At 71.0% G+C, this 55,168-nt stretch carries 53 protein-coding genes (2 of these 53 cut by a window edge); 32 read left to right on the top strand and 21 right to left on the bottom strand.

The window, feature by feature from the left end:
• Positions 1 to 650, bottom strand: partial view of a D-alanyl-D-alanine carboxypeptidase/D-alanyl-D-alanine endopeptidase gene (gene dacB / locus C3942_RS05080; protein ID WP_165797325.1) — the 5' portion only. Its footprint begins 781 nt before the window's first position; 650 of the gene's 1,431 nt are visible here — the first part of the coding sequence; its start codon is at positions 648 to 650; its stop codon lies beyond the left edge, outside the window.
• Between the two features lie 370 nt (positions 651 to 1,020).
• Here dacB and C3942_RS05075 point away from each other — a divergent pair, with 370 nt between their 5' ends.
• From C3942_RS05075 to C3942_RS05060, 4 genes are all read left to right on the top strand, one after another.
• The gene (locus tag C3942_RS05075) at positions 1,021 to 2,130 is read left to right on the top strand and encodes a PQQ-dependent sugar dehydrogenase (protein WP_104229276.1); all 1,110 of its coding nucleotides are present in this window, start codon (positions 1,021 to 1,023) and stop codon (positions 2,128 to 2,130) included.
• A 48-nt stretch (positions 2,131 to 2,178) separates the two neighbouring features.
• On the top strand, positions 2,179 to 3,360 hold the full coding sequence (locus C3942_RS05070) for an SAM-dependent methyltransferase (protein WP_207765976.1): 1,182 nt from the start codon (positions 2,179 to 2,181) through the stop codon (positions 3,358 to 3,360).
• 50 nt (positions 3,361 to 3,410) lie between these two features.
• Entirely contained in the window at positions 3,411 to 4,274 is an 864-nt protein-coding gene (locus C3942_RS05065; protein WP_104229275.1) for a M23 family metallopeptidase, read from the top strand.
• Positions 4,275 to 4,385: 111 nt separating this feature from the next.
• A complete protein-coding gene (locus C3942_RS05060; protein WP_104229274.1) occupies positions 4,386 to 5,534 on the top strand; it encodes an alpha/beta fold hydrolase in 1,149 nt (382 codons plus the stop codon).
• A gap of 127 nt (positions 5,535 to 5,661) precedes the next feature.
• On the opposite strand, the gene C3942_RS05055 is transcribed toward C3942_RS05060, so the two are convergent.
• Entirely contained in the window at positions 5,662 to 7,611 is a 1,950-nt protein-coding gene (locus tag C3942_RS05055) for an alkaline phosphatase D family protein (protein ID WP_104229273.1), read from the bottom strand.
• A gap of 87 nt (positions 7,612 to 7,698) precedes the next feature.
• Between C3942_RS05055 and C3942_RS05050 the strand changes: the two genes are divergently transcribed.
• Positions 7,699 to 8,325, top strand: coding sequence for a YceH family protein (locus C3942_RS05050; RefSeq protein WP_104229272.1), 627 nt, complete (start codon positions 7,699 to 7,701; stop codon positions 8,323 to 8,325).
• A gap of 139 nt (positions 8,326 to 8,464) precedes the next feature.
• The gene (locus C3942_RS05045; protein ID WP_104229271.1) at positions 8,465 to 8,788 is read left to right on the top strand and encodes a hypothetical protein; all 324 of its coding nucleotides are present in this window, start codon (positions 8,465 to 8,467) and stop codon (positions 8,786 to 8,788) included.
• Here C3942_RS05045 and C3942_RS05040 read toward each other — a convergent pair.
• Positions 8,703 to 9,542 (bottom strand): NYN domain-containing protein, encoded by an 840-nt coding sequence (locus C3942_RS05040; RefSeq protein ID WP_104229270.1) that lies wholly within the window; start codon positions 9,540 to 9,542, stop codon positions 8,703 to 8,705. The genes C3942_RS05045 and C3942_RS05040 overlap by 86 nt on opposite strands.
• A gap of 67 nt (positions 9,543 to 9,609) precedes the next feature.
• Here C3942_RS05040 and C3942_RS05035 point away from each other — a divergent pair, with 67 nt between their 5' ends.
• The 9 genes from C3942_RS05035 (at position 9,610) to yihG (ending at position 20,045) form a co-directional block, all read left to right on the top strand.
• The gene (locus C3942_RS05035; protein WP_104229269.1) at positions 9,610 to 10,986 is read left to right on the top strand and encodes an ethanolamine ammonia-lyase subunit EutB; all 1,377 of its coding nucleotides are present in this window, start codon (positions 9,610 to 9,612) and stop codon (positions 10,984 to 10,986) included.
• The gene (gene eutC / locus C3942_RS05030; RefSeq protein WP_104229268.1) at positions 10,983 to 11,747 is read left to right on the top strand and encodes an ethanolamine ammonia-lyase subunit EutC; all 765 of its coding nucleotides are present in this window, start codon (positions 10,983 to 10,985) and stop codon (positions 11,745 to 11,747) included. The genes C3942_RS05035 and eutC overlap by 4 nt, the downstream gene beginning before the upstream one ends.
• A 154-nt stretch (positions 11,748 to 11,901) precedes the next feature.
• Positions 11,902 to 15,717, top strand: coding sequence for an ATP-dependent RNA helicase HrpA (hrpA, locus tag C3942_RS05025; protein ID WP_104229267.1), 3,816 nt, complete (start codon positions 11,902 to 11,904; stop codon positions 15,715 to 15,717).
• A gap of 171 nt (positions 15,718 to 15,888) precedes the next feature.
• Positions 15,889 to 16,626 carry a hypothetical protein gene (locus C3942_RS05020; RefSeq protein WP_104229266.1) on the top strand — a complete coding sequence of 246 codons (738 nt, stop codon included), beginning with the start codon at positions 15,889 to 15,891 and terminating at the stop codon, positions 16,624 to 16,626.
• 78 nt (positions 16,627 to 16,704) lie between these two features.
• Positions 16,705 to 16,947 carry a type II toxin-antitoxin system CcdA family antitoxin gene (locus C3942_RS05015; protein WP_104229535.1) on the top strand — a complete coding sequence of 81 codons (243 nt, stop codon included), beginning with the start codon at positions 16,705 to 16,707 and terminating at the stop codon, positions 16,945 to 16,947.
• A complete protein-coding gene (locus tag C3942_RS05010) occupies positions 16,947 to 17,255 on the top strand; it encodes a CcdB family protein (RefSeq protein WP_104229265.1) in 309 nt (102 codons plus the stop codon). The genes C3942_RS05015 and C3942_RS05010 overlap by 1 nt, the downstream gene beginning before the upstream one ends.
• Positions 17,255 to 17,968: an orotidine-5'-phosphate decarboxylase gene (gene pyrF, locus C3942_RS05005; protein ID WP_104229264.1), complete on the top strand. Its 714-nt coding sequence runs from the start codon at positions 17,255 to 17,257 to the stop codon at positions 17,966 to 17,968. The genes C3942_RS05010 and pyrF overlap by 1 nt, the downstream gene beginning before the upstream one ends.
• Complete coding sequence (hemE, locus tag C3942_RS05000) at positions 17,958 to 19,013, top strand: uroporphyrinogen decarboxylase (RefSeq protein WP_104229263.1); 1,056 nt, start codon at positions 17,958 to 17,960, stop codon at positions 19,011 to 19,013. The genes pyrF and hemE overlap by 11 nt, the downstream gene beginning before the upstream one ends.
• 99 nt (positions 19,014 to 19,112) lie before the next feature.
• Positions 19,113 to 20,045, top strand: a complete 933-nt coding sequence (gene yihG / locus C3942_RS04995) for a 1-acylglycerol-3-phosphate O-acyltransferase, YihG family (RefSeq protein WP_104229262.1) — start codon at positions 19,113 to 19,115, stop codon at positions 20,043 to 20,045.
• A 78-nt stretch (positions 20,046 to 20,123) separates the two neighbouring features.
• On the opposite strand, the gene C3942_RS04990 is transcribed toward yihG, so the two are convergent.
• From C3942_RS04990 to aroE, 5 genes are all read right to left on the bottom strand, one after another.
• Positions 20,124 to 20,615, bottom strand: a complete 492-nt coding sequence (locus C3942_RS04990; protein WP_104229261.1) for a cupin domain-containing protein — start codon at positions 20,613 to 20,615, stop codon at positions 20,124 to 20,126.
• A gap of 87 nt (positions 20,616 to 20,702) precedes the next feature.
• Complete coding sequence (locus C3942_RS04985) at positions 20,703 to 21,017, bottom strand: hypothetical protein (RefSeq protein ID WP_104229260.1); 315 nt, start codon at positions 21,015 to 21,017, stop codon at positions 20,703 to 20,705.
• Positions 21,017 to 21,541 carry a hypothetical protein gene (locus tag C3942_RS04980; protein WP_104229259.1) on the bottom strand — a complete coding sequence of 175 codons (525 nt, stop codon included), beginning with the start codon at positions 21,539 to 21,541 and terminating at the stop codon, positions 21,017 to 21,019. The genes C3942_RS04985 and C3942_RS04980 overlap by 1 nt, the downstream gene beginning before the upstream one ends.
• Before the next feature lie 47 nt (positions 21,542 to 21,588).
• Positions 21,589 to 22,329, bottom strand: coding sequence for a tetratricopeptide repeat protein (locus tag C3942_RS04975; RefSeq protein WP_104229258.1), 741 nt, complete (start codon positions 22,327 to 22,329; stop codon positions 21,589 to 21,591).
• 84 nt (positions 22,330 to 22,413) lie between these two features.
• Positions 22,414 to 23,226, bottom strand: coding sequence for a shikimate dehydrogenase (gene aroE, locus C3942_RS04970; protein ID WP_104229257.1), 813 nt, complete (start codon positions 23,224 to 23,226; stop codon positions 22,414 to 22,416).
• 225 nt (positions 23,227 to 23,451) lie between these two features.
• Between aroE and C3942_RS04965 the strand changes: the two genes are divergently transcribed.
• Positions 23,452 to 25,254, top strand: a complete 1,803-nt coding sequence (locus tag C3942_RS04965) for a protein kinase domain-containing protein (protein ID WP_165797323.1) — start codon at positions 23,452 to 23,454, stop codon at positions 25,252 to 25,254.
• Positions 25,255 to 25,416: 162 nt separating this feature from the next.
• Here C3942_RS04965 and C3942_RS04960 read toward each other — a convergent pair whose 3' ends face one another.
• On the bottom strand, positions 25,417 to 26,121 hold the full coding sequence (locus C3942_RS04960) for a glutathione S-transferase family protein (protein ID WP_104229255.1): 705 nt from the start codon (positions 26,119 to 26,121) through the stop codon (positions 25,417 to 25,419).
• A 24-nt stretch (positions 26,122 to 26,145) separates the two neighbouring features.
• The gene (gene hemB / locus C3942_RS04955; RefSeq protein ID WP_104229254.1) at positions 26,146 to 27,141 is read right to left on the bottom strand and encodes a porphobilinogen synthase; all 996 of its coding nucleotides are present in this window, start codon (positions 27,139 to 27,141) and stop codon (positions 26,146 to 26,148) included.
• A 116-nt stretch (positions 27,142 to 27,257) separates the two neighbouring features.
• On the opposite strand from hemB, the gene C3942_RS04950 reads away from it, so the two are divergent.
• The 4 genes from C3942_RS04950 (at position 27,258) to C3942_RS04935 (ending at position 31,586) form a co-directional block, all read left to right on the top strand.
• The gene (locus C3942_RS04950) at positions 27,258 to 27,824 is read left to right on the top strand and encodes a sigma-70 family RNA polymerase sigma factor (protein WP_104229253.1); all 567 of its coding nucleotides are present in this window, start codon (positions 27,258 to 27,260) and stop codon (positions 27,822 to 27,824) included.
• On the top strand, positions 27,821 to 28,567 hold the full coding sequence (locus C3942_RS04945) for an anti-sigma factor (RefSeq protein ID WP_104229252.1): 747 nt from the start codon (positions 27,821 to 27,823) through the stop codon (positions 28,565 to 28,567). Before C3942_RS04950 ends, C3942_RS04945 begins: the two co-directional genes overlap by 4 nt.
• 70 nt (positions 28,568 to 28,637) lie before the next feature.
• Positions 28,638 to 29,585 carry a DegV family protein gene (locus tag C3942_RS04940; protein WP_104229251.1) on the top strand — a complete coding sequence of 316 codons (948 nt, stop codon included), beginning with the start codon at positions 28,638 to 28,640 and terminating at the stop codon, positions 29,583 to 29,585.
• A gap of 144 nt (positions 29,586 to 29,729) precedes the next feature.
• The gene (locus C3942_RS04935) at positions 29,730 to 31,586 is read left to right on the top strand and encodes a glycosyl hydrolase family 18 protein (protein WP_243393522.1); all 1,857 of its coding nucleotides are present in this window, start codon (positions 29,730 to 29,732) and stop codon (positions 31,584 to 31,586) included.
• A gap of 54 nt (positions 31,587 to 31,640) precedes the next feature.
• Here the strand turns inward: C3942_RS04935 and C3942_RS04930 are convergent, their stop codons facing one another.
• Positions 31,641 to 32,567: an alpha/beta fold hydrolase gene (locus tag C3942_RS04930; protein WP_165797322.1), complete on the bottom strand. Its 927-nt coding sequence runs from the start codon at positions 32,565 to 32,567 to the stop codon at positions 31,641 to 31,643.
• Between the two features lie 94 nt (positions 32,568 to 32,661).
• Between C3942_RS04930 and C3942_RS04925 the strand changes: the two genes are divergently transcribed.
• Positions 32,662 to 33,114 carry a metallophosphoesterase family protein gene (locus C3942_RS04925; protein ID WP_104229533.1) on the top strand — a complete coding sequence of 151 codons (453 nt, stop codon included), beginning with the start codon at positions 32,662 to 32,664 and terminating at the stop codon, positions 33,112 to 33,114.
• Here the strand turns inward: C3942_RS04925 and C3942_RS04920 are convergent, their stop codons facing one another.
• Positions 33,115 to 33,762, bottom strand: a complete 648-nt coding sequence (locus tag C3942_RS04920) for a DUF2946 family protein (protein WP_243393521.1) — start codon at positions 33,760 to 33,762, stop codon at positions 33,115 to 33,117.
• 90 nt (positions 33,763 to 33,852) lie between these two features.
• Between C3942_RS04920 and C3942_RS04915 the strand changes: the two genes are divergently transcribed.
• From C3942_RS04915 to C3942_RS04905, 3 genes are read left to right on the top strand one after another with little or no spacing between them, the layout of a single operon-like run.
• Positions 33,853 to 34,338 (top strand): CC0125/CC1285 family lipoprotein, encoded by a 486-nt coding sequence (locus tag C3942_RS04915; RefSeq protein ID WP_104229248.1) that lies wholly within the window; start codon positions 33,853 to 33,855, stop codon positions 34,336 to 34,338.
• A 37-nt stretch (positions 34,339 to 34,375) separates the two neighbouring features.
• Complete coding sequence (locus C3942_RS04910) at positions 34,376 to 35,071, top strand: uracil-DNA glycosylase family protein (protein ID WP_104229247.1); 696 nt, start codon at positions 34,376 to 34,378, stop codon at positions 35,069 to 35,071.
• A 30-nt stretch (positions 35,072 to 35,101) separates the two neighbouring features.
• Positions 35,102 to 36,097: an LLM class flavin-dependent oxidoreductase gene (locus tag C3942_RS04905; protein WP_104229246.1), complete on the top strand. Its 996-nt coding sequence runs from the start codon at positions 35,102 to 35,104 to the stop codon at positions 36,095 to 36,097.
• 129 nt (positions 36,098 to 36,226) lie between these two features.
• Here the strand turns inward: C3942_RS04905 and C3942_RS04900 are convergent, their stop codons facing one another.
• Positions 36,227 to 36,460, bottom strand: a complete 234-nt coding sequence (locus C3942_RS04900) for a hypothetical protein (RefSeq protein ID WP_104229245.1) — start codon at positions 36,458 to 36,460, stop codon at positions 36,227 to 36,229.
• A 148-nt stretch (positions 36,461 to 36,608) separates the two neighbouring features.
• Here C3942_RS04900 and C3942_RS04895 point away from each other — a divergent pair, with 148 nt between their 5' ends.
• A complete protein-coding gene (locus C3942_RS04895; protein WP_207765973.1) occupies positions 36,609 to 37,904 on the top strand; it encodes a hemolysin family protein in 1,296 nt (431 codons plus the stop codon).
• 3 nt (positions 37,905 to 37,907) lie between these two features.
• Here the strand turns inward: C3942_RS04895 and C3942_RS04890 are convergent, their stop codons facing one another.
• On the bottom strand, positions 37,908 to 40,094 hold the full coding sequence (locus C3942_RS04890; protein ID WP_104229243.1) for a hypothetical protein: 2,187 nt from the start codon (positions 40,092 to 40,094) through the stop codon (positions 37,908 to 37,910).
• A gap of 156 nt (positions 40,095 to 40,250) precedes the next feature.
• Here C3942_RS04890 and glpK point away from each other — a divergent pair, with 156 nt between their 5' ends.
• Entirely contained in the window at positions 40,251 to 41,723 is a 1,473-nt protein-coding gene (gene glpK, locus C3942_RS04885; RefSeq protein WP_104229242.1) for a glycerol kinase GlpK, read from the top strand.
• A 145-nt stretch (positions 41,724 to 41,868) separates the two neighbouring features.
• Complete coding sequence (locus C3942_RS04880; protein WP_165797321.1) at positions 41,869 to 42,258, top strand: group I truncated hemoglobin; 390 nt, start codon at positions 41,869 to 41,871, stop codon at positions 42,256 to 42,258.
• 101 nt (positions 42,259 to 42,359) lie between these two features.
• Here the strand turns inward: C3942_RS04880 and C3942_RS04875 are convergent, their stop codons facing one another.
• The 4 genes from C3942_RS04875 to C3942_RS04860 form a co-directional block, all read right to left on the bottom strand.
• Positions 42,360 to 43,352 carry an alpha/beta hydrolase gene (locus C3942_RS04875; RefSeq protein WP_104229240.1) on the bottom strand — a complete coding sequence of 331 codons (993 nt, stop codon included), beginning with the start codon at positions 43,350 to 43,352 and terminating at the stop codon, positions 42,360 to 42,362.
• Positions 43,353 to 43,356: 4 nt separating this feature from the next.
• Positions 43,357 to 44,304: a chorismate transformation FkbO/Hyg5 family protein gene (locus C3942_RS04870; RefSeq protein WP_104229239.1), complete on the bottom strand. Its 948-nt coding sequence runs from the start codon at positions 44,302 to 44,304 to the stop codon at positions 43,357 to 43,359.
• 88 nt (positions 44,305 to 44,392) lie between these two features.
• Positions 44,393 to 45,355: a magnesium transporter CorA family protein gene (locus tag C3942_RS04865; RefSeq protein WP_104229238.1), complete on the bottom strand. Its 963-nt coding sequence runs from the start codon at positions 45,353 to 45,355 to the stop codon at positions 44,393 to 44,395.
• 31 nt (positions 45,356 to 45,386) lie between these two features.
• Positions 45,387 to 46,628 carry an oxygenase MpaB family protein gene (locus C3942_RS04860; RefSeq protein WP_104229237.1) on the bottom strand — a complete coding sequence of 414 codons (1,242 nt, stop codon included), beginning with the start codon at positions 46,626 to 46,628 and terminating at the stop codon, positions 45,387 to 45,389.
• A 105-nt stretch (positions 46,629 to 46,733) separates the two neighbouring features.
• Between C3942_RS04860 and C3942_RS04855 the strand changes: the two genes are divergently transcribed.
• Positions 46,734 to 47,366, top strand: coding sequence for a TetR/AcrR family transcriptional regulator (locus C3942_RS04855; RefSeq protein ID WP_104229236.1), 633 nt, complete (start codon positions 46,734 to 46,736; stop codon positions 47,364 to 47,366).
• Here C3942_RS04855 and C3942_RS04850 read toward each other — a convergent pair.
• On the bottom strand, positions 47,363 to 48,352 hold the full coding sequence (locus C3942_RS04850; protein WP_104229235.1) for a malate dehydrogenase: 990 nt from the start codon (positions 48,350 to 48,352) through the stop codon (positions 47,363 to 47,365). The two genes, C3942_RS04855 and C3942_RS04850, sit on opposite strands and share 4 nt — an antisense overlap.
• A 295-nt stretch (positions 48,353 to 48,647) precedes the next feature.
• A complete protein-coding gene (locus tag C3942_RS04845) occupies positions 48,648 to 51,122 on the bottom strand; it encodes an ABC transporter permease (RefSeq protein WP_104229234.1) in 2,475 nt (824 codons plus the stop codon).
• Between the two features lie 110 nt (positions 51,123 to 51,232).
• Between C3942_RS04845 and opgC the strand changes: the two genes are divergently transcribed.
• Positions 51,233 to 52,351, top strand: coding sequence for an OpgC domain-containing protein (gene opgC / locus C3942_RS04840; RefSeq protein WP_104229233.1), 1,119 nt, complete (start codon positions 51,233 to 51,235; stop codon positions 52,349 to 52,351).
• Positions 52,352 to 52,364: 13 nt separating this feature from the next.
• Here opgC and C3942_RS04835 read toward each other — a convergent pair whose 3' ends face one another.
• A complete protein-coding gene (locus C3942_RS04835; RefSeq protein ID WP_104229232.1) occupies positions 52,365 to 53,030 on the bottom strand; it encodes an ABC transporter ATP-binding protein in 666 nt (221 codons plus the stop codon).
• Between the two features lie 58 nt (positions 53,031 to 53,088).
• On the opposite strand from C3942_RS04835, the gene C3942_RS04830 reads away from it, so the two are divergent.
• The 3 genes from C3942_RS04830 to C3942_RS04820 form a co-directional block, all read left to right on the top strand.
• A complete protein-coding gene (locus C3942_RS04830; protein ID WP_243393520.1) occupies positions 53,089 to 53,652 on the top strand; it encodes an arylesterase in 564 nt (187 codons plus the stop codon).
• 74 nt (positions 53,653 to 53,726) lie between these two features.
• Positions 53,727 to 55,070: an NAD(P)/FAD-dependent oxidoreductase gene (locus tag C3942_RS04825; protein WP_104229230.1), complete on the top strand. Its 1,344-nt coding sequence runs from the start codon at positions 53,727 to 53,729 to the stop codon at positions 55,068 to 55,070.
• 3 nt (positions 55,071 to 55,073) lie between these two features.
• Positions 55,074 to 55,168, top strand: partial view of a DUF1365 domain-containing protein gene (locus tag C3942_RS04820; RefSeq protein ID WP_104229229.1) — the beginning only. It continues 670 nt past the right edge of the window; 95 of the gene's 765 nt are visible here — the first part of the coding sequence; its start codon is at positions 55,074 to 55,076; its stop codon lies beyond the right edge, outside the window.

Genomic DNA, 55,168 nt, shown 5'->3' with positions numbered 1-55,168 from the left:
CTGCGGGCGACGGCCAGCGGCGCGCTGTTGCGCGCACCTCGCTCTTCCACGCGGCCGTCCACGGGGATCGGCAGGGCCACGCCGGAGCAATGGCGGGGCTGCAGCGCGGGCGAGAAGTCCAGGCACCAGCTGCCGTAGTCCACGCCGATGCCGGACAGCGGCGCGGCATAGGAGGAATCGCTGCGCGCGATGAACTTGCAGCGATCCTCGGTCTCGCAGGCGGGGCGGCCCAGCGGCGCGGTGCCGACGACCAGGTCGCCCTGCACCTCGCGCACGCCGGCCTGTCGCAGCTGCGCGGCCAGCAGCCAGAGGTCGCGGTGCTCCAGCGTGGGGTCGGCCTGGCCCTGCAGGATCAGCGAGCCCTCGAGCCGCCCCTGGACGAGGTTGCCGCTGCCGTAGAGCTCGGTGGCGAGCGTGCGCTCCGGCTCCCAGGCTTCCAGTGCGGCGGCACCCAGCACCAGCTTGGTCAGCGAGGCGGCGTTGAGGCGCTGCTGCGGGTTGTACGCGGCCAGGCTGCGGCCGCTCTGCAGGTCGAAGGCGAGGGCCGTGACGCTGGCGCCGGTCTTCTCGAGCTGGCGCAGCGCGGGCCAATCGCCAGCGGCGGCGGTGAGGGAGACCAGGGAGAGCAGCAGCAGGATCAGGGGGCGCATGGCGATTTTTACCATGGGCCCGAGGTTTCTGACTGTAGGTTTCTGCTGGCTGACCGGGGCCGCCTGGCTCTTCGGCAGGCTCGGGACGAACGGCCTCCGCGCCGGCGAAGGCTGCTGCTGCTGCGGGTCTGCTAACGCTACCGCGGTCGCAGCGATCGCGGTAGCGTTGGCAGACCCCAGGATTCCAGAACTCGAAGTGGTTGCGGATGGCCTGCTCGATCTGGGCCTCGATGGATCACGGGCGGCCAGGGATGGCCGCCCAGGGGATCAACGGGGGAGCAGAGATCCCGCCATGGATGGCATCCCCACTGGAATGGGGCACCAAACGGCAGCCGGCCGGTCCTAGATCGGTAAACCCGAGGAGATGCAGATGCGAGGCTCGATGCTTCTGGCGGGGCTGCTGCTCGCCGCCTGCACGCGCGGCGACGGTGCGCCGGTGGCGCCCGCGGGCTCGCTGCAGGTGACGGAGGTGGCACGCGGCCTGGAACATCCCTGGGCGCTGGCCTTCCTGCCCGGCGGCCGCATGCTGGTCACGGAGAAAGCGGGGCGCCTGCGCCTGGTGGACGGCCGGGGCGCGATCTCCGCGCCGCTGGAGGGCCTGCCGCCGGTGGCGGCGGGCGGGCAGGGCGGCCTGCTCGACGTGGTGACGGATCCGGACTTCGCGCAGACGCAGCGCATCTACTTCAGCTACAGCGAGCCGCGCGCGGACGGCAAGGGCACGGCGGTGGCCCATGCGCGGCTGGGCGACAAGGGCCTGGAAGCGCTGCGCGTGATCTACCGCCAGCAACCCTCGATGGGCGGGCACAACCACTTCGGCTCGCGCCTGGCGTTCGCGCCGGATGGCGCGCTGTTCGTGACGCTGGGCGAGCGCTATGACGGCATGGACCAGGCGCAGGCCCTGGACGGCACGCTGGGCAAGGTGATCCGCATCGACCGCGAGGGCGGGGTGCCGGCGGGCAATCCCCATGCGGGGCGCAAGGATGCCCGGCCGGAAATCTGGTCCCATGGCCACCGCAATCCGCAGGGCGCGGCGATCCACCCGCAGACCGGCCGCCTGTGGGTGCACGAGCACGGGCCGCGCGGCGGCGACGAGATCAACGTGGTGCTGCCCGGCCGCAACTACGGCTGGCCGGTGATCACCTACGGCGTGGACTACTCCGGCCTGAAGATCGGCAAGGGCGAGAAGCAGCGGCCGGGCATGGAACAGCCGCTGCACTACTGGGTGCCCTCCATCGCGCCGAGCGGCATGGCCTTCTATACCGCGGACCGCTTCAAGGCCTGGCAGGGCAACCTCTTCGTCGGCTCGCTGAAGTTCGGCCAGCTCGTGCGGCTGGAACTGGACGGCGAGCATGTGAGCCGGGAGGAGCGCCACGACATCGGCGCGCGCGTGCGCGATGTGCGCCAGGGGCCCGATGGCTTCCTGTACCTGGTGACCGACGAGGACCAGGGACGCATCCTGAGGGTCAGCCCGGCCCGCTGAGATCCGCGGCCGAGGGAACATTGGCCGGTTCCGGCCGGTCACACAGGCATGATGCAAGGTTTGCTGGATGCCATCGCCCGCGGATTCCAGGGCGGCAGCCTGGAATTTGCACTGCCGGACGGACGGCGCTTCACGCTGGGCGCCGGGGAGCCGCGTGCCCGCCTGCGCTTCCGCAGCGCCGCCGCGCTGCGCCGCGTGATGATGGCGCCCGCGCTGCGCCTGGGCGAAGCCTACATGGACGGCGACTGGCAGCCGGAGGGGACCGACCTCAAGGACCTGCTGGGCATCGGCGTGCGCCTGGAGGCGCATCGCGAGCACCAGACGGCCCTGGGCCGCTGGGCGCGGCTGCGCAGCCTGCTGGGCGAGATCAACACGCCCCTGCTGTCGCGGCGCAACGTCGCCCACCACTACGACCTGGACGAGAGCTTCTACCGCCGCTTCCTTGACGCGGACATGCACTACTCCTGTGCCTATTTCCGCGAGCCGGACCAGACGCTGGAGGAGGCGCAGCAGGAGAAGTGCGCGCTGATCGCGCGCAAGCTGGACCTGCAGCCCGGCATGAGCGTGCTGGACATCGGCTGCGGCTGGGGCGGGCTGGCGATGCACCTGGCACAGCACCACGGCGTGCACGTCACCGGCGTGACGCTGTCGGAAGGCCAGCTTCGCGCCGCGCAGCGGCGCGCGCGGGAGCGTGGCCTGGAGGGCCGCGTGGAGTTCCGCCTGCAGGACTACCGCGACACGCCGGGCCGGTTCGATGCGGTGGTCAGCGTGGGCATGTTCGAGCACGTGGGCCGGCCGCAGTACCGGCGCTTCTTCGAACGCGTCGCGGAGCTGCTGCAGCCGCAGGGCGTGGCCTTGCTGCATACCATCGGGCGCGAGTGCTGTCCGGGCGGCACCAATCCCTGGATCCGCAAGTACATCTTCCCCGGCGGCTACATCCCCGCGGCGTCGGAGACCCTCTCGGCCGTGGAGTGCAGCGGGCTCTGGCTGACCGACTTGGAGGTCTGGCGCCTGCACTACGCGCGCACGCTGGAGGAATGGCACCGGCGCTTCCAGGCGCGGCGCGAGGAAGTGAGCGCGCAATTCGACGAGCGCTTCTGCCGCATGTGGGAGTTCTACCTGCAGGCTTCCGAGGCGAGCTTCCGCGACGGGGACCTGGTGGTCTTCCACCTGCAGCTGGCACGCGACCGGCGGCGGCTGCCGCTGACCCGGGAATACCTGTACCGCTGAGCGCGGCGGAGCAGCGCCTACAATGGCGCCCCGTCCGTCTCGATCCTGCCATGCGTCCTCGCCTGTCCTGCCTGCTGCTGTTGCCGGTCATCGCCGCCTGCGGCAAGGAGACGCCGGCGCCCGTGGCGGCGAAGGCGGCCCTGCCCGCGATCGTCGAGCCGGCGGTGCGCACGGTGAAGGACGGCGACGCGGTGCGCTTCCTGTTCGACAGTCCCGAGGCCTATGCCGTCACCGTGACGGTGCGGGCGCAGCTGCAGGGCATGGAGGCGGACCGGCGCCTGCCGCTGACCCGCAGCAGCCAGGGCGCGCGGGAACAGGCCCTGTTCACGCTGCGCCCCGTCCCGGGCGGCGCGGGTGGGAAGTACCGTTACGAGTGGCGCTGGCAATGCGGCGATGCCGGCGGCGTCCACGACGGCGCCCAGGCCTACCTGCTGCCGCTGGCGCCGGGGGCCGACTACGAACTGATCCAGGGTGCCGGCGGCAGCTTCAGCCACCAGGGGGCGTCGTTCAACGCCTACGACTTCTCCGCCCCCGAGGGCACCGCGGTGCGGGCGGCGCGCGCCGGCGTGGTCTGCGCCACCCGGGCGGACTCGGACCGCGGCGGGCCCACCCGGGACTATGCCGACGACGCCAACTACGTGGCGGTGGTGCATGCCGACGGCACGGTGGGCTGGTACCTGCACCTGCGGCAGCACGGCGTGGTGGTGGAGCCCGGCGAGGCGGTGGCCGCCGGCCAGGTGCTGGGCTACTCCGGCAATACGGGTTACTCCAGCCGGCCCCACCTGCATTTCGAGGTCTACAAGCCGCTGTCGGGCTATGCGCGCCGCAGCCTGCCGGTGCGTTTCGACACCGGGGCGGGGGAACCGCAGGCGCTGGAACAGGGCCGCTACTACCAGCCGGCGGCCGGACGCTGAACCCGGCTTCGGCTGAGGGTTTTCTGACGGCGCCGTCAGCGCTGCGGCCAATTGCCTTCCTGCGGCGGGCCCTTACACTGCCGCGCCTTCGTCACCATCCCGCCTGTACCGATGCCCCTGCACCAGCGCCTGATCCACCGTAGCCGCCGCCTCGCCCGCACCGCCACCCACAGCACCGTCAACCTGCGCGATCGCCTGCTGCGCAGCGAGGAACTGGTGCAGGCGGAGCGCACGCCCTTCGAGGTGATCCACCGGGAGGGCATCGCGCAGCTGCGCTACTACCCGCCGCTGGCGCAGGACGAGATCGAGCTGCCGGACCAGCGCGTGCCGGTGCAGCGCCAGACGCATGCCGTGCCGCTGGTGCTGGTATCGCCGCTGGCGGTCAACATGCTGATCTACGACCTGTTCGAGCAGCGCAGCCTGGTGCGCTACCTGCGCGCCCGCGGCTTCGAGCTGTACCTGGTCGACTGGGGCCGCCCCGACTCGCGGCATGACGAATACCGCATCGGCACCTACGTGGCGGAGCTGATGCCGAAGATGCTGGCGCAGGTGCGCGCGCACAGCGGCAGCCAGCGCCTGTCGCTGCACGGCTGGAGCTTCGGCGGCCTGTTCTCCTACGCCTACGCCGCGCTGAGCCGCGACCCGGACATCGTCAACCTGGCCCTGGTCGGCGCGCCCTGCGACTACCACAACAACGGCATGCTGGGCCTGCAGTACCAGCGCCTGTCGAAGCAGCTGCGCTGGCTGCGCGACCGCACGGGCTTCCGCCCGCACAACACCTCGCCGCGCTGGTGGCGTTCGCCGGGCTGGGCCAACAGCCTGGCCTTCAAGCTGACCAACCCGGTGGCGAGCCTGCAGGGCTATTTCGAGCTGCTGCGCAACCTGCACGACCGCGAGTTCGTCAGCGACCACGCCACCAACGGCGCCTTCCTCGACGGCATGGTGGCCTACCCGGGCGGCGTGATGCAGGACATCGTGCAGTACCTCTGGGCCGACAACGTGCTGGCCAAGGGCCGCCTGCCGATCAAGCGCTGCGAAGCCGAACTGCGCGACATCGACGCCAACCTGCTGCTGGTGGCGGGCACCGAGGACGTGATCGTCACCACCGGCTGCACGCACCCGATCCTCGAGCACGCCCGCAGCCCGGACAAGACGCTGATCGAGGTGCCGGGCGGCCACATGGGCATCCTCGGCGGCAGCAAGGCGCCGCTGCACATCTGGCCGCAGGTGGCGGACTGGCTGGCGGCGCGGTCGACGTGAACGCCGAGCCCCTGGGTTTCCGCCTGCCCTGAGCCTGTCGAAGGGTGGGCGGAAACCGGGGCCCGCCGGCGGTGCATTCGCACTTCGACAAGCTCGGCATGAACGGCTTCGACCTCGGGGACGAGCCCTACGCCTCCAGCAGCATCCCTTCCGGCGCCGGCTCCGCCGTGCGCTCGCCCACCGTGGCCTCCACCGCCATGCCATGCGCGGTCACGCTGTCGATCTGGTCGGGGAAGCGCGGCGGCAGCGCCAGAGCGTCCTCCTCGCTGAAGGTCACCATCTGGTAGCCCAGCACGTCCGGCGAGCCCGGCGTGAGCTTGTCCTGCCACCACCACTCGAAGATCGCGCGCTCGGGCTTGAGGCTGACGATGCCGTAGCCGTGGTCCACCCACTCGACGTAGCGGCAGCCGTTGTTGGCCAGCAACAGGGCCAGCTCCAGCAGGCGCGCGGCGGCGACGTTGAGCGCGGGCGCGGCAGCGGAGCCCAGGGCGTTGGCGACCAGTTCGTCGGCGCCGCCGCGCCCCATGGAGCTGGGGGCGAACTCCACGCCGACGGAATCGGCGCGCAGGTTGACGCCCGGCAGGTTGCCGGTGAGTGCGCGGCCCCAGCCGGCCAGCAGGTTGTCGGGCGTGGAGCCGCCGCGCGGGTTGGGCGCGGCCAGGCCCAGGCCCGGCGGCAGCAGCGTGCTGGTCTCCACCAGGTCCGAGGCCCAGTTGCCGTGGACGTCGCCGGAGACGAAGACGTTGTTGCGCACGCGCGTGGCCGCGGGATTGGCGCCGCGCAGGTAGCCGAACAGCGCGGCGCGTTCGGCGGTGTAGTCGCTCCAGCGCGAGATGCCGAGCTTGGGCAGCGGCACGCCTTCCACCACGTCCGGCGTGTCGGCGGGCGCGATCCAGGTCTGGTTGTTGACCAGGCGCCAGGTCACGCCGCGCTGCGCGGAGGCGAGCATCTCGCCGGTGAACCACTCGAACTGGCGGCGGCCGAACAGGCTGGGGGCGCCCTCCGGCAGGTGCGAGGCATCCATCTCCTGGCCGTGGCCCGGCAGGCCGATCTGCGTATCCACGCCATAGATGTCCAGCAGCGGGCCGTAGGGCAGCGCGCGGTAGACCAGCTTCGCATCCGGCGGCTCGGGGTAGCGGCCGTCGTCCACCAGCAGGAAGCGGCCGCTGCCGTCGGCCAGCACCGGGCGCGAGGGGGTCCATTCCCAGAAGGCGCGCGTGGTGTCGGCCAGCGTCGCGGTGGAGCTGCCGCCGTCGATGCCGGTGGGCAGCTCGTTGCCGAAGCCTTCGTCGATGTCGTGGTTGTCCCAGACGATGAACCAGGGATGTTGCTGGTGCGCGCGCAGCAGGTTCGGCTCGCTGCGCCACAGCGCGTAGCGGCGGCGGATCTCGGCCAGGTTCAGCCAGTCGCGGTAGTCCACGTCGGCGGTGTCGGCGCGGCCGCGGCGGGCGCGCACGGTCTCGTCCTCGTCGACGAAGTCGTAGATGTAGTCGCCGCAGTGGATCACCAGGTCCAGGTCGTTGCGCGCGGCCAGGTGGCCCAGGCCGCTCCAGTAGCTGGACCAGTAGCTGGAGCAGGCCAGCACGGCCACGCGGACCTCGCCGGCCATCGCCGCCGGCGCGGTGCGCGTGCGGCCGGTGATGGAGTGGGCGCCCAGCGCCTCGAAGCGGTAGTAGTAGGTGGTGGCGGGTTCCAGGCCGGTCACGTCCACCTTCACGGTCCAGTCGCGCGCGGCAACGGCGGCCTGCCTGCCGCTGCGCACGATGTCGCGCATCTGCGGGTCGCGGGCGATGCGCCAGGTCACCTCCACGCCGCCGCGGCGCGGCTCCAGCTCGGTGATGCGCGTCCACAGGATCACGCGGTCGGCCAGCGGATCGCCGCTGGCCACGCCGTGGGCGAAGGGCAGCAGGCTGCCGGTGGGGAAGTCGAACTCCGGCGGCGGCACCGTGCCGGGCGTGAGTTCGCCGTTGCCGCTGTCGCCCGCCGGATCGCTGTCACCGCAGCCGGCGAGGCCGGCGGTCCCCAGGCCCAGGCCGACGCCGCCGGCCTGCTTGAGGAACTCCCGTCTGGTGCCCATGTCTCCCCCCGGAGATTTCTTTGTGGGCCATATACCAGACGCCGCTTGCGCCCGTATAACATCGCGGCCCGTTAGATGAGATTTCCCATGTCCGAACTGCTGCTGTCGCCCGCCGAAGCCCGCGTGCTCGCCTCCCTGGTGGAGAAGTCCATCACCACGCCGCAGTACTACCCGATGACGGTCAACGCCATCATGCTGGCGGGCAACCAGAAGACCTCGCGCAGCCCGGTGATGAGCCTGACCGAGGGTGAGGTGGGCAATGCGCTGAACCGCCTGGAGGAGCTGAAGCTGGTGGCGCGCGACAGCTTCAGCGCCCGCGCGCAGAAGTACCGGCACCAGTTCAGCCCGCAACTGCTGCTCAAGCCGCAGACCGCCGCGATCCTGGCCACGCTGATGCTGCGCGGCCCGCAGACGCTGGCGGAGCTGCGCGCCAACGGCTCCGGCCTGGGCGGACCGACCGAGGGCGAGGCCCTGGCCGCGGCGCTCAACGACCTGGCCGACCGTGCCCAGCCCCTGGTGGTCCTGCTGCCGCGCGCGGCGGGCCAGAAGGAGGCGCGCTATGCCCACACTTTGTGCGGCGACACCGCCGGCACTGAATGGGCCGAGCCCGAAGTGCCCGCCGCCCGCCCCGATCCGGGCGCCCTGGCGGCGCTGGAGGCCCGCGTGCAGGCACTGGAAGCCCGCCTGGCCGATCTGGAAGCCCTGATCAAGTAGGCGGCGTCGGCTGTAATCCTTTTACCTACAGGCACTTGAGCCGATTTCCGGGCGGGAATCGGACGATCGTCCAGTTTGTGCACGCTTTTTGCGAAGTACGTCACAGGGCCCAAGCCGGGCCCGGTACAGGAAAACAGTCATGAACCCCGAAACGATCTACGTGAAGACGGAGAAAGGACGGGAGGAGATCCGCAGCAGGGCCGCCGGATTGTCACAGGCGCTCCGCATCCTGCTGATTGCGACCGACGGCGAGAAGCCGATCGCCAAGCTGGCCCGCCTGCACCCGGCCGGTGCCGGTGCGCTGGAACTGATGGCGGAACTGCAGGCCTTCGGCTTCGTCGAGCCGCTGACGGCCGGCATGGCCAAGCCCACGCCGGTCAAGCGTCCGACGATGGCGGCTCCGTCGACGGCTTCGGCCTTTGGCCTGCCGGAGACGCAGAAGTACGTGATGTCGCTGAGGTGACGGCAGCCTTGGCGGCTTTCGCGGCGCGCTTGTCGCGCAGCATCACGACGTTGTTGCCGCGGCGCTCGAGGTCGAACAGGCCGGTGGCCTCGATCAGGTCGCCGAGGTAGCGGTACCCATAGTTGCGGGGGTCGAACGAACCCTGGTTCTTGAGTACGCCTCCGACGGCGCCCTGGTGAGCCCAGCCGTCTTCTCCCGCGGCCGCTTCCACGGCATTGCGCAGCAGCGCGACCAGCTTGTTGTCCTGCCGCAGCTGGGTGGTGTTCTTCTTCGCCGGCACCGCCTTCGGCGCATCGGCATCGGCGACATTGCTGTCCTCGCCCAGGTTCTCGAGGTAGAGGAACTTCGAGCAGGCCGCCACGAAGGGCTCCGGCGTCTTCTTCTCGCCGAATCCGTAGACTTCCAGGCCGCGCTCGCGGATGCGCATCACCAGCGGCGTGAAGTCGCTGTCGGAGGAGACGATCGCGAAGGACTGCAGTTGGCTGGTGTAGAGCAGGTCCATGGCGTCGATCACGATGGAGACGTCGGTCGCGTTCTTGCCCTTGGTGAGGTCGAACTGCTGCACCGGGCGGATCGCGTACTCATGAAGCTGGTCCGCCCAGCGCTTCAGGCCCGGCTTGGTCCAGTTGCCGTAGGCGCGGCGGATGTTGGCGACGCCGTACTTGGCCAGTTCGGCGAGGATCACGTCGATCTTGGCGGCCGGCGCGTTGTCGGCGTCGATCAACAGGGCAATGCGGGCGGGATTTTCGGCCACGGTCGTTCTCCGGCTTCGGCGCCCATGATCGCATGTCCTGGCAAGGGCTATGCTTGGAAATACGAGCATGTCGGCCTACCGCATCACGCTGAACGGCAGGACCTGGGTCTTCGAGGACCTGCGGGCGCTTATGGCCTGCGCCTCGCCGCGGCGTTCCGGCGACGAGCTGGCGGGCCTGGCGGCGCAGGGCGACGAGCAGCGAGTGGCCGCGCGCCACGTTCTGGCGGAACTGCCGCTGCGTGCATTCCTGGAACAGCCGCTGGTGCCCTACGAGGCCGACGAGGTCACGCGCCTGATCCTGGACACGCACGATGCCGCGGCCTTCGCGCCGGTGTCCGGCATGAGCGTGGGCCAGTTCCGCGACTGGCTGCTGTCCTATGCCGCCACCACCGAGGCCCTGGCCGCGCTGGCGCCGGGGCTGACGCCGGAGATGGTGGCGGCGGTCAGCAAGCTGATGCGCAACCAGGACCTGATCGCGGTGGCGGCCAAGTGCCGCGTGGTCACCGCCTTCCGCAGCACCATCGGCCTGCCGGGCCGCCTGGCCTGCCGGCTGCAGCCGAATCACCCGACCGACGATCCGCTGGGCATCGCCGCCTCGATCCTCGACGGCCTGCTGTTCGGCATGGGCGATGCGGTGATCGGCATCAACCCCGCCAGCGACTCGGTGCCGGATACCATCCGCCTGCTGCAGATGCTGGACGAGCTGCGGCTGCGCTACGACATCCCCATGCAGTCCTGCGTGCTGGCGCACGTCACCAACAGCCTGCGCGCCATCGAGCGCGGCGCGCCGCTGGACCTGGTGTTCCAGTCCATCGCCGGCAGCGAGGCGGCCAACCAGGGCTTCGGCGTGAACCTGGCGCTGCTGCGCGAGGGCATGGAGGCGGCGCAGTCGCTGAAGCGAGGCACCGTGGGCGGCAATGTCATGTACTTCGAGACCGGGCAGGGCAGCGCGCTGTCGGCCAATGCGCACCACGGCGTGGACCAGCAGACCATGGAGGTGCGTGCCTATGCGGTGGCGCGCGAGTTCTCGCCGCTGCTGGTCAATACGGTAGTGGGCTTCATCGGGCCCGAATACCTCTACGACAGCAAGCAGATCATCCGCGCCGGGCTGGAGGACCATTGCTGCGGCAAGCTGATGGGCCTGCCGATGGGCGTGGATGTCTGCTACACCAACCATGCCGAAGCCGACCAGGACGACATGGACACGCTGATGACGCTGCTGGCCAATGCCGGCGTGAACTTCGTCATCGCCGTGCCGGGCGCGGACGACGTGATGCTGGGCTACCAGAGCCTGTCCTGGCATGACGTGCTGGGCCTGCGCCACCTGCTCAAGCTGCGGCCGGCACCGGAGTTCGAGGCCTGGCTGCAGCGCATGGAACTGCTCGATGCCCAGGGGCGGCTGGCGCCGCCGGGCGAGCGCGTGATGCAGCGGATGCTGGCATGACGGACGAGGTCGCCGCCGATCCCTACGCGCGCCTGCGCGCCGCCACGCCGGCGCGCATCGGCCTGGGCCGCAGCGGCGACGGCTTGCCGACGCGCGCGGTGCTGGAGTTCCAGGCCGCGCATAGCCGCGCGCGCGACGCCGTCCACGGACGCGCGGACTTCGATGCCGTGGCGGCGGCGCTGGCACCGCTGGACAGCCTGCGCGTGCACAGCCGCGTGGAGGACCGCGCGCAGTACCTGCGGCGGCCGGACCTGGGGCGGCGCGTGCGCGAGAGCGACCGGTCCCTGCTGCCGCGCGGCGACTGGGACCTGGCCTTCGTGATCGCGGACGGACTCTCCGCCGAGGCGGTGAACCGCCACGCCGCCGCGCTGGTGCACGAGACCCTGCATCGCCTGCCGGGCTGGCGCGCGGCGCCGGTGGTGCTGGCGGAGCAGGCGCGGGTGGCGCTGGGGGACGAGGTGGGCGAGGCGCTGGGGGCGAGGCTGGTCGCCGTGCTGGTGGGCGAGCGGCCGGGCCTGTCGGTGGCGGATTCCCTGGGCGTCTATCTCACCTGGGAGCCGCGCCTGGGGCGGGCGGATTCGGAGCGCAACTGCATTTCCAACATCCATGCGAATGGGCTGTCGGTGCAGCGGGCGGCGGATACGCTGGCGTGGTTGCTGGACGAGGCGCGGAGCCGGCGGGTGACGGGCGTGGGGTTGAAGCTCGAAGCACTGAGTGCGGCCTCCTACCCGCCGCCCCTTCATCCCGTTCACACCGAGTAGCCTCGCGAAGCGTGCGTATCGAGGTGCCCAGCCGAGGGTCGGGGGTGTGCCTCGATACGCACGCGGCCCTGCGGGCCACGAGGCTACTCGGCATGAACGGTTCACCGGAACACGGCGGCACGGCAGCGCCGGCATCGTAGATAATGCGCCCCCCATGGCCCGCCCCTACGACCTCGTCGCCACCGCCCTCGCCGAACAGCGCGACTCGCTGCTGGCCCGGGACTACGTGCGCTTCGCCAAGCTGGTGGAGCGGGCGCAGCGCGGCGGCAAGATGGATGTGGCCCGCCTGCAGCAGGACGTGGAGAAGGCCAGGGAGCGGGTGGAGCAGCGCAAGCTGCTGGTGCCGGCGGACCTGAATTATCCGGAGGAGCTGCCGGTCGTCCAAGCGCGGCAGGAGCTGCTGGAGGCGATCCGCGATCACCAGGTGGTGGTGGTCTGCGGCGAGACCGGCTCGGGCAAGACCACGCAGCTGCCCAAGCTCTGCCTGGAGCTGGGGCGCGGCACGCGCGGGCTGATCGGGCATACGCAGCCGCGCCGGCTGGCGGCGCGCAGCGTGGCCAACCGCATCGCCTCCGAGTTGCGCGGCAATCTCGGCGACACGGTGGGCTACGAGACGCGCTTCGATCGCCGCGTGTCGGAGCGCTCGCTGGTCAAGCTGATGACCGACGGCATCCTGCTCGCCGAGCTGGGGCGCGACCACCTGCTGACCAGCTACGACACCATCATCATCGACGAGGCCCACGAGCGCAGCCTCAACATCGACTTCCTGCTGGGCTGGCTCAAGCGCATCCTGCCGCAGCGTCCGGACCTGAAGGTCGTGGTCACCTCGGCAACGCTGGACCCGGAGCGCCTGTCGCGGCACTTCGGCGGCGCCCCGATCAAGCTCGTCTCCGGCCGCACCTATCCGGTGGAGCAGCGCTACCGCGCGCCCGCCGACGAGAGCGACCTGGAGGGCAACATCGCCTCGGCCATCGAGGAACTGTGGCGGCCGATGCCCAATGGCGACGTGCTGGTCTTCCTGCCCGGCGAGCGCGAGATCCGCGACGCGGACCGCGTGCTCACGGGCCGCTTCCCCCGCGCCGAGGTGCTGCCGCTGTATTCCCGCCTCGCCGCGCAGGCGCAGGACAAGGTGTTCTCGCCCGGCAGGCAGCCGCGCATCGTGCTGGCCACCAATGTCGCCGAAACCTCCGTCACCGTACCGGGCATCCGCTACGTGGTGGACACCGGCACCGCGCGCCTCAACCGCTTCTCGCCGCGCACCGGCGTGCAGCAATTGCAGATCGAGCCGGTGTCGCAGGCGGCGGCCAACCAGCGTGCCGGCCGCTGCGGGCGCCTGGGGCCGGGCGTCTGCATCCGCCTCTACGCGGAGGACGACTTCGCCGCGCGCCCCGCCTTCACCGATCCGGAGATCAAGCGCGCCAACCTGGCGGGCGTGATCCTGTCGATGATCGCGCTGGGGCTGGGCGAGGTGGACGACTTCCCCTGGGTGGATGCGCCGGACTCGCGCAACGTCAGCGATGCCTACCGGCTGCTGCAGACCCTCGGCGCCCTGGACGACTGGCGCAAGCTGACGCCGCTGGGCGAGGAGCTGTCGCGCCTGCCGCTGGACCCGCGCGTGGCGCGCATCGCGCTGGCCGGGCGCGGCAAGGCGCAGGCCGACGCGATCTGCGTGCTGGCGGCGGCGATGTCGGTGCAGGACCCGCACGAAGTGCCGCCGGATGCGCAGGACGCGGCGCGTGCCGCGCACAAGAGTTGGCAGCATCCGAAGTCGGATTTCCTGACGCTGCTCAATCTCTGGCAGCGCTGGAAGACCTGGAGCGACGAGTCCTCCAACCGCCAGTTGCGCCGTGTCTGCCGCGAGCACTTCGTGTCCTTCCTGCGCATGGAGGAATGGGAGCAGGTCTACCGCCAGCTGCGCGACATGCTGGGCGTGAAGGGCGAGCCGGCGAAGCTGAAGCCGCAGGACCTGGACGCGCTGTACCCGCAGTTGCACGAGGCCCTGCTCGCCGGTTTGATCGACCATATCGGCCTGAAGCTGCCGGAGAAGGGCGAATACCAGGGCCCGCGCAACCGGCGCTTCCGCATCCATCCCGGCTCGGCGCTGGCCAGGAAGGGGCCGCAGTGGCTGATGAGCGCGCAGCTGGCGCAGACCAGCCAGCTCTTTGCCCGCACCAACGCGGCCGTGGAGCCGGAGTGGCTGGAGCGCGTCGGCGCCCACCTGATCAAGCGCAACGTGCTGCACCCGGAGTGGAACTCCGAGCGAGGCGAGGTCACCGCCACCGAGCACGTCAGCCTGCTGGGCCTGCCGCTGCTGACGCGCCAGCGCAACTACGGCGCCACCCATCCCGCGGAAGCCCGCGCGATCTTCATCCGCGAGGCGCTGCTGCGCGGCGAGATGTCGCGCAAGCCCTCGTTCCTGGAGCAGAACCTCGCGCTGATCGAGGAGGTGCAGGACAAGGAAGCGCGCCTGCGCCGGCCGGACCTGCTGGCCAACGACGAGCAACTGGAGCGTTTCTACCTGGAGCGCCTGCCGGAGGACATCTGCACCACGCGCCAGCTCAAGGATTGGCTGCGCCACGACCCCAAGGCGCAGTCGCGCATGCGCATGCAGGAGGCCGACGTGCTGCGCCCGGGCGCCGATGCCAACGTCGAGTCGCAGTTCCCGGATCATCTCGATGTCGGCGGGCAGCGCCTGGCGCTGAGCTATTCGCATGAGCCTGGGGAAGAGCACGACGGCGTGACCTTCCACGTGCCGCTGGCGGCGGTGCACACCCTGCCGGAGCACGTCTTCGACTGGCTCGTGCCGGGCCTGCGCACGGCCAAGATCGAGGGTCTGATCCGCACGCTGCCCAATGCGCTGAGGCGCTACTGCACGCCGGCGGCGGAATACGCCCGCGCGCTGGCGGAGCGCTTCGAGCCGCCGCCGGAGCGGCCGATCGTCGAGGCCATGGCCGAGGCGCTGAAGTCCATGACCGGTGCCGCGATCACGCACGAGTCCTTCGCGCCGGAGAAGCTGGAGCCGCACCTGGTGCCGCGCCTGCAGCTGGAAGACGCGCAGGGCAGGCTGCTGGGCACGGGCAGCACGCTGGCCTCGCTGCAGGGCCGCTTTGCCGGCCAGGCGCGCCAGGCGCTGAACACGGCGGCGACGCGCGACGATGCGCTGAAGCAGTGGAAGCGCGACAACCTGGCCGACTGGGATTTCGAGAAGCTGCCGGAGACGGTGCCGATGGCCGGGGCCAAGGCCTGGCCGGCGCTGCAGGCGGAAGGCGAGAAGGCCCACCTGCGCCTGTTCGAATCGCCCGAGGCCGCTGCCGCCGCGCACCGTGCCGGCACGCGCACGCTGCTGCTGGCGCGCATGCCGGACCGCACGCGCGACCTGCTCAAGGCGGTGAAGAGCAAGCTGGGCCTGCAGCTGATGAGCCTGAAGCTGGCCCCCGAGACGGTGGCGGATGCGCTGGCGCGCCGCGCCGCCGACGCGGTGCTGCTGGCCGCGCCGGTGCGCGACAAGGCCGGGTTCCAGCAGGCGCTGGAGAAGCGCGGCGCCTTCAGCATCGAGGCCTACAGGCGGCTGGACGAGCTGGCGGCCTGGCTCGGCACCGCGGCGGAGCTGCGCAGGAAGCTGGGCGCCCTGGGCAACCGCTGGCCGGTGCCGCTGGCGGATCTGCGCCAGCAGCTCGACAGCCTGTTTTCGGAGGGGTTCCTCGACGCCATCCCGGAGCCGCAGTGGCCGCGCGTGGCGGTGTACCTGCGGGCGATCAGCGTGCGGCTGGACCGCCTGCAGAACAAGCCGGCCCGCGACGAGGAACTGACCCGGCAGGTGCAGCCCCTGGCCGCGAAGCTGCCCGGCCCCTTCCACGAGGCCCGCTGGGTGCTGGAGGAGTGGCGTATCACCTTGTTTGCACAGGAACTGAAGGCCCAGGGCTCGCCCAGCGCGGCGAAGGTCACGGCCCTGTCCAGCGGCGCGGCCTAGCCGCTGCGGGCAAGGGGCATGGGGTGTTTGTGCTATTTCCCCTACAGTCTGTAGGGATAGAATGACAGCATGGCCCGGTCCGCAAGCGACCGGGGCCGGGATCCCGCCAGGGGCCCGGCCTAAAGTTACGGAAAACACGGCCGCTACCCGGACACCCGATCCCTCCCGGCCATGCGCATCGATCTCCCCAGTGCCGCCTTGCAGCCCACCGTGACCCGGTTGAATCCCGGGGCCGCGCTGCCGGAATTCGCGCTGGCCATGGACCTGCCGCCGGCCGTGCCGCCGCTGCCCCGGCCGACCCCGGCGCCCGCCATGCCCCTGGCGCCGCAGCGCCCGGTGGCCACCCTGCTGATGCAGGTACTCGGCCAGCCGCCGCCGGCCCACTGGCGCCTGCGCGAGCTGGATCCGGCCAGCTATGCGCCGGCCCAGCCCGATCCGGAAATGCCGCAGACCCTGTCCCTGGAACTGCGGCTGGTCAGCTCCGACGGCCATGCGCTGCCGGCGCGCCTGGTGCTGTCGGTCTTCGCCCTGGCCCGCGAACAGGCCCCGGGGCTGGTGGAGGCGCTGCGCCGGCACGACGCCTCGGCCATGCCGGGGCCGATCCTGGACCGGACCGCGGCGGAACTCGCGGGCACGCGGCATGGCTTCGAATGGACCGCCGACGGCCGCGCGCTGTGGCAGGCGCAGGCCCTGGCCATGCGTGGCTGGCTGCAGGTCCGTCCGCGCGAGCTGCCGCGCAAGCCCGGGGCGGCGCTGTCGCAGCCGGCCGAGCCGGGGGAGTTCGATCCCGAGCCGATGCCGGCAGGATCGCCGCCGATGCCCGACGATGGCGCACCCGTGCTGGGCGTGGGCCAATGGCTGTGGCTCAGCGCCAAGGGCTTCGGCAGCTGGCTGAAGACCTACTGGTAGGCCGGCGACCGGCAGCGGTGCGGAGACAATGCGCATGAAACGGCGCATAATCAGGGTGTATTCGCCGGAGTGGATGCCATGTCCTCCTACGCCCGTCCCGACCCGCGCCGTCGCGTCAATCTCACCGTCCGCGAAAGCCTGCTGCGCGATGCCCGCGCGGCCAAGCTGAACCTTTCACGCTTCGTCGAAGAGAAGCTCGAACAGGCGCTGAAGGAGGAACGCGGCCGCCGCTGGCAGGAAGAGAACGCCGAGGCGATCCGGGCCTTCAATGCCCGCATCGAGCGTGATGGGCCGCTGAACGCCGACCTGATTTCCTTCTGATGGCGCAGTTTTCGGTCTATCGCAACCCGCGCGCGAGCGCGCGTCACGCGCCCTACCTGCTCGATGTGCAGTCGGATGTGGTCAACGCCGGCCTGCGAGTGGTCGTGCCGCTGGTCGATCCGGGATACTTCGGCCCGCGTGCCAAGCGGCTCAATCCGCTGATTGAAGTATCCGGGGCGGACTATGTATTGTCGCCCGCCGAAATCGGCTCGCTGCCGCTGGCGCAACTGGGCGCAGCGGTGGCCCATGCGGGGGCCGTCCGCCAGGACATCCTCGACGCCCTCGATTTTCTGCTTACAGGCTATTGATGAAGAACATCCCCACCCAAGAGCGCCTGATCGCCGCGCTCGACGTGCCCGCCGCCCCCGAAGCCCGCGCGCTGGTCCAGCGCCTCGGCGACTCGGTGCGCTTCTACAAGATCGGCATGGAACTGCTGATGGCGCCGGGCTTCTTCGAGCTGCTGGACTGGCTCAAGGCCCAGGACAAGAAGGTCTTCGTGGACCTGAAGTTCTTCGACATCCCCGAGACCGTGGCGCGCGCGGTGAAGAACCTGAGCGAGCGCGGTGCCGACTTCTGCACCATCCACGGCAACCAGTCGATCATGGAAGCCGCCGCCAGGGCCAAGTCCGGCAGCACCAAGGTGCTGGCGGTGACGGCGCTGACCAGCCTGGACCAGGGCGACCTCGACGACCTGGGGTTCCAGGTGGACGTCGCCGAGCTGGTGCTGTCGCGGGCGCGGCGCTCGCTGCAGGCCGGCTGCGACGGCGTGGTTTCGTCCGGCCTGGAGGTGGAGCGCCTGCGCCGCGAGGCGCCGCGCGAGCTGATCTGCGTGACTCCCGGCATCCGCCCGGTGGAGAACCGCGTAGAGGCCGATCAGAAGCGCATCATGACGCCGGCCGCCGCGATCCGCGCCGGCGCCGACTACCTCGTGGTGGGCCGCCCGATCCGCGACGCCGCCGACCCGCGCGCCATGGCGCAGGCCATCCAGACCGAAATTGCCGAGGCTCTCCGTGCAGCTTGATAACGATCGTTTCCTGCGGGCCCTGAAGCGCCAGCCGGTGGACCGCACGCCGGTGTGGATGATGCGCCAGGCCGGCCGCTACCTGCCGGAGTACCGCGAGTCGCGCAAGAAGGCCAAGGATTTCATGGCGCTGTGCCGCAACCCGGAACTCTGCTGCGAGGTCACGCTGCAGCCGCTGGCGCGCTACCCGCTGGACGCGGCGATCCTTTTTTCCGACATCCTGACCATTCCCGACGCGATGGGCCTGGGCCTGCGCTTCGTCGAGGGCGAAGGTCCGGTGTTCGACCGGCCGCTGCGCGACGCGCACGCGATCGAGGCCATCGGCGTGCCGGACCCGGAAGGCGAGCTGCGCTACGTGATGGACGCGGTGCGCACCATCCGCGGCGCGCTGGGCCGCAAGCTGCCGCTGATCGGCTTCGCCGGCAGTCCCTGGACCCTGGCCACCTACATGGTGGAAGGCGCCGGCGGCTCCGACTACGCCAACATCAAGCGCATGGCCTTCGACACGCCGGAGATGCTCGACAGCCTGCTGGCGAAGCTCTCGGCCAGCGTCAGCCTCTACCTGGAGGCGCAGATCGCGGCCGGTGCAGACGCCGCGATGGTGTTCGACACCTGGGGCGGCGTGCTGAGCCCGGCGCTGTACGAACGCTTCTCGCTGCAGCCGATGCAGCGCATCGTCGCGCATCTCAAGCGCGTGGCGCCGCATATCCCGGTGATCCTGTTCACCAAGAACGGCGGACAGCACCTGGAGCGCATGGCCGCCACCGGCTGCGATGCGCTGGGCGTGGACTGGACCACGGACCTGTCGGTGGCGCGTGCGCGCGTCGGCCGGCAGGTGGCGCTGCAGGGCAACCTCGATCCGATCTCGCTGTTTGCCCGGCCGGAGCGCATCGAGGCGGAAGTTGCACGGGTCTTGCAGGACTTTGGCCATGGCCCCGGGCACGTGTTCAACCTCGGTCACGGCATCCTGCCGCAGACGCCGCCGGAGCATGCCGGCGCGATGATCGAGGCGGTGCGCCAGCTGAGCCCGGCGTACCACAAGTAGGGCCTGTTCCCGGCGTTCAGCCTGCGGTCAGCGGCGTCGGCCAAGCTGGCGGGCGAACGATTCTGGCAGGCCAGTTCTGGCAGAGGGAGGAATCGGCGGATGTTCTCGATCCTGTTGCCCGGGTACCTGGTCGGCATCATCAAGTTCACGATGATGCTCGCCGTGCTGCTGTTCTGGTTCGCGGCGATGCTGCCCGGCGTCCTGCTGAAGCTGCTGCCGGTGGCGGCCGTGCGGCGCGCCGCCAGCCGCTACTGCGTCTGGATCGCCGCGCAGTGGGTCGGCAGCAACCACCTGCTGTACCGCTTCATCCATCCCATGCAGTGGGACATCGACGTGCGCGGCCGCATGGAGCCGGGCAAGAGCTACCTGCTGATCTCCAACCACCAGAGCTGGGCCGACATCCTGGTGCTGTTCGACCTGCTGCACGGGCGCACGCCGTTCGCACGCTTCTTCATGAAGCAGCAGCTGCTGCTGGTGCCGATCATCGGGCTGGTGTGCTGGGCGATGGACTTTCCCTTCATGAAGCGCCACTCGCGCGAGGCCGTCGCCGCCAACCCGGCGCTGCGGGGGCAAGACCTGGCAACCACGCGCCGTGCCTGCGAGATCTACCGCCGCGAGCCGGTCACGGTGGTCAACTTCCTGGAAGGCACCCGCTTCACCGAGGCCAAGCGCGTCGCCAGCGGCTCGCCCTACAAGCACCTGCTCAAGCCAAAGGCCGCGGGCCTGTCGTTCACGCTCAATGCCATGGGCGAGCAGTTCGCCGGCATCATCGACGTGACCATCGCCTACCAGCCCAGCGGCAAGGGCCTGGTCTGGAGCTGGCTCTGCGGCGAGCAGGACCAGCTGGCGATGCACGTGGACCTGCTGCCGCTGCCGGCCGAGCTGCTGCACGGCGACTATGACGGCGATGCGGAATTCCGCACGCGCTTCCAGGCCTGGGTCAACGGCCTGTGGCAGCGCAAGGACGCGCGCCTGGAACGCATGCTGGGAGACCGGCCGGCGCTGTCGCCGACACAGGCCGCTCATTCCTGAGCAGGATCCGTGGGAGCGGCCCTTGGCCGCGATCCTGGCTTGCGGCCGGGGGCCGCTCCCGCGAGGAGAGCGGAGCGCTCAGTACGACCGCCCGTCCTTGTGCGCGAACTGCCAGCCGCCGTCGGGGCCGATCACCGCGGCGAGGTCGTCGTCCGGATAGTTCACCGAGTCGCCGCGCGTGCGGTCGCCCACTTCCAGGTACACCACCAGCTCGTCGCCGCGGTTCACCAGGTGGTGCGCATTGCCGCTGCCGGCGCGGAAGCCTGCGCACATGCCCGGCTCCAGCGGCGTCTCGCCCTGGTCGGTGACCAGCACCGGGTGGCCTTCGAGGATGTAGATGAACTCATCCTGGCGCGAATGGCTGTGGCGCAGCGCCGAGATCGCTCCGGGCTGCAGGCGGGTCAGGTTGACGCCGAAGTTGCGCAGGCCGAAGGCCTCGCCGAGCGCGCGCTTCTGCCGGCCCGAGACGCGCGAGGCGAAGGGCTCCGGGTAGTTGCTGGGCTTGGCGCGGGGGGCGACGTCGGTGGCGGCGATGGCCGCCAGGTTCTGCGGATTCGGATCGATGCTCATGCTGGTTCTCTCCCGGTACGGGATTTTACCTGCGACGGGCCTGCATGAGCTCACCCCCAAAGGGTAGTTGTCGCGGCCCATGGCCCCTCAGGCCCCGCGCCGGCACTCGGCGCTGCCCGCCACGCGCGAGCGGAAGTACAGCGCGATCAGTTCGAACACGCCTAGAGGCGCCAGCTTCACCAGCAGGGTGTCGGTCAGGTATTCGCCGCGCGGATCGCGCCGGCGGGTCACGCGGCGCAGCCGCCGGTGCGCCTCCAGGTGCAGCCTCGGGCAGTCGGTGACCTGATCATGCGCCGCCGTGTAGCAGCGGTAGGCCTGTTCCAGCTGGCCGGAGGCCAGCGCGGCGTCGCCGTCGCGCCAGAGGCTTTCGGCCGCTGCGCTGCGCTGCCCGATGGCCTCCATCAGCGGCCGCTCAGGCAGGCGTTGAGGTCGCCGTTGAGCAGGTCGACCTTGGCACGGTCCTCGATGCTGCTGCGCTGGTACTTGTCGCGGTCGGCGCGGGTCAGGGCCAGTTCCTTGGCCAGGTTGCGGGCGTCGGCGGAGGAATTGTCGCGGGCGGCCTGGGCGGCGGACAGCTCGGCGCGCAGCTTGGCCAGCTCGGCATCCTTGGCGGCGGCGGCAGGCGCCTGCTCATCGACCTGCGCATGGCGCTGCAGGTTGGCGACCCGGGCCTGCAGGGCGTCGCGCTGCTGGCGCAGCACCTCGGCCTCCTCGCGGGCGGCATCGGCGGCGGCCTGCGTGGTGTCGATCTGGTCGCGCATGCCGTTGGAGAGTTCCTGCAGGTCGGCGAGCTGCTGCTTGAGCTTCACCGGGTCGTCGGTGGCCTCGAACACGGGACCGCGCGGCGGCGCGTCCAGCGGTTCCTCGGCGAAGGCCGGGGCGGCGGCAAGGACGAGAGCGGCGAGCAGCAGGCGGGACGGGTGCATGGGAATCTCGGTCGGTAAGGACCGCCGAAGCGTAGCCTTACGGCGCCCTAGCTTCCACCGGTTTCGCGCTGCGCCATTTGCACCCATTCCTTGTGCAGCTGGTTGTAGTGGCGCCCGGCGTTGCGGCTCTGCTTGACGACGCCCTGGAACAGGTCGGCGGCACGGGCCGCCTCGCCGCCGGCCTTGAGCATCTGGGCCAGGCGGCAGGCCGGCTCGGGACCGGGGTAGTAGGCGCAGAGCGCCTCATATTCGTGGATCGCTTCGGGCTTGCGGCCCAGCTGTTCCAGCGCCCGGGCATAGAGCAGATGTCCCTCGGGCGAGCGGTGAGAGGGATTCCTTTCCTTGAGCTGGTCCAGCGCCCGCAGCGTCTGTTCCGCCTCGCCCAGGCCAAAGCAGGCGCGCGCCAGGCCCAGCAGCAGCACCGGGTCGTCGGCGTAGACACCCTTGAGGCTGCGCTCGTAGAGCGACTTGGCCTCGGCGTGGCGGCCCTTGAGGAGGCATTGCTCGGCCAGCGCCATCGCGTTCTGTACCGTGTCGGCGGCGTCCAGGTTCTGCGTGGCCTCACGCAGATGCCGGTCCGGATTGACGCTGTCGGCCATGCGCCGGCGCGCGCTGTGCGCGGCGCGGCTGTTCATCAACTCCGGCAACAGCTCGACGATGAAATAGGCCAGGCCGCCGATCATGGGTGCGAAGATCAGGATGAACACCCAGGTGGTGTTCCGTCCCGTCTTGAGCACGTGGACCACCAGCGCCAGCTGGATCAGGATGGAAAGGATGAAAATCGGCATGCAGGCCTCCCCGGTGAAGTCTGCTTATAGGCGCTGGCCGTTTTGCGACGCAAGCTGCCGCCGCTGCCAGGTTCCGCGGCCCGGCTAGGCGGCGCGCAGCTCCGCCAGCACCGTGGCCGTTTCCGGACGCACCCCGCGCCACAGCGCGAAGCTCACCGCGGCTTGTTCCACCAGCATGCCCAGGCCGTCGGCGATGCGCGCCGCGCCCTGCGCCCGCGCCCAGGCGGCGAAGGGCTCATGGGCCTTGCCGTAGCTGAGGTCGTAGCAGGCGCCGCCCGGGGCCAGCAGCGGGCCCGGCAGCTTCGGCATGAAGCCCTGGTGCCCGGTCGAGGTGGCGTTGACGATGACGTCGTAGAGGTCGCCCTTCAGCGAGGCATGCGTGCGCGGCGTGATCCGCCCCTGCGGCTTGAACTGCTCGGCGATCTCCTCCGGCTTCCAGGGGTTGCGGCTGGACAGCACCAGCTCGGCCGGCTTCTCGCCCAGCAGCGGCTGGAGGATGCCGCGTGCGGCGCCGCCGGCACCGATCACCAGCACGCGCTTGCCGGCCAGCCCGATGCCGCAGTTGCGGCGCAGGTCGGTGACGAATCCTTCACCGTCGCTGTTGTCGCCCTGCCAGCCGCCTTCCGTGCGCAGCAGCGTATTCACCGCGCCGGCCAGCTGGGCACGCTCGCTGACCTGGCCGCAGAGCCGGGCCACGGCCAGCTTGTGCGGCAGGGTCACGTTGAAGCCGCGATAACCCTCGGCATGCAGTTGCGCCAGGCGCTCGGCCAGCGCCTCCGGGGCGATCTCGAGGGCCTCGTAGCTCATGGACTGGCCCGTGGCCTCGGCGAAACGGCCGTGGATGAAGGGCGACTTGCTGTGGCTCACGGGGGAGCCGATGACGGCGTAGCGATCCATGGGGGAGACAATCTGGCGGGCGGCCGGCGGGCCGGGGGCGGCAGTTTGCCCGAAGCCCCCGCCCGGCGAAACCGGTGACAGGCGGTGGCAGCGTCCGGACACCGCCCTGAGGTAGGATCGGAAGCAGATTCCCTGGGGACACAGAACGATTCCTCGCACCGGCCGCCCCGCGCGCCGGCCGCCCGCCGCATGACCGACCTTTCGCGAACCGCCCCCGAACCCAGGATGCCCGGCGCCGGCAAGGGCGGCGTGCTGCCCGAGGGCACGCGGCTGATGGAGTACGAGATCCGCCGCGTGCTGGGCAAGCCCGGCGGCTTCGGCGTGACCTACCTGGCGCTGGATACCAACCTCGACCACGAGGTGGCGATCAAGGAATACCTGCCAGTGGAGTTCGCGCTGCGCATGGCGGACGGCCAGATCGCCGTGCGTTCCGAGGAGGATGCCGCCGCCTTCGACTGGGGCCGCCGCTGCTTCCTCAACGAGGCGCGCCTGCTGGCGCGCTTCAACCATCCCAACGTGGTGCAGGTGCACCGCCTGTTCGAGGCCAACGGCACCGCCTACATCGTCATGGACTACGTCCGCGGGCGCTCGCTGGCCGAGGAGCTGCGCGGCACCCTGATCGCGGAGCAGGCACGCCTGGAGGCGCTGCTGCTGCCGCTGCTCGACGGGCTGCAGAGCGTGCACGCGGCCGGCGTGCTGCACCGCGACCTCAAGCCGGAGAACATCCTGCTGCGCGACGACCGCACGCCGGTGCTGATCGACTTCGGCGCCGCGCGCGGCGAGCTGGGCAGCCACAGCCGCTCGATGCTCAACGTGCTCACCGCCGGCTACGCGCCGGTGGAGCAGTATTCGCAGAAGGGCAACCAGGGTCCCTGGAGCGACATCTACGCGCTGGGCGGCGTGGTCTACCGTGCGCTCACCGGGCACAAGCCGCCGGATGCGGTGGACCGCCTCGGCCAGGATCCGCTGGAGCCGCTGGAAAACCTGGTGACACGGGGCTTCGACGCCAATTTCCTGCGCGCCGTGGACTGGGCGCTGCGCGTGCCGATCGCCGAGCGCCCGCAGAGCGTGGCCGACTGGCGCCGCGCGCTGACCGGCCAGACCCTGGTGGCGCCGCGGCCGGTCCCGACGGCGGGGCTGGCGGCCTCGCCGCTGGACCTGGACGTCACCCAGGACCCGACCGCCGTGCTCGCCGACCCGGACGACGAGCGCACGCAGCCGCTGGCGCCGCAGCAGGCGGCGCTCGTGCCGGAGTCCATGCTGCTGCCGCGGCGTGCCTGGCCGGCCTGGCTGCCGCGGGCGGCCGTCGCCGCCGCGCTGCTGCTGGTGCTGCTGGCCACGGCGCTGCAGTTCGGCGGCGAGCCGCCGGAGACGCCGGAACCGGCGCAGGCTCCCGCGACGGCCGCCGGGCCGCCGCCGGTGGCCGTGACGGAAATTCCGCCGGAACCGGAACCGCCGCCCGCTCGCTGGGACGAACCCGCGCCCGCGCCTCCGCCCCTGAGCATTCCGCCGGCGGCGCCCCCGCAGAAGAAGCCCGTGGCGGCCGCTCCGGTGCCGGCTCCGGGGGCCGCGCCTGGCCCGCGTCCGGCACCGGCGCCGGAACTCACCGAGATGCTGCCGCCGCTGAACTACGTGCGGCAGCAGGCCGGCGTGCCGCTGCTGAACTGGGCGCAGCCCAATGTGCGCGCGGCGCAGCGCTGGGCGGAACAGCTGGCGGGCGAGGGCTGCAAGCCGCGCGTGAATGCCGACCCGGCCTGGCGCGCCCAGTACCGCGACACGCTGTTCCACGCCTATGCCAATGCGCCCTATGAGGGCTGGCGCCGTACGCCGGGGCAGGTGGTGGCGCGCTGGAACGAGGGCAGCCGTCACTACAGCCGCGAGAGCGGCCGCTGCCTGGAGTCGCGCGACGGCTGCGGCCAGTACGCGCAGCTGGTGGATGCGCAGGTGCGCAAGGTCGGCTGCGCCCGGGCGCGCTGCGAGACCGCCGAGGTCTGGGTCTGCACCTACTCGGCGCCGCCGAAGGACTAGGGCCTGTCAACACTACGGCCGTCGCAGCGACGGCCGTAGTGTTGACAGGCCCTAGGGGAGCTCCGAAAAGTCGGTTCGTGCTGGTCCTGAGCCTGTCGAAGGATCGGAGCAGGGGCGGACTTCAGACTTCAGGGCGAACGGCGAGCTTTCAACGGCAGGACGTCACCCGGGGAAACAGCGCGCCCGCATGCGCGCGCAGTAGGCGACCAGGTTCGGATAGCGCCGCGCCGCGTCGTTCAGCGGCGTCTTCATCGCCGGCTCGCAGATGTTGCCAAGGAAGCCGTAGGCGGTGGCGTCGAAGCTGGTCGGCTCGGCGCCGAAGAAATAGGGCTGCTCGCCGAGCAGTTCCGACAGCGCCCGCAGGTCCGCCTCGGCGCGGGCATAGAGGTCGGCCGGCGGATGGCGCCCCATGCCGTGGCCCCAGGCGTCGCGGCGGATCTGGCCGCGGATCATGCGAGTCACCAGGGCGCGCACCGGCGCGGGAATCCTGCCGAAGAACACCGGCCAGAACTGCGCCCAGCCCTGCGGGTCGATCCAGCGCGAGTAGACCAGGCCCCAGTAGGTGTTCTCCTCCAGCATGCGGCGCATCGCATGCGCCTGCGCGCGCTGCTGCGGACCCAGGCCCGCGTCCAGGTCGATGCCGTGCTTCTGCGACAGGCGCTGGATGATGCGCTCGGAGTCGCAGAGGGTCTCGCCGTCGGCCACCACCACCGGCAGCTTGCCCACCGGGGCCTTGCGCGGATCGGGTTGCCACTTGATCTCGTAGGGCAGGCCGGCGAGCCGCAGCCAGGTCTCCAGCTTCATGCAGAAGGGCGAGATGTTGGGCATGCCCAGCCCGGTGGGGAACTGGTGGAGTTCGATCGTCATCTGCCTGTTCCCCCCGCGTGTCGATTATTCAGCGAGCCAGATCGCCGCCTGCTTCGAGTAGTAGCTCAGGATCATGTCGGCGCCGGCCCGGCGGAAGCACAGCAGCGCTTCCAGCATCGCCTTGCGCTCGTCCAGCCAGCCGTTCTGCGCGGCGGCCTTGAGCATCGCGTACTCGCCGCTGACCTGGTAGGCCGCCACCGGCACCGCGAACTCGTCCTTCACGCGGCGGATGATGTCGAGGTACGGCAGGCCCGGCTTGACCATGACGATGTCGGCGCCTTCCTGCAGGTCCAGCGCCACTTCGCGCAGCGCCTCGTCGGTGTTGGCCGGATCCATCTGGTAGGTCTCCTTGCCGCCCTTGCCCAGGTTGGCCTGCGAGCCCACGGCCTCGCGGAAGGGGCCGTAGAAGGCGCTGGCGTACTTGGCGGCGTAGGCCATGATCAGGGTGTTGTGGCGGTGGTCGCGCTCCAGCACCTGGCGGATGTGGTTCACGCGGCCGTCCATCATGTCGGAGGGCGCGACGATGTCGGCGCCGGAGCGCGAATACAGCAGCGCCTGGCGCCGCAGGATCTCGCAGGTGGCCTCGTTGTCGACGTAACCCTGGGCGTTGAGCACGCCGTCATGGCCATGGCTGGTGTAGGGGTCCAGCGCGACGTCGGCGATCACGCCGATCTCCGGCACCGCGTCCTTCACCGCCTTGATCGAGCGCACCATCAGGCTGTCGGCGTTCAGGGCCTCGGCGCCGTCGTCGCTCTTCTTCTCCTGCGGGGTCACCGGGAACAGTGCTACGGCCGGCACGCCCAGCTTGACCAGCTCGCGGCACTCGGCCACCAGCTGCTCCAGGGTCAGCCGCTGGACGCCGGGCATGGAACCCACCGGACCGGCCAGCCCGCCCTCGGCCACGAACAGCGGCTGGATCAGGTTGGCCGGGGTCAGCGCGGTCTCGCGCACCATGGAACGGATGAACGGGGCCTGGCGCGTGCGGCGCAGGCGGGTGGCGGGATACTGGCCTGGGGTCACGGTTGCTTCCGGTGGATCAAGGCGGGAGGGCCTTGGCCAGCGATTATACCGGCCCCCCGGGGGCGCACGGCGATTCGGCTATCATGCGGAAAACCGCTTTTCGCCGAACATCCTGCATGGCCCAAGCCGAATCCGCCGACAACCTGGAGCAATTGCTGCGCGCCACCGCCGCCGGCGACGCCCAGGCGTTCCGGCGGCTGTACGAGGCCAGTTCGGCGCATCTGTTCGGGCTGCTGATGCGTATGCTGAAGCGGCGTGATTGGGCGGAGGAAGCCTTGCAGGACTGCTACCTCAAGATCTGGCAGAAGGCGGACACCTATGCCCCGGAGAAGGGCCAACCCCTGGCCTGGCTGATGACGGTGGCGCGCTATCGCGCCCTGGACCTGCTGCGCGTCCGCCGCCCCGAGGTGGAACTGCCGGACGAGGACGAGGCGCCGCCGATGACCTTCGCCGACGGCGCCGCGGACGACCCGCAGCTGCGGGCGGTGGAGCGCGAGGGCATCCGGCGGCTGAACGACTGCATGGGCGGGCTGGCACCGGAACAGCGTCGCAGCGTGCTGCTGGCCTACTACGAAGGCTATACCCACCAGGAGCTGGCGCGGGTGCTGGATGCGCCGCTGGGCACGGTGAAGAGCTGGGTGCGCCGCGGCCTGCAGCGCCTGCGCGAGTGCCTCGACGCATGAAGTACCAGAACGCCAAGCTGCGCCAGGCGCTGGCCGCCGCCTACGTGCTCGGCACGCTGCGCGGGCCGGCGCGCCGCCGTTTCGAGCGCCTGCTGCAGAAGGACGCGGCGCTGGCCAAGGAGCTGCGCTACTGGGAGCGCCGCCTGGCGCCGCTGCAGCGCAGCTTCACGCCGGTGGCACCCCGCGAAATCGTCTGGGCCGGCATCGAGCAGCGCATCAACGCCGCCCGCGCGGTGGCGCTGCCGCGGGCGCGCTCGGTCCTGGAGGACCGCGGCCCGCTGCGGTTCTGGCGCGGCTGGGCGGTGGCGGCGTCGCTGCTGACCGCGGCCCTGGGCTACGGCCTCTGGCTGCAGGCGCAGCAGGCGCCGCAGGTGATCGAGCAGGTGCGCACGGTGCAGGTGCTGCAGCCCATGCCCTACGTGGCCCTGCTGCAGCCCAACGCGCCGGCGCAGTGGATCGTGCTGGTGGCACCGGCGCGCCGCAGCCTCAAGGTCAGCGCTTCCGGCGCCTACCCGATCGACCTGAACACGCAGAGCCTGCAGATCTGGGTGCTGGACGATGCCGGCCAGCCGCACCCGATGGGCCTGATGCCGGACGGCAGCGGCAGCGTCGAACTGCCGCTGCCCGAGATGAAGATGCCGCAGGCGCCGGTGATCGCGGTCAGCGTCGAGCCCAAGGGCGGCTCGCCCACCGGCCTGCCGACCGGCCCGGTGGTCAGTACCGCGCCGCTGCTGCAGCTGTAACAAAACCCCCGTTCCCGCCTCGGCCGCGCTCGGCTACTCTTGAGGGCCGCGGAAGAGGCAAGCCCCTGACATGCGCATCGGCATCGCCATCGACGTCAGCACCGACGTGTCCCACGAGTTCATCGTGGAGAACCGCATCCAGGTCCTGCCCAGCACCATCCACATGGGCGACAGCAGCGTGGTCTACGGCCGCGAGCCGGAACGCAGCCGCGCGTTCTACGAGGAGCACCTGGACGAGCGCGCGCTCGACGCCGAGACCTCCGCGTTCACCGTGCGCGAGATCGAGGAACTGTTCCTGCGCCGCCTGGTGCTGGAGTACGACTATGTCTTCCTGATCACCCTGACCGCGGCGCGCAGCCAGACCTACGAGAACGCGCACAAGGCGGCGTTCGCGATCCTGCAGAGCTATGCGCCGATCCGCCGCGAGCACCGCGTGGAGGGGCCCTTCGGCATCCGCGTGGTGGATTCGCAGAGCCTGTTCACCGGGCCCGGTGTGCTGGCCTGGGAGGCGGCGCGCCTGGTGCGGCAGGGCCATACGCCGCAGGACATCCGCCTGCAGCTGGACGACCTGACGCCCTACGTCCATGCCTACATGGTGCCGCAGGACCTCTACTACCTGCGCACGCGCGCCGCACGGCGCGGCGACCAGTCGGTGGGCTTGCTGTCCTACGTGCTGGGCCAGACGCTGGACATCAAGCCGATCATCCAGGCCGTGCGCGGGCAGACCCAGGCGGTGGCCAAGGTGCGGCATTTCGAGTCGGCGGCGGAGCGCCTGTTCCACCATGCCGTCGGCCGCATCGAGGCCGGCCTGCTGGTGCCGCTGGTCAACATCTCCTATGGCGGCGATCCCTCGCTGGTCTACGAGCTGCCCGGCTACACCGCCCTGCAGCGCACGGCCGAGCGCCATGGCGTGGAGCTGATGCTGTCGGCCATGGCACCCGCCACCGCCGTGAATGTCGGGGTCGGCGCACTGGCCCTGGCGTACTGCGGCGATGCGGGAGAACTGACCGAGCTGTAGCGCGAAAGCGTCCGACAGCCCTGTAGGCGATTTCTGTATCGGGCGTCCCCCGACACTGAATCGCGCTTTCCGGTGACGTGCCGCACAGCAGCCGCGTTCCAGGCCTGCGGAGAATACGGGCATCACAAGATAAGGAATGCCCGAATGAAACCGTTTTCGCCCGCGCTGCGGCTTGGCGCCGCCGCGCTGTGCTTGGCCATGGCGCCCAGCGCCCAGGCCGGCCTGCTCGACAACCTGCTCGAGGCGCTCAAGCCCAAGCCGGTGGTGAGTTTCGAGGCCGCCGCCTCGCAGGTCACCGAGGGTGGCGCGCGGACGATCAGCCTCAAGCTGTCGCGCAGCAGTACGCGCACGGTGGCCCTGTCGTACACGCGCGGCGGCAGCGCCGGCGCCGCTGACTACAGCGCCACGCCCGCTACCATCCAGTTCGCGCCGGGCGAGACACTGAAGACCATCAGCGTCAGCACCGTGGACGACACGCAGGTGGAAGGGCCCGAGACCCTGGTGCTGACGCTGGGCACACCCGGCTACGGCAAGCTCGGCGCGCCGGCGCAGCACACGCTGACCCTGGCCGACAACGACGCGGCGCCGCCGACACTCGGCTTCTCGGCCGCCACGGCCAGCGGCAGCGAGGCGCAGGCCAGCACGGTGGACGTGGTGCTGTCCGCCGCCAGCACGCAGACCGTCACCGTGGGCTATGCAACCTCCGGCACCGCCACGCGGCCCGGCGACTGGCAGGTGGCACCCAGCGGCACGCTGACGTTCACGCCAGGACAGACGCGCAAGACACTGACGATCACGCCGGTGGACGACGCGGTGCAGGAATCCGCCGAGACGGCGGTGCTCACGCTGGTTTCGCCGGCCAACGCCACGCTGGGCAATCCCCCGGTGCATACGCGCACGATCCTGGACAACGACGCGCCGCCGGCCGCGGGCAAGTGGGTCACCGGCTACTACGTCGGCTATGCCCGCGACCTGTATCCGCTCGAGGCGGTGGACTTCAGCGCCATGACGCACATCGTCATCGGCCGCGTGCGCCCGCTGGCCAACGGCAGCCTGGCGACGGACTTCGACATCGACGCCGTGGAAGGCCCGCGCTGGGCCAAGCAGGTGGTCGCCGCGGCGCATGCCGCCGGCACCAAGGCCATCGTGATGCTCGGCGGTGCGGGCGAGTACGATGGCTTCGTCGGCGCCGCGTCCAACGCCAACCGCGCGCGCTTCGTCGCCAACCTGGTGGCGCTGGCCAACGAGTACGGCTTCGACGGCTACGACATCGACTGGGAGCCGATCGAGCCCAAGGACCAGCCCTACGTGAAGCTGCTGGCGCAGGACCTGCGCGCCGCCGCCCCGGGACGGCTGCTGACGATCCCCATCGGCTGGATCAACAACAACTTCCCGGAACAGGCCGAGCCCTGGTACGCCGAGATCGCGCCGCTGTTCGACCAGATCAACATCATGAGCTACGGCATGGCCTCGGGCTTCTGGGGCTGGAACACCTGGCACAGCTCGGCGATCTACGGCGAGACCGGCATGACGCCCAGCTCCATCGACTCCAGCGTGCGCAATTGGCTGCGCGTGGGCGTGCCGGCGGCCAAGCTCGGCATCGGCATCGGTTTCTATGGTTCCTGCTGGCGCGGCGTGACACAGCCCTACCAGTCGACCGACGGCGTGGACACCGGCGGCCTGCCGATCAACGGCAACGACGACAACGACATGAGCTACACCAACATCATGACGCTCTACTACAGCGCCTCCGCCAAGCGCTGGCACGAGGCGGCCAAGGCGCCGTACCTGAGTTCCGCCACGCGCGTGGGGCCGCAGCAGTGCAACTTCATCTCGTACGAGGATCCGCAGTCCATCGCGGAGAAGGCGCTGTACGTGAAGCAGAACGGCCTGGGCGGCACCATCGTGTGGACCATCAACCAGGGCTACCTGCCGAATGCGCCCGCGGGGCAGCGCGATCCGCTGATGCAGGCGCTGAAGCAGGGGTTCAGGTCGCCCTGAGCATGCAAAAAGCCAACCGTCGTGCCGGCGAAAGCCGGCATGACGGGATGGGTGTCAGCTGTCGAGCTTCTGGCCGAACCAGCCCAGCAGCTCCGCCGTCACTTCATCCCGGCAGAGGTCGTTGAGCAACTCGTGCCGCCCGCCGTCCCAGATGCGCACGGCCACCTCGCCCAGGCCGGCCTTGCGGTAGTGCGACTCCAGCGCGCGCGGACCCTTCTCGCCCTGGCAGGCCGGGTCGTCGCTGCCGGCGATGACCAGTACCGGCAGGTCCTTCGGGATGCGCGCGAGGCGGCCCTGGTCGCCGAGTCGCCCGCCCATTTCCATCAGCGAGATCCACAGCGCGGCGCTGCAGCGGAAACCGCAGCGGCTGTCGCGCACATAGAGGTCCACCTCTGCCGGATCGCGCGACAGCCAGTCGAAAGGCGTGCGCGCCGGCCTGAAGCGGCGGTTGAAGTCCTTGAAGGTCAGCATTTCGGCCAGCGCGCTGCGATGGCGTCCGCCGAACCAGGCCGCTTCCACGCGCAGCAGGTTGAGGCCGATGACGCGCAGCGGGCCGAGGTCGCCGCTGGTGGCGGAGAACACGGCGCCGGCCAGGTCGCGGCCATGCTCCACGACATAGTCCTGCAACAGGAACGAGCCCATGCTGTGGCCGAACATGAAATGCGGCAGCCGCTGCAGTTCCTGTTCCGCCAGGGCGCGCACGCCGTTGATGGCGGACAGCGTGCGGGCCCAGCCGTCCTGGTCGGCGAAGTGGCCGAGCTCGTCGGCATTGCGCACGCTGCGGCCATGGCCCGGCAGGTCCTGCGCGTAGACCGCGAAGCCGGCGCCGGTCAGGGCCTGGGCATAGCGTTCGTAGCGGGCGCCGTGCTCGGCCATGCCGTGCACGATCTGCACCACGGCGCGCGCGCGCGCCGGCAGCCAGCGGTGGACGCAGGCCTGGGTGCCGTCGGGCAGACGGTGCTGGAAGGTTTCGCGTTTCATCAGGTGATTCCCCGAAGGGCCATGCTCACACATCGCCGGACGGGCGACAAACGCTGAACCGTTCCTCGCCGGCGCGGCGGGGTAAGCTGGCGCCATGATCCTCGGCCTGATTTCCGACACCCATGGACTGTTGCGGCCCGAGGCGCTGGACGCGCTGCGGGGCTGCGACCTGATCCTGCATGCCGGCGACATCGGGTCCGCCGTCCTGGCGCCGCTGGAAGCCCTGGCTCCGGTGCACGCCATCCGTGGAAACAATGACTTGCAGGGCCCGGAGGCGGAGCAGCCGGAAACCCGGCTGGTGGCGGCCGCCGGCCGCCGGCTCTACCTGATCCATGACCTGAAGGCACTGCGCATCGATCCCGCGGCCGAGCGGATCGACGCGGTGATCAGCGGGCATTCGCACCGGCCGAAGATCGAGACGCGGCAGGGCGTGCTCTATGTGAACCCGGGCAGCGCCGGGCCGCGGCGCTTCAGCCTGCCGGTCGCGCTGGCGCGCCTGCGGATCGGGGACGGGGAGATGGCGGCGGAGATCGTGACGCTGGCCTGATCAGGGCTCCGGTGAGTCGGCTGCCGCGAACTGCTCTCCGGCCCGCGGCTGCGGGTCGCGCACGAAGCCCAGCAGCTTCGGTGCCCTGGCCCGGTCCAGGCGCTCCAGCGGCAGGTTTGCTTCCGGCAGGTGCAGGGTCAGCGCCGTGGCCTGGCCGGAGGGCAGGGCCAGCGCGGCGGCGAGCTGGTCCTCGTCCACCGGCACGCCGGCCTGGTCCAGGCGCGGCAGCACCCAGTCCAGTTCGTTGTCCGGCAGCGCGGCGGGTCCGTACTCGGTCAGCAGCAGGATCGAGCCTTCCTCGTCGAGAAAGGCGCGGGTCGGGTGGCGCACGCGCTGGCCGGTATGTATCTGCAGGCCTTCGCCGCCCTCGCAGGTCCAGAGCACGTAGGGCGCGGTGTCCAGGCGCACGTAGCCGCGCTGCGGGCCGTTCTGGAAGTACCAGCGGCCATATTCGTCGGCGCCATAGTTGCGGCTGATGGTGTCGAGGATCTGCGGGCGGGAGATCGGCTCGCCGCGGATCAGCCAGCGGCCGCGGCGGTCCAGGGCCAGCCAGCCGAACAGCGCCGGCACGTTGGGCCAGCGCGCCAGCGCACGCAGCACCCAATCTTCCATCGGGGCATGGCCGGGTATGGACGGGGTCGTGGTCATGGGCGCAGGGTAGCGCCTCCGTCGGAACCTTTCGACCGGATATAGGCCCTAACCAGGGCCCAAGATGGCCGCAAAACCCGGTGAACGCCCATGAAACCGAAACTCCTGCTGCTTGCCGCCGCCCTCGCCCTGTCCGCCTGCGCCACGGTGACGCCCTACCAGCCGATCAGCGGCGGCCTGGGCTACGCCGAGCAGAAGCTGGAGAACAACCGCTACCGCGTGCGCTTCACCGGCAGCAGCAAGACGCCGCGCAGCACGGTGGAGAACTACCTGATGTACCGCGCTGCCGAACTGACGCTGCAGAACGGCTACGGGCATTTCCTGGTGGCGGCGCGTGACCTGGAGACGCCGCCGGCCCGAAATGGCAGCAGTGGCGGCGTCAGCTTCGGATTCGGTTCCGGCGGCCACAGCGGCATCGGCATCGGCCTGGGCACCGTGGTCGGCGGCGACGAGCCGACGCTGGCGCAGATGGACGTGCTGATGTTCGCCGGCGCCAAGCCGGCGAACCGCGCCGACGCCTTCGACGCGAAGGAAGTCCTGGCCAACCTGGAGCCCAGCATCCAGCGTCCCAAATAGGCGATCATGGCGGGCCCACCCGCCACAGGACTCGAAGATGGTGCTCACCGGCCCGCAGCGGCAGGCCTTCCGCGAACTCGCCGCGGTCACGCCCGGCATCGATGTCGATGTCTATCACCAGTACGGCAAGGATCCGCTGGAGCCGGTGATCGGCCTGGGCCGTGCCGACGCCCGCATCGGCTTCTTCGGACGCGATCCCGGACGTGACGAGGTGCAGCACGGCGAGCCCTTCATCGGTGCCGGCGGGCAGCACGTGCGCCGCGCGCTGTACCGCCGCCTGCACGGCAAGCCGCTGCCGGACTTCGAGGCCTCGCGCACCGTCAGCCGCGATTTCTACTGGGCCAACACCGTGCCCTACAAGCCGGTGGGCAACAAGGCCTGGTCCACCAAGGTGAAGCAGCGCTTCCACCCGCCGATGCGCGAACTGCTGGTCGGCCACTGGCGCGGCGACCGCATCATCACGCTGGGGCGAGAGGCCTTCCTGTGGTTCGGCATCGGCCAGCCGAAAGGCGAGCGCGAGCGGCTGGAAGCCTTCTGGGAAAGCGAGGACCGCTTCGAGGCATCGGTGGCGGTGACCCTGGCCACCGACGACGGACGCTCGCGTGACTTCCGCATCTACCCGCTGCCGCATCCCTCGCCGCTGAACGCCACCTGGTATGCGCGCTTCCCGGGCCTTCTGGATGCGCGCCTGGCGCAGCTCGACGTGCGGCCGGACAACCTGCGCATCGGTTGAATTCCCGCCGCCCCTGCCTGTCGGAGTGACATGAAACCCGCACTCTCGGTCCTGGACCTGGCTCCCGTGCCCGCCGGCGGCAGCGCCGCCGAGGCCCTGCGCCGCACGGCGGAACTGGCGCGGCTGGCCGAGCGGCTGGGCTATGTGCGCTACTGGTTCGCCGAGCATCACAGCATGCCCAGCGTGGCCAGCAGCGCACCGGAAATCCTGATCGGCCATGTCGCCGCCGCCACGCAGAAGATCCGCGTGGGCTCGGGCGGCATCATGCTGCCGAACCATCCGCCGCTGCGCGTGGCGGAGAACTTCCGCACGCTGGAGGCGCTGTTCCCGGATCGCATCGACCTCGGCCTGGGTCGCGCGCCGGGCTCGGACTATGCCGCCAGCCGGGCGCTGCGGGCGGTGGACGGCGTGCGCTTCCCGGCGCTGCTGTCGGAGCTGCTGGCCTACTGCGGGCAGGCGGAGTTCGGCTCCGACCATCCCTCGCGCCAGGTGCTGGCGATGCCGCAGCAGGTGACGCTGCCGCCGGTGTGGATCCTCGGCTCCAGCGGCGCCAGCGCGCAGATGGCGGGGATGGCCGGCATGGGCTACGCCTTCGCCAGCCATTTCAGCCCGGCACCGGCGGCGCCGGCCTTCAGCCGCTACCGCGAGAGCTTCGAGCCTTCCGCCCAGTTCCCGCGGCCGCACGCGATCCTGGGCGTGGCCGCGGTCTGTGCCCGGACGCCGGAGGAAGCCGACCGCCTGGCCACCACCATGGACCTGGCCTGGCTGCGCATCCACCGCGGCGAATTCCTGCCGCTGCCGAGCCCGGACGAGGCGCTGGCCTATCCCTATACGGCGGACGAGCGGATCGTGGTGCGCGAGCTGCGCCAGCGCACTGTGGTGGGCGACCCGGCGGCGGTGCGGGCGCGCATCGAGGAAATGGCCCGCGACGCGGGCGCGGACGAGGTGATGGTGGTCAGCAACCTCTGGGGTCATGCCGAGCGGCTGCGCAGCTATGAGCTGATTGCGGACGCGTTCCGCGCCTGAGAGGGTCCGGGATCGCCATCCAGGGCGCGACCGCAGTTCGCCCATCGAACCCCGGGCATGTTTGGCTTACTTCGTCATGACATGTCGTCCATGACTCAGCGCGGCCAAACATTCCATGGCCGACCTGCGTCAGGCCGCCCCGGCCTCCGCGTCACTCACCACCGGCCGGCTCTCGCGCGTCGCGCGCATCGTCCGGCCCGGCTCGCTGGCGTCCACGATCTCGATATGGTCCTCGTGCACCGCGGCGATGGTGGCGGCGAACGGCATGCCCATGAAGCGCGGCACGCGGTAGCTGACCGTGTCGCCGACCTTGAAGGTCGCGGGGTCGAAATTGAACTCGAAGGGGCAGGCGTCCTGCGTCATGGCATGTCCTCCCGGGCCGCCGTCATGGCCGGATTGTGCGCCAGGCCGCCGCCTGCCGCCCTACCCGGTATGGGCGAGGGGCCGCCACGGGCTTGAAGCAAGGTTCATATTAGAATGGCCGCTTCCGAGGCGGCGAGTCGATTCCCACGTGCTGTTCGACATCCTGGTGGTCCTGGGCCTGGTGCTGCTCAACGGCGTGCTGGCCATGTCCGAGCTGGCCGTGGTTTCCTCGCGCAAGGCGCGCCTGCAGGCGATGCAGCAGCAGGGCGTCTCCGGAGCGCGTACCGCCCTGGAATTGCAGGAAAAGCCGGGCCGCTTCCTGAGCACCGTGCAGATCGGCATCACCCTGGTCGGCGTCTTCGCCGGCGCCTTCTCCGGTGCCGTGCTGGCCGAACCGCTGGCGCAGTTCTTCATGGCCGAGGGCATCGCCGCCGAATACGCCAACGACATCGCCCTGGTCGTGGTGGTGGCCACCATCACCTACCTGTCGCTGATCGTCGGCGAGCTCGTGCCCAAGCAGGTGGCGCTGCGCTATCCCGAGCGCCTGGCGGTGCTGGTGGCGCCGCCGATGCTGATGCTGTCTCGCTTCGCCGCGCCGCTGGTCTGGGTGCTCGACCGTTCCAGCGCCCTGTTCCTGAGCCTGCTGCCGCGGCGCCGCGAGGGCGAGGGCCGCATCACCGACGAGGAGATCCACGCGCTGGTGGAAGAGGCCGCATCCAGCGGCGTGGTGCGCCCGGAGGAGCAGACCATGATCGCCGGCGTCATGCGCCTGGGCGACCGCAGCGTGCGTGCGCTGATGACGCCGCGCAACCAGCTCGACTGGCTGGACCTGGACGAGCCGCTGGAGGCCCAGCACGCCACCCTGCGCGCCAGCAGCCACACCAAGCTGGTGGCGGGACGCGGCGACGTCGATCACTTCGTCGGCCTGGTGTCGGCCAAGCGCCTGATCGACGCGCTGCTCGACGGTGCCGGCCAGATCGAGCCGGCCAAGTACGTGGTCGAGGCGCTGGTGGTGCCCGACAGCCTCGACGCCGTGGACGCCATGCGCGAACTGCGCGACACGCCGCTGCACGCCGCCATCGTGGTCGACGAGTTCGGCAGCCTGCAGGGCCTGATCACCGTCACCGACGTGCTCTCGGCCATCGCCGGCGAATTCCATCGCGGCGACGAACCGCGGCCGGGCGTGACCCGGCAGGACGACGGCAGCTGGCTGGTGGACGGCAAGCTGTCGGTGGACGAGATGGGCGTGATGCTGGGCATGCGCCTGCCCGAGGAGCGCGACTACGAGACCGCGGCCGGCCTGGTGCTGTCCGTGCTCGGGCACCTGCCGCGCCTGGGCGAGATCGCGCGCATGGGCGACTGGCGTTTCGAGGTCATGGCCCTGGACGGCCGCCGCATCGACAAGCTGCGCGTCTGCCTCGACGACAGTCCCGACGAGGAATAGGCCTCAGGGCGCCTGCGGCAGCGGCAACGCCGACACGCCGCGCGGCCCGCAGTAGACCGACTCCGTCTCCTCCAGGTTGAGCTCCCGCCCCTCGGCTTCCCCCACGGGCAGCGCCAGCACCTGCGGCGGGCCGATGGCGAAGCCGGTCTGGCCGGCATGGCCGATGTCGTAGACCTCCAGCCGCGGCGCGGGCCCCGAGCGCTCCGAAGCCACGAGCAGCCGGCGGCCGTCGCGCGACAGCCGCAGCTCGGCATCGGGCCGGGCCGGGACGCGCGCCAGTTCCAGGCCGGCGGCGTCGGCGATGACGATGTCCGGGCCGGCGACCCAGGCCAGGCGCCCGCCGAACAGGTCGCTCGCCACCGGGCCCCAGGCGCCCAGGGGGGCGCCCGGCAACCCCGGGCTGCCCGCCTCGCTGATGGCTCCGGTGGCCGGTTCGTAACGCAGCAGGCGCTCGCCGGCGGCACTGTCCCCGCCGACCGCATAGAGCGCGGTGCCGTCGCCCGCGGCCTGGGCCTGCGTCACCGGGGCTCCGGGCAGCAGTGCTTCGGTGCTGCGCGTTGCCGCCAGCGTCGCGGGGTCCAGCAGGCGCAGTGCCTGGTCGGTGAAGGCCAGCAGCTCGCGGCCGCCGTCGAGCATCACCAGCCGCAGCGGGCTGCCCAGGCCCGCCGGCGCCTGGCGATGCCGCCACTGGCCGTCCAGGTGGCGCAGCTGCGCCAGCGGGATGCCGGGCAGGCCGGGCAAGGCGTAGTTGCAGGCATGGCGCTCGGCATCGAGCAGGCCGTACCCGGGCGCATGCTCCGGCAGCGGTGCCGGCGGACGCGCGGTGCCGGCGGCCACATAGCTGAAGGGCGCCTGCACCACCAGCGCGGCGGTGCTGCCCACCGCCGTGCCCGGCACTGCCAGCCGCAGCGGGTAGCGGCCGGGGGGCAGCGCGGGCAGGTCCACGAACAGTTGCGTCGGCGAGCGGCGCTCGACGCTCGCGATCTCCCGATCGCCCAGGCGCAGGGCCCTGATGTCCAGCTGGTCGAAATACGCGCCGGACAGCGCGACGCGCGCCGGGCGCCCCGCCGGCAGCAGGTAGGGCAGCGCGCTGCGCAGGAAGGGGCGGTCCAGCGTCAGCTCCACCGGGATGCGGATCGCCGACACGCCGCCGGCGCTGGACTCCACGACGATGGTGGTGGAGTAGTTGCCGTTGGGCAGGTCGGCGATGGCGGCCGCGTCGAGCGAGTATTCGAGCGGCGAGGCGTCGCCGGTGTTGCCCTCGGCCTGCGACAGCAGCAACCAGGGCGCCGGCTCCTCCAGCGAGGCGGTCCAGGGCACCTCGCGCTGCGGATCGCGAGAGCTCACCTCGACGCGGCGCGTCTGCCCCGCCGCGGGGGCCGATTCGCTCACCGAGAAGGCCGCGGCCGCCGGCACCGACAGCAGCGGCAGCACGGTGTACTCGATGCCTACTTCGCGCTGCTCGCCCTGGTGCCCCACGCGCAGCAGCAGGCTGGCGCTGTAGTAGCCCAGCGCGCCGTCGGCCCGGGTGGCCTGCGGGGCGAAGCCGAGCTGCAGCGTCGCCGGCAGGCTGCCGCCGCTGGCGGGGCTGATTTCCAGCCAGCCGGCGCCGGTGCCGGCGTAATGGGCCGCCGCGCTCCAGGAGGCGCTGCCGCCGTGGTAGTCCAGCCGCAGGGCCTGCGGTGGCGGGCGGCGGCCTTCGACCGTTTCCACCCGCACCCGCGCCGGCGTGACCGGAATGCCGATGACGTACTCCACCGGAACCGTCACCGGGCTTCCCGGATACTGCTGCGTGCATCCGGCATCGAGGCAGGCGCGCAGCACGATGCTGTCGCGGTGGATGCCCTCGCCCAGGCTCAGGGGGTGGCGCGGGATCACCTGGCCGCTGGCCTGCAGGCCGTCGATGCGGGGGACGTCGACGCCGGCAATGGCGTTGTCGCCATGCTCGATGCTGAGGAACAGGGGGCTGGCCGCGCGGCTCATCGAGCCGGCCAGGCGGGCCGCGGGCGGGGTGTCGCCGTCGGCCGGTGCGCTGAAGCGGATCGCGCGGGTCTCCAGGCTCAGGCGCGGAGCGGCGCTCTCCAGGTCCTTGGCCAGGTTGCCGCCGCCGTCGCCGGTTCCGCCGCCGCAAGCGGCGAGCAGCGCGGCGGCCAGCAGCGACGCCGGCCGGGTGGCGACACGTGTAAGCATGGTGATGATCCCTGGAACCCTGGATGAAGCGCCCCGCGCCCTGCGGCAGCGGCGCCGCATTCTAGACCCGTCGCGGCATCCCGGGGTTCCCGCCGGTTGCGTCCCGGAGCGGGCTTGCTACGCTTCGGGGCCCATGCATCCCGCCGGAGCCCCACCATGACCGCCCTTCTCGCCATCGACCAGGGCACGACCAGCACCCGCGCCATCGTGTTCGACCGGCAGGGCCGCAAGCGGGGGGTCTCGCAGCAGGAGCTGCCTCAGTCCTACCCCCAGCCGGGCTGGGTGGAGCATGACGCGCAGCGCATCTGGCAGGACACCCTGGCCTGCGTGAAGGGCGCCCTGGCGGACGCGAAGCTCTCGGCCCGGGACATCGCCGCCATCGGCATCACCAACCAGCGCGAGACCACCGTGCTCTGGGAGCGCGCCAGCGGCCGGCCGATCCACCCTGCGATCGTCTGGCAGGACCGCCGCACCAGCGACTTCTGCAAGCAGCACGAGTCGCGCTCCAACTGGCTGTCGGACAAGACCGGCCTGCTGCTGGACCCGTACTTCTCCGCCACCAAGATCGCCTGGATCCTCGACCAGGTACCGGGGGCGCGGGCCCGCGCCGAGGCCGGCGAGCTGGCCTTCGGCACCATCGACTCCTGGCTGCTGTGGAACCTCAGCGGCGGCAAGCTGCACGCCACCGACGCGACCAATGCCTCGCGCACCGCGCTGTTCAACATCCGCACGCAGGACTGGGACGAGGAACTGCTGAGCTTCTTCAAGGTGCCGCGCGCGCTGCTGCCGGAGGTGCGCGACAGTGCCGCCGACTACGGCAGCACGGCGCCGGAGCTGTTCGGCGGCGCGATCCGCATCGGCGGCATCGCCGGCGACCAGCAGGCCGCCACGGTCGGCCAGGCCTGCTTCTCGCCGGGCATGATCAAGTCCACCTACGGCACCGGCTGCTTCATGGTGCTCAACACCGGCGGCGACTTCGTGCGCTCGCGCAACCGCCTGCTGTCCACCGTGGCCTACCGGCTCGACGGCAAGACCACCTACGCGCTGGAAGGCGCGATCTTCGTCGCCGGTGCCGCGGTGCAATGGCTGCGCGACGCGGTGCAGCTGATCCGCGGCGCGGCCGAGACCGAGGCCCTGGCCCGGTCGATCACCGATACCCAGGGCGTCTACCTGGTGCCCGCCTTCACCGGCCTGGGCGCTCCCTACTGGGACCCGCAGGCGCGAGGCGCCGTGCTGGGCCTGACGCGCGACTCCGGCATCGCGCACATCGTGCGCGCCGCGCTGGAGTCGGTCTGCTACCAGACGCGCGACCTGATGAATGCCATGGCGCAGGATTCGATCGTGCCCACCGAGCTGCGCGTGGACGGTGGCATGGTGGTCAACGACTGGCTCACCCAGTTCCTCAGCGACATGCTGAAGATTCCCGTGATCCGTCCGCAGACGGTGGAGACCACCGCGCTGGGCGCCGCCTTCCTCGCCGGCCTGCAGGCCGGCGTCTACCAGTCGCTGGAGGAGATCTCCGCGCTGTGGGGCGTGGAGCGCCGCTTCGCCCCGGGGCTCGACGCAGGCAAGGCCGACCAGCTCTACGCCGGCTGGCTCGACGCGGTGCAGCGCGTGAAGTGCAGCTAGGCTTCTTGACGCCACCGCGGTCGCAGCGATCGCGTGGCGTCAACAGCCCCTGGCCCTGTTCCCCCGGATGCATTGACCCGGGTCAATGCATTCCTGCGCCGCCGCTGCGAGCCTGGGCACGTGTCCCGCAGGCGGAGATCCGGCCATGTCCAGGAGTGCCACGGCGTTAGAGACGCCCTACGAGCGCATCGGCGCCGCGCCCGGCGTCGCCCGCCTGGTCGGCGTGTTCTACGAGCAGGTGCTGGCCGACCCGGAACTGGCGCCCTTCTTCCGCGGGGTGGCCATGCAGAAGCTGCAGCACATGCAGGCGGAGCTGTTCGCCGTGGCGCTGGGCGGGCCGGTGAGCTACATGGGCCGGCCGATCATCCATGCCCACCAGCCCCACCGCATCACGCTGCCGCACTTCCAGCGCTTCGTGCAGCATCTGTTCGAGGTGCTCCGGGAGTTCCCGCTCAGCGAGGACGAGCGCACCGACCTGATCGCGCGCATCAACCTCTACGCCGACGAGGTCACCGGGCAGCCCGGCGCGGCCTGAGGGCGTTCAGGGCCCGGCCGGCCTGAACACCAGCAGCCGGCACACCACGGCCGGTCCCCAGAAGGCCGGCACGCCCAGTGCGGACCCGATGCGCTGGCGGCTCATCGCAGCCGCTGGCGCAGCCAGCCGCTCATCTGCGCATGCAGCGGCATCTCGGTGACCAGCACGCCGTCATGCGTGCCGCCGGGCACGTCGATCCAGCCCTTGTCGCGGCTGCCCAGGGCCTCGTAGAGCGCGCGTCCGCGTTCGGCGGGGACCAGCGGATCGCGGCTGCCGTGCACCACCATCGCGGGGGCGCGGACCCGTGCCGCCCAGTCGCGCGGCTGCACCGCGGCGATGTCCACCGTGCCGCGCAGGCGGTCGATGCCGTCCAGCGTGCCGCGGAACAGCGGCGCCAGCGGGCCGAGGCTGCGGCGGATCTGCCGGTCCACGACCGCGCCCAGCGAATCGAAGCTGCTGACCACCGCCAGTGCCTTCCAGGCCTGCGGATCCTGCGCCGCGGCACGCACCGCGTAGGCACCGCCCATCGACATGCCCCACAGCGCCGCCGGCTGCGGCGGCAGCGCGAACCTTGCCTGCAACTCCTGCAGCACCTGCCGCGGCAGCTCCGCCTCGCCCGGCGCGGCGCCGAAGCCGCTGCGTGGAAAGGCGCTGGCGCCGTGGCCCGGCAGGTCGGGGATGACGCTGCGCAGCCCCGCGGCGGCGAAGCGCTCCGCCACCGGCAGCAGGTCTTCCTTGCGGCCCTGGCGCCCGTGCAGCAGCACCACGATGCCGCGGGCCTCGCCGTAGGGTGGCAGCGCGACGCCGGCGGTGGAGAGCTGCTGGCGCAGCAGCATGCCGCGCCGGCCGGGCGCGGCCTCGGCCACCGGCTCCACCAGCAGGCAGGGCGTGAGCCCGCCCATGCAGCCGTGGCTGCGGATGCGCAGACCCTGGCCGCGCGGGTCGCCGAGCGCGGCGAGGTGGTGGGGCTCCAGGGGTTTGCGCGCCGGCGAGAACAGCGTGACGGACTGCAGCCAGGCGGAGGCGGCGAACAGCAAGGCCAGCGACAGCGCGAAGACGGCCCAGCGCAGCAGTCGCCTGGCGCGCGGGCTCATGAGGCTAGCGTGAAATCGCCTCGAACACGCCCTCGATCTCCACCTCGAGATCGCGGCGGCAGATCTCGCCGTGCAGCACCATCAGCGGGCCGCCCAGCAGGGCCTCGGCCTGGGCCTGCAGCGCGGCCGCCTGCGCGGCGTCGCGCACGTAGAGCCGCAGGGCACGCGGCTGCCAGCGCAGTGCCGGCTCTTCGGCGAAATGCTGCTGGCGCGCATGGGCGAGCAGCGCGCCGATGTTGTCGACCGTCTCGCGCAGCTGCGCCGGCGCGTCGTAGGGATGCTGCGTGGCATGGCCGACCACGCTGGCGGTGCCCGAGACCAGCAGCAGCCGGTCCAGCAGGGTGGCGCGGGCAAAGCTCGGCGCACGGGGACTGTATTCGCGCGGATAGTGGTAGGCGCTGACCTGGCGCGGGTTCTCCACCGGGATGCCCGGCCGCTTGCCCGCGAGGAAGCCCAGCTGCAGGCCGGGCACGAAGGTCCCGATCACGGTGGCGGCGGGCAGGCGGCTCTCGAAGCCGGGCGCGGCGATGGCCTCGTGGCGGCCGACGCAGAAGCGGCGGTAGCGCTCGTCGTCGCCGTCGCCGCCGGTGACTTCGTGGAAGTAGTTCCAGATCCGCAGCGGGTGCGGGTAGCCGCGTTCCTGCAGCAGGCGCAGCAGGTGTCCGTAGGCCAGGAAGGCGGCGCGCTCCATGTCCACGGACTGGGCCGCCGGCACGCTGAGCAGGCCGAACAGGTAGTCGCCGCTGCGGCGCAGCTGCAGGCCGGGGCCACCCGGCAGGATTTCCGCCCCGCCGCCGCCCAGCCAGTCCTCGGCGGCATGTCCGCCGAGCAGCTGCAGAGGGAAGCGCAGCGCCTCGCCATCTGCGGCCGCTTCGCGCTGAAACTCCAGGCGCGCCAGCAGGGCGGCAGGGCCGGCGCTGGGCAGGGTGACTTGGGCGGGGGGGGAGCGCATGAGGGGGCGTCACGCCGGAAGGGCGTGACTATTTATTAAATTTTGATGCAGAAAGCTATGATTTCGGCGAAGAGGCATTGCCGGGGCGCTAAAGATACCGGCGCTTCTTGAAGATATACAGCAGGCCGACGCCCATCACGAGCAGGAACAGCAGCATCGCCTCGAAGCCATAGCGCGCATCGGCCCAGGGGATGTGCTCGAAATTCATGCCGTAGATGCCGGTGATCAGGGTCAGCGGGAAGAAGATCGCCGACAGCACGGTCAGGAACTGCACGATGCGGTTGGTGCGCCCGGTGGCGATGGCGAAGTGCAGCTGCACCGCCGCCTCGATGTCGCGCTCCTGGCCCGAGGCATGGTTGAGCACGCGGTTCACGTGTTCCACCAGGTCGCGGATCTTGATCTCGTCGTGCGGGCTGCAGTCGAGAAAGGAGTTGCGCCGCCAGGAATCCAGCGCCTCCAGCTGGCTCTCGGCCAGCGCCTCCATCTGGCGCGCCACGCGGCGGCCGCGCAGCAGCGCGCGCCAGTCGTTCATGCGGCTGTCGGGGTCCAGCAGCTCGTCCTGCAGCACCGAGAAGCGCTGCTCCATCGGCTCGCGCACCTTCAGGTAGCGGTCCACCATCACGTCGAGCACGGCGTGGGCCAGGCCCAGCACCGAGTCGGGGTTCTTCATGCGGCGCTCGCGGATGCGCTGCTGCACGATGTGGATGCTGAGGTTGTCCTCCGCGCGCACCGTGATCAGCACGCGGCGGAACAGGAAGAAGGCGGCAGTGCGCGTCTCGACGGGGAAGGGATCTTCGTTGGGGCCCAGGCCCTGGAACACGAGCATGTCGTATTCGGAGGTGCCGTCGAAGAACGACGGGTGATAGGGGTTCATGCTGTCGCTGACGTGCTGCGGCTCGATCGCCACGCCGACATTGGGCTCGGCCCAGCACTCCCAGCCCTCGGCCTCGTCGCGCAGGAAGTCGGCCCAGATCAGGCCGGTCTCCGGCAGGGGCGCATCCGGGGGGAGGATCCGGGGCGGCTCGCCGTTGTTGAAGTGGAAGATCTGCATCCTTCAAAAATAACAGGATGCAGGGGTGCAGTCAGCGACTTGCTTCGTGCGTCCCGGGCATCGGCTCCGCCAGCCCCCGCTCGTCCTCGCCGAAGAGCACCTCCAGGTAGTCCTCCTGCGCCTTCAGCCCGTGCCGCACCAGCCGCTCGCGGCCGCCGGGCACCAGGCGATGGGCCAGGTGCCAGCCCAGGCGCGGGGCGAAGCTGAGCACCGGGTACCAGGGCAGCACGCCCTGCGGCAGCCCCAGCGCGTCCATGCCGGGGCGGCCGATGAAGGCGCGGGCGATCGACAGGTGCTTGGCCCGGTTCCAGCGGCCCCGCAGCCAGCCCAGGTTGCGGTAGCGGCGCTGCAAGGGTTCGTCCGCCAGGGGCCGGCCGAGCTGGCGGCTGCTCTCGTCCGGCGGCGCCTGCGCCAGCAGGTTGTGGTACAGCGCGATGCGGCCGGCCTGCTCGCTGTCGCCCAGCCAGCGCTCGTCCAGGCCCATCAGCCAGCCGATGTACTTCCACAGGTGCATCGCGGCGCGGCCCTCGCGCGCGCTCAGCGGCACGCCCAGCAGGCGCTGGCCGAACAGGAAGATCACGCTGAAGGCGAGGTAGGTCGCGTGCATGTCGCCCTGGTTCACCGGCAGGCCCAGCTCGGCTGCGTCCCACTCCGGGTGGCGCTGCACATGGCGTCGCACCATGGCGTGGATCAGGCGCACCTGCAGCGTGCTGCGCCAGCCGGGGGCGCCGCGTGCCATGCCCCCGGGGCGGGTGGCATCGACCCACCACTTCGTCGTTTCCGCGACGCGGCGCTGCGCGCCCTTCTGCAGGGCGCCGGTCAGCACCAGGGTGCGGTTGATGGCGCTGGCCTGGTAACCCGCCATCAGGCCGAAGTCGCGCAGCACGTGCATGCCGGCCAGGCCCGAGATGCCGCAGGCCCGCGCCCCCTCGTCCAGCAGCCCCGGATCGACCCAGGCCGGGCGGGCCTCGACCTCGGCGAAGAAGCGGCGCAGCGGCGCGGGGGCATCGGGGACCGCGTCGATACCCTGGCCCACGGCGAGGTCGAACAGCGGCTTGGTCCGGCGCAGGCCCTCGCTGCCCATCCATTCCACCAGCCGGTCCATCGCGGGATCGCCCTGGTTCAGGGATTCGCCCACGGCCCGCCACTGGGCGGCGCTGGGCTCCGGGTCCCCGCGGATCAGCCAGCGCAGCGGGCCGGCCATGCGGCGGCCGGTGTCCAGATCGGCGCCGTGGCGGCGCGGGATGGCGGGGTGGCTGGAGCCTTCGGCCATGGCGGGCGTCCTGGTTTGCCGCAGGGCGGCGGATGGGACTACCCTATTGCGAGCAGTTGCTCGCATTCAACTCGCGTCGGGAGGGGTCCTTTGAGGAAGCGGCCGGTGCAGCAGCGTTCGCGCGACATGGTGGCCGCCCTGCTGGATGCGGCGGCCCAGGTGATCGTGGAGCGCGGCCTGGACAATCTCACCACCAACCATGTGGCGGAGGCCGCCGGCGTCAGCATCGGCTCGCTGTACCAGTACTTCGACGACAAGGACGCCCTGGTGGAGGCCCTGCTGCAGCGGCACGCGGCGGAGCTGCTGGCGGTGGTGGATGCGCGCCTGCGCGCGATGATCGACGCCGATGCCCGCGAGATCACGCGCGGCATCCTCGAGGCGGTGTTCGACGTGGTGGAGAACGACCCCTGCCGGCGCGAGCTGACGCGCCACTGGGACCGCCTGCGCACGCGCAGCACCTTCCGCGCGCTGGAGCAGCACATGACGGAGGCCTGCCGCGTCTACCTGCTGCGGCACCATGAGCAGTACCGCGTGGAGAACCTGCCGGCGGCGCTGTTCGTGGCGATCAACTCGCTGCACTATACGGTGGCCTACTACCTCAGCCTGGACCGCCCGGTGCTGCGGCGCGACGAGGTGATCGGCGCGCTGGCCGACATGCTGGGGGCCTATGTGCTGGCGGGGGCAAAAAAGAAGGCCGCCTCGCGGCGGCCTCCCCCGGTGAAGCGACGGCGCTCTTAGGCGAGCAGGTCCTCGATCGCGGCGCGCTCTTCGCGCAGCTCGTTCTCGGTGACCGTCATGCGGGCGCGCGAGAACTCGTCCACGCTCAGGCCCTGCACGATCTCGTACTGGCCGTTCTTGCAGATGCAGGGGTAGCCGTAGACGATGCCCGGCTTGATGCCGTAGCTGCCGTCCGAGGGAACGCCCATGGACACCCACTTGCCGTTGGAGCCCAGGGCCCAGTCACGCACGTGGTCCACGGCGGCCGAGGCGGCCGAGGCGGCGGACGACAGGCCGCGCGCCTTGATGATGGCGGCGCCGCGCTGCTGCACGGTGGGGATGAAGTCCTTCTCGACCCAGGCCTGGTCGACCAGGCTCTTGGCGGCCTTGCCACCGACGGTGGTGTGGCTGATGTCCGGGTACTGGGTGGAGCTGTGGTTGCCCCAGATGATGACCTTCTCGATGTCGTTGCCGTGCACGCCGGTCTTGGTGGCGAGCTGGCTGACGGCGCGGTTGTGGTCCAGGCGCACCATGGCGTGGATCTGCTTCGGATCCAGGCCGCCCTTGGCGGCGGCGGTGGCGGCGATCAGGGCATTGGTGTTGGCCGGGTTGCCGACGACCAGGGCGCGGACGTCCTTGGAAGCCTTGGCGGCCAGGGCCTTGCCCTGGGGGCCGAAGATGCCGCCGTTGGCGGTCAGCAGGTCCTTGCGCTCCATGCCGGGGCCGCGCGGGCGGGCGCCGACGAGCAGGGCGTAGTCGGTGCCTTCGAAGCCCGACATCGGGTCGGAGTGGATTTCGATGCTGTGCACCAGCGGGAAGGCGCAGTCATCGACCTCCATCACCGTGCCCTTCAGCTTCTCCAGCACTTCCGGCACCGGCACTTCGAGCAGCTGCAGGATGACCGGCTGGTCCGGGCCCAGCAGGGAGCCGGAGGCGACGCGGAAAATGAGCGAGTAGGCGATCTGGCCGGCGGCGCCGGTGATGGCGACCTTGACGGGCTTCTTCATCGGTAAAAACTCCCTGGATTCAGGACGGGCGGGGCAAAGGGGCGGCAATTTTAGCCGTTTTCGGCCGGTCCCGGCTCAAATTTGACCAAACCGGCCGGGGAAGGGACGGCGGAGCCGGCAGCCAGCGGGCGTCGAGCTTCCGCAGGATGCCGGTAAGGTGGTTCTTCACCGTCCCGTCGGAGATCCGCTGGGAGCGGGCGGCTGGCCCCCGGCCACCAGGCGCAGGATCGAGGCCTCCCGCGGCCTCGGGCGGGCCGGCCGCCGATGCGGCGGCTCGCTCCGGCCAGCGGGGGAATCAGCCCAGCACCTGCCGCGGCGGGGTACGCAGCACGCCGCGCAGCGACAGCCAGCCCATGCCGGCCACCAGCAGCATGCCGGCGCCGGCGCCGATGCCCCAGAGCGCCGGGCGCAGGCCGTAGGGAATCTCGAAGACGCGCGCCGCCAGCGCCCAGGCGACGCCCTGCGCGACGATGGCCGCGACCAGGCCGGCCAGCAGGCCCAGCAGCGCGTATTCCGACAGCAGTCCCTTGGCGATGGTGCCGCTGCGTGCACCCAGCGTGCGCAGCAGCGCGGTTTCGCGCACGCGCTCGGCGCGCGTGCCCTCGATGGCGGCGAGCAGCACCGTGAGGCCGGCCAGCAGCGTGAACAGGAAGATGAACTCCACCGCGCGCACCACGCGGTCGACGATGCCGCGCACCTGCTTCATCGCCGCGTCGATGTCGAGCACGGTGACGTTGGGGAACTGCGCCACCAGTTCGCGCAGCAGCGCGCGGCGCTCCGCCGGCAGGTGGAAGCTGCCGATGTACTGGCCGTTGACGTCGCTGATCACGCCGGGCGGCACCAGCAGGAAGAAATTGGGCCGGAAGCTGCCCCAGTCCACCTTGCGGAAGTTGCGCACGGTCAGCTCGACCGGCGTGCCGGCGAAGTCCAGCGTCATGCGGTCGCCGAGCTTCAGGCCCAGCCGCTCGATGGCGTAGTCCTCGGCCGAGATCCAGGGCTTGCCGCGCCCGGCCTCGCCCCACCAGTCGCCTTCGAGCAGCTGATTGTCGTCGTTCAGCGTGGTCGACCAGGACAGGTTGAAGTCGCGGTTGATCCAGCGCTGCGTCTCCGGGTCGCTGAAGGAGTCGGCCGTCACCGGCTTGCCGTTGAGCCCGGTGAGACGCGCGCGCGCCATCGGCCAGAGCTGGATGTCGGCATAGCCGCGCTCGGCGAAGAACTGTTGCAGCGCGTCGCGCTGCGCCGGCTGGATGTTGATCAGGAACTGGTTCGGCGTGTCCGGCGGCAGCTTGCCCTGCCAGCTGGCCAGCAGGTCCTGGCGCACCACCGACACCAGCAGCAGGGCCAGCAGCGCCAGGCCCAGCGCCACCACCTGCGCTACGGTGGCGCCGCGGCGGCGCGCGATGTTGCCCAGGCCGAAGCGCCAGGAACTGCCGACGGCGCGCTTGAGCGGCGACAGCGCCAGCACCAGCAGCCAGGCCAGCAGCGCCAGCAGGCCCAGCGCGATGGCGGCGCCGACCAGCACCGCGGCCGCCAGCTTGGGATCGCCGGTCTGCAGCCACAGCAGCGCCACGACGGTGGCCCCGGCGGCGAGCCAGATCGCGCCGGTCAGCAGCGAGCCGCCGGCGTTGCGCTGGAACACGCGCAGAGGCGGCACCGCCCGCGCCTGCAGCACCGGCGGCGCGGCGAAGCCCAGCAGCATCAGCAGGCCCAGGCCCCAGGCCAGCAGCAGCGGCTGCAGCGAGGGCGGCGGCAGGGCGATCTGCAGCAGCTCGGCGAGCAGGCGGGCCACCACCTCCTGCGCGGCCAGGCCCAGCAGGGCGCCGGCGAGTCCTCCGGCGGCGCCGAGCAGCAGCAGGTTGAGCAGCAGGGCGCGGCCAAGGAAGGCGCGGCCCGCGCCCAGGCACTTGAGCAGCGCCACCTCGTCGCGCAGCTTGGCGCCGTGCTGGTGTGCGCACAGCGCCACGGCGGCGGCGGCCAGCAGCGTCGCCGCCAGCACGGCGATGTCGAGGAACTGGCCCGCGCGGCCCAGGGCATTGCGGATTTCCGGCCGCGCGTCCTGCGGTGCGATGCGCCGGACGCCAGCCGGCAGCGTCATCGTGCGCAGCGGCTCCAGCGCCCGGGCTTCGCCTGCCGCCATCAGCGTGTATTGCGCGCGCGCGCCGGGCCCGGTGAGGCCGGTGGCGGCGAGATCGGCGTGATTGATCATCAGCCGCGGCGCCAGGTCGGAGAAGCCGTTGCCGCGGTCGGGCTCGCTTTCCAGCACCGCCACGATGCGGAAGTGCGAGCTGCCGGCCTGCACGCTGGCGCCAGGTTGCAGACCCAGTTCCTGCCACAGGCGCGCGTCGGCCCAGGCTTCGCCCGGCGCCGGGATGCCTTCCACCGGCCTTGCCGGGCCGAAGGGCAGTTCCGACAGGCGCAGCTGCCCGCGCAGCGGATAGCCGGCCGCGACCGCCTTGATCGACGCCAGGGCGGTGGCTTCGCCGTTCAGCACCACGCTGGGAAACTGCACGAAGGAACTGGTCCGCGCGCCGCTGCCGGCGACCCGCTGCAGCAGCGTGTCGGGCAGCGGATTGCGCGAGCTGAACAGCAGGTCGGCGCCCAGGGTGTCGCCGGTCTGGCTGTCGATGGCGCTGCGTACCCGGTCGGTGAACAGGCCCACCGCCGACAGCGCGGCCACCGCCACCGCCAGCGCCAGCGTCAGGATCAGCAGCTCGCCGCTCTTCCAGCCGCGGCGCAGGCGCCGCAGCGCGAAACCCAGGGCCGGGCTCATGCGCGGGCTCCGGCGCGAAGCTTGGTTGCACGGCGCGCAGCGGCCATACTCGGGGCCTGACGAGTCCCGGCGGGGCCGCGCCGGTCCGCCGTCCCGCCCCCTGCCTGCCGATGCAACGACGCTCCGAACTCGACACCCTGCGCGGGATGCTGCTGATCCTGATGACGCTGACCCACCTGCCGACGCGGCTGTCCGCGTACAGCAGCCAGGTGTTCGGCTTCGTCTCGGCGGCGGAGGGCTTCGTGTTCCTGTCGGGCCTGGTGGCCGGCATGGTGTACTGGCGCGCCATCGACTGGCGCGGCGAGGACTGGATGCGATCGCGGCTGCGCGCGCGCGCCTTCGAGCTGTATCGCTGGCATCTGCTGTTGCTGCTGTTCCTGTTCACGGTCGGTGCGGCGATCGGCTGGTACGGCGGCCGGCCGATGCTGCGCAACCTGCTGAGCTTCTACTTCGACCAGCCGGCCGCGGCGCTGTGGGCGGCGCCGCTGCTGCTGTACCAGCCGCCCCTGCTCGATATCCTGCCGACCTACATCGTGCAGTTGCTGCTGACGCCGTTCTGGCTGATGCAGGCGCGCCGTCACGGCTGGGGCCGGGTGCTGCTGTTCAGCAGCCTGGTCTGGGTATTCGCGCAATGCGGCGGGCGCGCCCTGCTGCTGGACGGCTTCAACCATCTCACCGGCGACAGCGTGCCCTCGCTGCCGTTGCCGGCGCTGGGCTTCTTCGACGATCTTGCCTGGCAGCTGCTGTGGGTCTTCGGCCTGTGGACCGGACATCTGGCCGTGAGCGGGCGGCTGGCCGCGCAATTGCCGCGGCGCGGCCTGCGCCTGGCGGCGGCGGGCACCGCGCTGGTGTACCTGGCCTGGTATCACCGCCTGCTGGACCCGCTGCTGCCGATGGACCTGCTGCGGCTGCAGCACCCGGTGCTGTTCGACAAGGTATTGCTGGGCCCGATGCGCCTGGCCAACTTCGCCGTGCTGGCGATCAGCACCGGGCTGGCGCTGCCGGCCCTGTCGCGGCTGCTGCGTCGTACCGGGGGTGCCGTGCTCGGGCTGCTGGGCCGGGCCTCGCTGCGCGTGTTCGCGGCGCACCTGTTCCTGGCGCTGCTGGCCTTCGGCCTGGTGGACGCCGACGAGCATCCGCTCGACGGACTGACCGAGGGCCTGGTGCTGGCCACCACCTTCGGCGTGATGCTGTGGGTGGCGCTGCACCAGCAGCGCCGCCGGTTCTGAGCCTCGGCCGCCGTCAGTCATTCAGGCGGCCCTCGCGCAGCGTCAGGCGCCGGTCGCAGCGCGCCGCCAGCGCCGGATCGTGCGTCACCAGGATCAGGGTGGTGCCGTGCGCGCGGTTGAGTCCGAACATCAGCTCGATGATCTTCTGGCCGGTGGCGGTATCCAGGTTGCCGGTGGGTTCATCCGCGAACAGGATTCGGGGCTGCCCGGCGAAGGCGCGGGCCAGCGCCACGCGCTGTTGCTCGCCGCCGGAAAGCTGGTGCGGGTAGTGGTCCAGGCGTGCCGCCAGGCCCACCTCGTCCAGCGCGCGGCGGGCGCGCCCGGCGGCGTCGCGCAGCCCCGCCAGCTCGGCCGGCAGCATGACGTTCTCCAGCGCGGTGAATCCGGCCAGCAGCTGGAAGGATTGGAATACGAAGCCGACGCGGCCGGCGCGCAGGCCGGCGCGGGCATCCTCGTCCAGTCCCGCCAGCGACTGGCCGTCGAGTAGGATGTCGCCCTCGGTCGGCAGGTCCAGGCCGGCGAGCAGCGACAGCAGCGTGGTCTTGCCGGAACCGGACTGGCCGACGATGGCCACCGACTCGCCGGCGGAAACTTCGAAGCTGATGCCGGTCAGAATGGTGAGCGGCGCGGCGCCGCTGACGACTGTCTTGCGGAGATCCCGGGCGATGACGGCTTTCATGCGGTGTGTCTTTCTGTTTCTGTGTCTGTGGGGCGGCGCGGCGGCGGCCCAGGCCCCTGTGCAGGCTCCGAAGATCCTGGCGTTCGGGGACAGTCTCAGCGCGGCCTACGGCATCCAGGCCTCCCAGGGTTGGGTGGCGCTGTTGCAGCAGCGGCTGCGGCAGGAAGGCTATCCCCACGTGGTGGTCAACGCCAGCATCAGCGGCGAAACCAGCGCCGGCGGCCTCGCCCGCCTGCCGGCAGCACTGGGACAGCACCGGCCGGCAATCGTTCTGCTGGAACTGGGCGCCAACGACGGCCTGCGCGCCCTGCCGGTGAAGGCCATGCGCGGCAACCTGGAAAGGATGCTGCAACTGTCCCGTGACGCGGGTGCCAGGCCGGTGCTGTTCGAGATGCGCATCCCGGCCAACTACGGCCCGGCCTACGGCGAGAGCTTCACCCGCAGCTTCACCGAGCTGGGGCAGGCCACCAAGACCCCGGTGGTGCCCTTCTTCCTGATGCCGATCGCGCTGGACCCGGCCAACTTCCAGGACGACGGCATCCATCCCTCGGCAGCCGCCCAGCCCAAGCTGCTGGAGGCGGTCTGGCCGACCCTGAAGCCGCTTTTGGGCCGGCCGCGGTGAGCACTGCATCCCGGTAGCGGTTTTCTGCGTAGGGACAATGTACGAGAACCACAAGACCTATCTTGACCCCTTCCATGAAGATCGCAGTCGTAGGGTCCGGCATTTCCGGGCTGAGCGCCGCCTCGTTCCTGGCCCGCCGCCATGACGTCACCCTGTACGAGCAGGACGGCCGCTGCGGCGGCCATACCAACACCATCCTGGTGCCTACGCCGGAGGGCCCGCAGCCGGTCGACACCGGCTGGATCGTCTACAACGGCATCAACTACCCGAACCTGACGGCGCTGTTCGGCGAACTGGGCGTGAAGACCCGGCCGACGAGCATGTCCTTCGGCGTATCGCTGGGCGGCGGGGCCTACGAGTGGACCGGCAGCGACCGGCTGTGGACGGTCTTCGCCCAGCCTTCCAACCTGTTCCGCTGGAAGCATGTGCGCATGCTGCTGGACATCCTGAAGCTGAACCGCCAGGCCAATGCCCTGCTGCGCAGCGGTGCGCTGCCCGAGGGATCGCTGGGCGACTACCTGCGCGAGGCCGGATACTCGCCGGAGCTGGCCAGCCGCTACCTGCTGCCGATGGCGGGCCTGATCTGGAGCTGCTCGCCGAAGAAGGCCATGGAATACCCGGCCGCGGATTTCATGCGCTTCTTCGACTCGCACTCGCTGTTCACCGCCACCGGCCAGCCGGTCTGGCATACCGTGGTGGGCGGTTCGCACCAATACCTGAAGAAGCTGCTGGCGGTCTTCCCCGGCCGGTTGCGGCAGAACGCCCCGGTGACGCGGCTGCGCCGCGGTGCGGCCGGCGTGGAGGTGAACACCGCCGCCGGCACCGAGACCTACGACCGGGTGGTCTGCGCCACGCATTCCGACCAGGCCCTGGCGCTGCTGGCCGACGCGGCCGAGGACGAGCGCGCGATCCTGGCCGGCATTCCCTACAACGAGAGCCGCTGCGTGCTGCATACCGACGAGTCCTTCCTGCCGCGCCGCCGGGCCGCCTGGGCGTCCTGGAACTACCTCAACGATCGCGACGAGGTGCACGACCGGCCGATCTCCGGCAGCTACTGGATGAACCTGCTGCAGGGCATCCCGGGCCCGGTGAACTACGTCGTCACGCTCAATCCGACCCGCGAGGTCCCGGCCGAGCGCGTGCTCTACCAAACCGTGTACCACCATCCCCACTACGGCGCTGCGAGCGTGACGACCCACCGGCGCCTGCCGGAGATCCAGGGACGCGGCGGCCTGTGGTTCGCGGGCGCCTGGACCGGCTACGGCTTCCACGAGGACGGCCTGCGTTCCGGCCTGCGCGCGGTGGCGGGCGTGGACCGCGACTGCCTGCCGGCCTGGGCAAGCCTTGATGAACCCCGGGCACCGGCGGCATCCTCGGTACCGGGGCTGCCGGCAGCGGCGGCGGGGGTCGCGGGGTAGGGAATGGAAGCGGATCAGGCCGGCTGGCTGTATCCCGCGCGGGTCATGCACCGGCGCCGCGTCGCGCCGCTGTACCGTTTCGTCTACCGCGTGTTCTA

The organism is Solimonas fluminis (genome assembly GCF_002930645.1).
Lineage (GTDB): Bacteria > Pseudomonadota > Gammaproteobacteria > Nevskiales > Nevskiaceae > Solimonas_A > Solimonas_A fluminis.
Note: the sequence above shows the minus strand (reverse complement) of the source record. Positions and strands in the feature narration are given on the sequence as shown.

Excerpts from the sequence above, each read along its gene's own strand:
- C3942_RS05075 (WP_104229276.1), top strand. The coding sequence starts at position 1,021 with ATGCGAGGCTCGATGCTTCTGGCGGGGCTGCTGCTCGCCGCCTGCACG.
- C3942_RS05070 (WP_207765976.1), top strand. The coding sequence starts at position 2,179 with ATGATGCAAGGTTTGCTGGATGCCATCGCCCGCGGATTCCAGGGCGGC.
- C3942_RS05065 (WP_104229275.1), top strand. The coding sequence starts at position 3,411 with ATGCGTCCTCGCCTGTCCTGCCTGCTGCTGTTGCCGGTCATCGCCGCC.
- C3942_RS05060 (WP_104229274.1), top strand. The coding sequence starts at position 4,386 with ATGCCCCTGCACCAGCGCCTGATCCACCGTAGCCGCCGCCTCGCCCGC.
- C3942_RS05055 (WP_104229273.1), bottom strand. The coding sequence starts at position 7,611 with ATGGGCACCAGACGGGAGTTCCTCAAGCAGGCCGGCGGCGTCGGCCTG.
- C3942_RS05050 (WP_104229272.1), top strand. The coding sequence starts at position 7,699 with ATGTCCGAACTGCTGCTGTCGCCCGCCGAAGCCCGCGTGCTCGCCTCC.
- C3942_RS05045 (WP_104229271.1), top strand. The coding sequence starts at position 8,465 with ATGAACCCCGAAACGATCTACGTGAAGACGGAGAAAGGACGGGAGGAG.
- C3942_RS05035 (WP_104229269.1), top strand. The coding sequence starts at position 9,610 with ATGTCGGCCTACCGCATCACGCTGAACGGCAGGACCTGGGTCTTCGAG.
- eutC (WP_104229268.1), top strand. The coding sequence starts at position 10,983 with ATGACGGACGAGGTCGCCGCCGATCCCTACGCGCGCCTGCGCGCCGCC.
- hrpA (WP_104229267.1), top strand. The coding sequence starts at position 11,902 with ATGGCCCGCCCCTACGACCTCGTCGCCACCGCCCTCGCCGAACAGCGC.
- C3942_RS05020 (WP_104229266.1), top strand. The coding sequence starts at position 15,889 with ATGCGCATCGATCTCCCCAGTGCCGCCTTGCAGCCCACCGTGACCCGG.
- C3942_RS05015 (WP_104229535.1), top strand. The coding sequence starts at position 16,705 with ATGTCCTCCTACGCCCGTCCCGACCCGCGCCGTCGCGTCAATCTCACC.
- C3942_RS05010 (WP_104229265.1), top strand. The coding sequence starts at position 16,947 with ATGGCGCAGTTTTCGGTCTATCGCAACCCGCGCGCGAGCGCGCGTCAC.
- pyrF (WP_104229264.1), top strand. The coding sequence starts at position 17,255 with ATGAAGAACATCCCCACCCAAGAGCGCCTGATCGCCGCGCTCGACGTG.
- yihG (WP_104229262.1), top strand. The coding sequence starts at position 19,113 with ATGTTCTCGATCCTGTTGCCCGGGTACCTGGTCGGCATCATCAAGTTC.
- C3942_RS04990 (WP_104229261.1), bottom strand. The coding sequence starts at position 20,615 with ATGAGCATCGATCCGAATCCGCAGAACCTGGCGGCCATCGCCGCCACC.
- C3942_RS04985 (WP_104229260.1), bottom strand. The coding sequence starts at position 21,017 with ATGGAGGCCATCGGGCAGCGCAGCGCAGCGGCCGAAAGCCTCTGGCGC.
- C3942_RS04980 (WP_104229259.1), bottom strand. The coding sequence starts at position 21,541 with ATGCACCCGTCCCGCCTGCTGCTCGCCGCTCTCGTCCTTGCCGCCGCC.
- C3942_RS04975 (WP_104229258.1), bottom strand. The coding sequence starts at position 22,329 with ATGCCGATTTTCATCCTTTCCATCCTGATCCAGCTGGCGCTGGTGGTC.
- aroE (WP_104229257.1), bottom strand. The coding sequence starts at position 23,226 with ATGGATCGCTACGCCGTCATCGGCTCCCCCGTGAGCCACAGCAAGTCG.
- C3942_RS04965 (WP_165797323.1), top strand. The coding sequence starts at position 23,452 with ATGCCCGGCGCCGGCAAGGGCGGCGTGCTGCCCGAGGGCACGCGGCTG.
- C3942_RS04960 (WP_104229255.1), bottom strand. The coding sequence starts at position 26,121 with ATGACGATCGAACTCCACCAGTTCCCCACCGGGCTGGGCATGCCCAAC.
- C3942_RS04950 (WP_104229253.1), top strand. The coding sequence starts at position 27,258 with ATGGCCCAAGCCGAATCCGCCGACAACCTGGAGCAATTGCTGCGCGCC.
- C3942_RS04945 (WP_104229252.1), top strand. The coding sequence starts at position 27,821 with ATGAAGTACCAGAACGCCAAGCTGCGCCAGGCGCTGGCCGCCGCCTAC.
- C3942_RS04940 (WP_104229251.1), top strand. The coding sequence starts at position 28,638 with ATGCGCATCGGCATCGCCATCGACGTCAGCACCGACGTGTCCCACGAG.
- C3942_RS04935 (WP_243393522.1), top strand. The coding sequence starts at position 29,730 with ATGAAACCGTTTTCGCCCGCGCTGCGGCTTGGCGCCGCCGCGCTGTGC.
- C3942_RS04930 (WP_165797322.1), bottom strand. The coding sequence starts at position 32,567 with ATGAAACGCGAAACCTTCCAGCACCGTCTGCCCGACGGCACCCAGGCC.
- C3942_RS04925 (WP_104229533.1), top strand. The coding sequence starts at position 32,662 with ATGATCCTCGGCCTGATTTCCGACACCCATGGACTGTTGCGGCCCGAG.
- C3942_RS04920 (WP_243393521.1), bottom strand. The coding sequence starts at position 33,762 with ATGACCACGACCCCGTCCATACCCGGCCATGCCCCGATGGAAGATTGG.
- C3942_RS04915 (WP_104229248.1), top strand. The coding sequence starts at position 33,853 with ATGAAACCGAAACTCCTGCTGCTTGCCGCCGCCCTCGCCCTGTCCGCC.
- C3942_RS04910 (WP_104229247.1), top strand. The coding sequence starts at position 34,376 with ATGGTGCTCACCGGCCCGCAGCGGCAGGCCTTCCGCGAACTCGCCGCG.
- C3942_RS04905 (WP_104229246.1), top strand. The coding sequence starts at position 35,102 with ATGAAACCCGCACTCTCGGTCCTGGACCTGGCTCCCGTGCCCGCCGGC.
- C3942_RS04900 (WP_104229245.1), bottom strand. The coding sequence starts at position 36,460 with ATGACGCAGGACGCCTGCCCCTTCGAGTTCAATTTCGACCCCGCGACC.
- C3942_RS04890 (WP_104229243.1), bottom strand. The coding sequence starts at position 40,094 with ATGCTTACACGTGTCGCCACCCGGCCGGCGTCGCTGCTGGCCGCCGCG.
- glpK (WP_104229242.1), top strand. The coding sequence starts at position 40,251 with ATGACCGCCCTTCTCGCCATCGACCAGGGCACGACCAGCACCCGCGCC.
- C3942_RS04880 (WP_165797321.1), top strand. The coding sequence starts at position 41,869 with ATGTCCAGGAGTGCCACGGCGTTAGAGACGCCCTACGAGCGCATCGGC.
- C3942_RS04875 (WP_104229240.1), bottom strand. The coding sequence starts at position 43,352 with ATGAGCCCGCGCGCCAGGCGACTGCTGCGCTGGGCCGTCTTCGCGCTG.
- C3942_RS04870 (WP_104229239.1), bottom strand. The coding sequence starts at position 44,304 with ATGCGCTCCCCCCCCGCCCAAGTCACCCTGCCCAGCGCCGGCCCTGCC.
- C3942_RS04865 (WP_104229238.1), bottom strand. The coding sequence starts at position 45,355 with ATGCAGATCTTCCACTTCAACAACGGCGAGCCGCCCCGGATCCTCCCC.
- C3942_RS04860 (WP_104229237.1), bottom strand. The coding sequence starts at position 46,628 with ATGGCCGAAGGCTCCAGCCACCCCGCCATCCCGCGCCGCCACGGCGCC.
- C3942_RS04850 (WP_104229235.1), bottom strand. The coding sequence starts at position 48,352 with ATGAAGAAGCCCGTCAAGGTCGCCATCACCGGCGCCGCCGGCCAGATC.
- C3942_RS04845 (WP_104229234.1), bottom strand. The coding sequence starts at position 51,122 with ATGAGCCCGGCCCTGGGTTTCGCGCTGCGGCGCCTGCGCCGCGGCTGG.
- opgC (WP_104229233.1), top strand. The coding sequence starts at position 51,233 with ATGCAACGACGCTCCGAACTCGACACCCTGCGCGGGATGCTGCTGATC.
- C3942_RS04835 (WP_104229232.1), bottom strand. The coding sequence starts at position 53,030 with ATGAAAGCCGTCATCGCCCGGGATCTCCGCAAGACAGTCGTCAGCGGC.
- C3942_RS04825 (WP_104229230.1), top strand. The coding sequence starts at position 53,727 with ATGAAGATCGCAGTCGTAGGGTCCGGCATTTCCGGGCTGAGCGCCGCC.